General features: G+C 64.4%; 60 protein-coding genes, 1 tRNA gene and 1 pseudogene. 55 read left to right on the forward strand and 7 right to left on the reverse strand.

Annotated features, from left to right (window positions below; translation table 11 throughout):
• The 7 genes from A9310_RS25965 to A9310_RS16665 form a co-directional block, all read left to right on the forward strand.
• A partial coding sequence (locus tag A9310_RS25965) for a hypothetical protein (protein ID WP_175401158.1) occupies positions 1 to 356 on the forward strand: 356 nt, incomplete at its 5' end.
• A gap of 336 nt (positions 357 to 692) precedes the next feature.
• On the forward strand, positions 693 to 1,442 hold the full coding sequence (locus tag A9310_RS26620) for an NUMOD4 motif-containing HNH endonuclease (protein ID WP_083207418.1): 750 nt from the start codon (positions 693 to 695) through the stop codon (positions 1,440 to 1,442).
• Positions 1,382 to 2,713 (forward strand): DNA cytosine methyltransferase, encoded by a 1,332-nt coding sequence (locus tag A9310_RS26150; protein ID WP_083207419.1) that lies wholly within the window; start codon positions 1,382 to 1,384, stop codon positions 2,711 to 2,713. The genes A9310_RS26620 and A9310_RS26150 overlap by 61 nt, the downstream gene beginning before the upstream one ends.
• The gene (locus tag A9310_RS16650; RefSeq protein ID WP_065631585.1) at positions 2,710 to 2,907 is read left to right on the forward strand and encodes a hypothetical protein; all 198 of its coding nucleotides are present in this window, start codon (positions 2,710 to 2,712) and stop codon (positions 2,905 to 2,907) included. The genes A9310_RS26150 and A9310_RS16650 overlap by 4 nt, the downstream gene beginning before the upstream one ends.
• Positions 2,904 to 3,173 carry a hypothetical protein gene (locus tag A9310_RS16655; RefSeq protein WP_065631586.1) on the forward strand — a complete coding sequence of 90 codons (270 nt, stop codon included), beginning with the start codon at positions 2,904 to 2,906 and terminating at the stop codon, positions 3,171 to 3,173. Before A9310_RS16650 ends, A9310_RS16655 begins: the two co-directional genes overlap by 4 nt.
• Before the next feature lie 238 nt (positions 3,174 to 3,411).
• Positions 3,412 to 3,816 carry a hypothetical protein gene (locus tag A9310_RS16660; protein WP_065631587.1) on the forward strand — a complete coding sequence of 135 codons (405 nt, stop codon included), beginning with the start codon at positions 3,412 to 3,414 and terminating at the stop codon, positions 3,814 to 3,816.
• Complete coding sequence (locus A9310_RS16665; protein ID WP_065631588.1) at positions 3,816 to 4,646, forward strand: HNH endonuclease; 831 nt, start codon at positions 3,816 to 3,818, stop codon at positions 4,644 to 4,646. The genes A9310_RS16660 and A9310_RS16665 overlap by 1 nt, the downstream gene beginning before the upstream one ends.
• Positions 4,647 to 4,758: 112 nt before the next feature.
• Here the strand turns inward: A9310_RS16665 and A9310_RS16670 are convergent, their stop codons facing one another.
• Positions 4,759 to 4,941, reverse strand: coding sequence for a hypothetical protein (locus A9310_RS16670; protein WP_065631589.1), 183 nt, complete (start codon positions 4,939 to 4,941; stop codon positions 4,759 to 4,761).
• Positions 4,942 to 5,219: 278 nt separating this feature from the next.
• Here A9310_RS16670 and A9310_RS16675 point away from each other — a divergent pair, with 278 nt between their 5' ends.
• The 26 genes from A9310_RS16675 to A9310_RS25655 all read left to right on the forward strand — a co-directional run bounded on the left by A9310_RS16675 (position 5,220) and on the right by A9310_RS25655 (position 19,222).
• Positions 5,220 to 5,711: a RusA family crossover junction endodeoxyribonuclease gene (locus A9310_RS16675; protein ID WP_083207420.1), complete on the forward strand. Its 492-nt coding sequence runs from the start codon at positions 5,220 to 5,222 to the stop codon at positions 5,709 to 5,711.
• Positions 5,708 to 6,037: a hypothetical protein gene (locus tag A9310_RS16680; protein ID WP_065631591.1), complete on the forward strand. Its 330-nt coding sequence runs from the start codon at positions 5,708 to 5,710 to the stop codon at positions 6,035 to 6,037. Before A9310_RS16675 ends, A9310_RS16680 begins: the two co-directional genes overlap by 4 nt.
• A gap of 109 nt (positions 6,038 to 6,146) precedes the next feature.
• Complete coding sequence (locus tag A9310_RS16685) at positions 6,147 to 6,443, forward strand: hypothetical protein (protein WP_065631592.1); 297 nt, start codon at positions 6,147 to 6,149, stop codon at positions 6,441 to 6,443.
• Between the two features lie 199 nt (positions 6,444 to 6,642).
• A complete protein-coding gene (locus tag A9310_RS16690) occupies positions 6,643 to 6,912 on the forward strand; it encodes a hypothetical protein (RefSeq protein WP_065631593.1) in 270 nt (89 codons plus the stop codon).
• Complete coding sequence (locus A9310_RS16695) at positions 6,909 to 7,148, forward strand: hypothetical protein (protein ID WP_139104648.1); 240 nt, start codon at positions 6,909 to 6,911, stop codon at positions 7,146 to 7,148. The genes A9310_RS16690 and A9310_RS16695 overlap by 4 nt, the downstream gene beginning before the upstream one ends.
• Positions 7,145 to 7,936, forward strand: a complete 792-nt coding sequence (locus A9310_RS16700; protein WP_139104649.1) for a GIY-YIG nuclease family protein — start codon at positions 7,145 to 7,147, stop codon at positions 7,934 to 7,936. Before A9310_RS16695 ends, A9310_RS16700 begins: the two co-directional genes overlap by 4 nt.
• Positions 7,933 to 8,763 carry a hypothetical protein gene (locus A9310_RS16705; protein ID WP_065631596.1) on the forward strand — a complete coding sequence of 277 codons (831 nt, stop codon included), beginning with the start codon at positions 7,933 to 7,935 and terminating at the stop codon, positions 8,761 to 8,763. Before A9310_RS16700 ends, A9310_RS16705 begins: the two co-directional genes overlap by 4 nt.
• Before the next feature lie 265 nt (positions 8,764 to 9,028).
• Positions 9,029 to 9,229: a hypothetical protein gene (locus A9310_RS16710; RefSeq protein ID WP_065631597.1), complete on the forward strand. Its 201-nt coding sequence runs from the start codon at positions 9,029 to 9,031 to the stop codon at positions 9,227 to 9,229.
• Positions 9,216 to 9,347 carry a hypothetical protein gene (locus A9310_RS26500; RefSeq protein WP_302621825.1) on the forward strand — a complete coding sequence of 44 codons (132 nt, stop codon included), beginning with the start codon at positions 9,216 to 9,218 and terminating at the stop codon, positions 9,345 to 9,347. Before A9310_RS16710 ends, A9310_RS26500 begins: the two co-directional genes overlap by 14 nt.
• Positions 9,340 to 9,549: a hypothetical protein gene (locus A9310_RS16715; RefSeq protein WP_065631598.1), complete on the forward strand. Its 210-nt coding sequence runs from the start codon at positions 9,340 to 9,342 to the stop codon at positions 9,547 to 9,549. The genes A9310_RS26500 and A9310_RS16715 overlap by 8 nt, the downstream gene beginning before the upstream one ends.
• On the forward strand, positions 9,546 to 9,917 hold the full coding sequence (locus A9310_RS26625; RefSeq protein ID WP_083207421.1) for an HNH endonuclease: 372 nt from the start codon (positions 9,546 to 9,548) through the stop codon (positions 9,915 to 9,917). The genes A9310_RS16715 and A9310_RS26625 overlap by 4 nt, the downstream gene beginning before the upstream one ends.
• A 127-nt stretch (positions 9,918 to 10,044) precedes the next feature.
• Complete coding sequence (locus A9310_RS16720) at positions 10,045 to 10,401, forward strand: hypothetical protein (protein WP_254661280.1); 357 nt, start codon at positions 10,045 to 10,047, stop codon at positions 10,399 to 10,401.
• A 29-nt stretch (positions 10,402 to 10,430) separates the two neighbouring features.
• Positions 10,431 to 12,071 (forward strand): hypothetical protein, encoded by a 1,641-nt coding sequence (locus tag A9310_RS16725; protein ID WP_254661281.1) that lies wholly within the window; start codon positions 10,431 to 10,433, stop codon positions 12,069 to 12,071.
• The gene (locus A9310_RS16730) at positions 12,068 to 13,513 is read left to right on the forward strand and encodes a phage portal protein (RefSeq protein WP_065631601.1); all 1,446 of its coding nucleotides are present in this window, start codon (positions 12,068 to 12,070) and stop codon (positions 13,511 to 13,513) included. The genes A9310_RS16725 and A9310_RS16730 overlap by 4 nt, the downstream gene beginning before the upstream one ends.
• Positions 13,497 to 14,153, forward strand: coding sequence for a hypothetical protein (locus A9310_RS16735; RefSeq protein WP_065631602.1), 657 nt, complete (start codon positions 13,497 to 13,499; stop codon positions 14,151 to 14,153). Before A9310_RS16730 ends, A9310_RS16735 begins: the two co-directional genes overlap by 17 nt.
• Entirely contained in the window at positions 14,132 to 14,719 is a 588-nt protein-coding gene (locus A9310_RS16740; RefSeq protein ID WP_139104650.1) for a hypothetical protein, read from the forward strand. Before A9310_RS16735 ends, A9310_RS16740 begins: the two co-directional genes overlap by 22 nt.
• A gap of 45 nt (positions 14,720 to 14,764) precedes the next feature.
• Positions 14,765 to 15,139: a potassium transporter gene (locus A9310_RS16745; protein WP_065631604.1), complete on the forward strand. Its 375-nt coding sequence runs from the start codon at positions 14,765 to 14,767 to the stop codon at positions 15,137 to 15,139.
• A gap of 2 nt (positions 15,140 to 15,141) precedes the next feature.
• Entirely contained in the window at positions 15,142 to 16,176 is a 1,035-nt protein-coding gene (locus A9310_RS16750) for a major capsid protein (RefSeq protein WP_065631605.1), read from the forward strand.
• A 13-nt stretch (positions 16,177 to 16,189) separates the two neighbouring features.
• On the forward strand, positions 16,190 to 16,351 hold the full coding sequence (locus A9310_RS25975; RefSeq protein ID WP_175401159.1) for a hypothetical protein: 162 nt from the start codon (positions 16,190 to 16,192) through the stop codon (positions 16,349 to 16,351).
• Positions 16,329 to 16,712 (forward strand): hypothetical protein, encoded by a 384-nt coding sequence (locus A9310_RS16755; RefSeq protein WP_065631634.1) that lies wholly within the window; start codon positions 16,329 to 16,331, stop codon positions 16,710 to 16,712. The genes A9310_RS25975 and A9310_RS16755 overlap by 23 nt, the downstream gene beginning before the upstream one ends.
• Positions 16,709 to 17,050: a hypothetical protein gene (locus A9310_RS16760; protein ID WP_065631606.1), complete on the forward strand. Its 342-nt coding sequence runs from the start codon at positions 16,709 to 16,711 to the stop codon at positions 17,048 to 17,050. The genes A9310_RS16755 and A9310_RS16760 overlap by 4 nt, the downstream gene beginning before the upstream one ends.
• On the forward strand, positions 17,047 to 17,271 hold the full coding sequence (locus tag A9310_RS16765; RefSeq protein ID WP_065631607.1) for a hypothetical protein: 225 nt from the start codon (positions 17,047 to 17,049) through the stop codon (positions 17,269 to 17,271). Before A9310_RS16760 ends, A9310_RS16765 begins: the two co-directional genes overlap by 4 nt.
• The gene (locus tag A9310_RS16770; protein ID WP_139104651.1) at positions 17,264 to 17,656 is read left to right on the forward strand and encodes a hypothetical protein; all 393 of its coding nucleotides are present in this window, start codon (positions 17,264 to 17,266) and stop codon (positions 17,654 to 17,656) included. Before A9310_RS16765 ends, A9310_RS16770 begins: the two co-directional genes overlap by 8 nt.
• Positions 17,657 to 17,720: 64 nt before the next feature.
• Positions 17,721 to 18,293 (forward strand): hypothetical protein, encoded by a 573-nt coding sequence (locus tag A9310_RS16775; RefSeq protein ID WP_065631609.1) that lies wholly within the window; start codon positions 17,721 to 17,723, stop codon positions 18,291 to 18,293.
• 246 nt (positions 18,294 to 18,539) lie between these two features.
• The gene (locus A9310_RS16780) at positions 18,540 to 18,821 is read left to right on the forward strand and encodes a hypothetical protein (protein WP_065631610.1); all 282 of its coding nucleotides are present in this window, start codon (positions 18,540 to 18,542) and stop codon (positions 18,819 to 18,821) included.
• Positions 18,776 to 19,222: a DUF5361 domain-containing protein gene (locus tag A9310_RS25655; RefSeq protein ID WP_139104652.1), complete on the forward strand. Its 447-nt coding sequence runs from the start codon at positions 18,776 to 18,778 to the stop codon at positions 19,220 to 19,222. The genes A9310_RS16780 and A9310_RS25655 overlap by 46 nt, the downstream gene beginning before the upstream one ends.
• A 3-nt stretch (positions 19,223 to 19,225) precedes the next feature.
• On the opposite strand, the gene A9310_RS16785 is transcribed toward A9310_RS25655, so the two are convergent.
• The gene (locus A9310_RS16785; protein ID WP_139104653.1) at positions 19,226 to 20,059 is read right to left on the reverse strand and encodes a hypothetical protein; all 834 of its coding nucleotides are present in this window, start codon (positions 20,057 to 20,059) and stop codon (positions 19,226 to 19,228) included.
• Between the two features lie 68 nt (positions 20,060 to 20,127).
• On the opposite strand from A9310_RS16785, the gene A9310_RS16790 reads away from it, so the two are divergent.
• Positions 20,128 to 24,942, forward strand: coding sequence for a tape measure protein (locus tag A9310_RS16790; protein ID WP_254661283.1), 4,815 nt, complete (start codon positions 20,128 to 20,130; stop codon positions 24,940 to 24,942).
• Entirely contained in the window at positions 24,939 to 25,865 is a 927-nt protein-coding gene (locus tag A9310_RS16795) for a hypothetical protein (RefSeq protein WP_065631613.1), read from the forward strand. Before A9310_RS16790 ends, A9310_RS16795 begins: the two co-directional genes overlap by 4 nt.
• 134 nt (positions 25,866 to 25,999) lie before the next feature.
• On the opposite strand, the gene A9310_RS25980 is transcribed toward A9310_RS16795, so the two are convergent.
• A complete protein-coding gene (locus tag A9310_RS25980; protein ID WP_175401160.1) occupies positions 26,000 to 26,173 on the reverse strand; it encodes a hypothetical protein in 174 nt (57 codons plus the stop codon).
• On the opposite strand from A9310_RS25980, the gene A9310_RS16800 reads away from it, so the two are divergent.
• The 14 genes from A9310_RS16800 (at position 26,165) to A9310_RS16855 (ending at position 34,853) form a co-directional block, all read left to right on the forward strand.
• Complete coding sequence (locus tag A9310_RS16800) at positions 26,165 to 27,559, forward strand: hypothetical protein (protein WP_139104654.1); 1,395 nt, start codon at positions 26,165 to 26,167, stop codon at positions 27,557 to 27,559. The two genes, A9310_RS25980 and A9310_RS16800, sit on opposite strands and share 9 nt — an antisense overlap.
• Before the next feature lie 8 nt (positions 27,560 to 27,567).
• Positions 27,568 to 28,050, forward strand: a complete 483-nt coding sequence (locus A9310_RS16805; RefSeq protein ID WP_065631615.1) for a DUF2744 domain-containing protein — start codon at positions 27,568 to 27,570, stop codon at positions 28,048 to 28,050.
• 65 nt (positions 28,051 to 28,115) lie between these two features.
• The gene (locus A9310_RS25985) at positions 28,116 to 29,393 is read left to right on the forward strand and encodes an N-acetylmuramoyl-L-alanine amidase (RefSeq protein ID WP_254661282.1); all 1,278 of its coding nucleotides are present in this window, start codon (positions 28,116 to 28,118) and stop codon (positions 29,391 to 29,393) included.
• Between the two features lie 3 nt (positions 29,394 to 29,396).
• Positions 29,397 to 29,801 (forward strand): hypothetical protein, encoded by a 405-nt coding sequence (locus tag A9310_RS16815; RefSeq protein WP_065631617.1) that lies wholly within the window; start codon positions 29,397 to 29,399, stop codon positions 29,799 to 29,801.
• A complete protein-coding gene (locus tag A9310_RS16820; protein ID WP_065631618.1) occupies positions 29,801 to 30,100 on the forward strand; it encodes a hypothetical protein in 300 nt (99 codons plus the stop codon). Before A9310_RS16815 ends, A9310_RS16820 begins: the two co-directional genes overlap by 1 nt.
• Positions 30,100 to 30,294, forward strand: coding sequence for a hypothetical protein (locus tag A9310_RS16825; protein WP_065631619.1), 195 nt, complete (start codon positions 30,100 to 30,102; stop codon positions 30,292 to 30,294). The genes A9310_RS16820 and A9310_RS16825 overlap by 1 nt, the downstream gene beginning before the upstream one ends.
• A complete protein-coding gene (locus A9310_RS16830) occupies positions 30,294 to 30,662 on the forward strand; it encodes a hypothetical protein (RefSeq protein ID WP_065631620.1) in 369 nt (122 codons plus the stop codon). Before A9310_RS16825 ends, A9310_RS16830 begins: the two co-directional genes overlap by 1 nt.
• Positions 30,659 to 31,282 (forward strand): hypothetical protein, encoded by a 624-nt coding sequence (locus A9310_RS16835; protein ID WP_139104655.1) that lies wholly within the window; start codon positions 30,659 to 30,661, stop codon positions 31,280 to 31,282. The genes A9310_RS16830 and A9310_RS16835 overlap by 4 nt, the downstream gene beginning before the upstream one ends.
• Positions 31,279 to 32,310 (forward strand): hypothetical protein, encoded by a 1,032-nt coding sequence (locus tag A9310_RS25990; protein WP_175401161.1) that lies wholly within the window; start codon positions 31,279 to 31,281, stop codon positions 32,308 to 32,310. The genes A9310_RS16835 and A9310_RS25990 overlap by 4 nt, the downstream gene beginning before the upstream one ends.
• A gap of 5 nt (positions 32,311 to 32,315) precedes the next feature.
• Positions 32,316 to 32,690: a hypothetical protein gene (locus A9310_RS16840; RefSeq protein WP_139104656.1), complete on the forward strand. Its 375-nt coding sequence runs from the start codon at positions 32,316 to 32,318 to the stop codon at positions 32,688 to 32,690.
• Entirely contained in the window at positions 32,687 to 33,049 is a 363-nt protein-coding gene (locus A9310_RS16845) for a hypothetical protein (protein ID WP_139104657.1), read from the forward strand. The genes A9310_RS16840 and A9310_RS16845 overlap by 4 nt, the downstream gene beginning before the upstream one ends.
• Complete coding sequence (locus A9310_RS26505) at positions 33,042 to 33,173, forward strand: hypothetical protein (protein ID WP_302621826.1); 132 nt, start codon at positions 33,042 to 33,044, stop codon at positions 33,171 to 33,173. Before A9310_RS16845 ends, A9310_RS26505 begins: the two co-directional genes overlap by 8 nt.
• 1 nt (position 33,174) lies before the next feature.
• Entirely contained in the window at positions 33,175 to 33,522 is a 348-nt protein-coding gene (locus tag A9310_RS16850; protein WP_065631624.1) for a hypothetical protein, read from the forward strand.
• Entirely contained in the window at positions 33,522 to 34,853 is a 1,332-nt protein-coding gene (locus A9310_RS16855; RefSeq protein WP_139104658.1) for a hypothetical protein, read from the forward strand. Before A9310_RS16850 ends, A9310_RS16855 begins: the two co-directional genes overlap by 1 nt.
• 3 nt (positions 34,854 to 34,856) lie before the next feature.
• On the opposite strand, the gene A9310_RS16860 is transcribed toward A9310_RS16855, so the two are convergent.
• The 3 genes from A9310_RS16860 to A9310_RS16875 all read right to left on the reverse strand — a co-directional run bounded on the left by A9310_RS16860 (position 34,857) and on the right by A9310_RS16875 (position 37,973).
• Positions 34,857 to 35,084, reverse strand: a complete 228-nt coding sequence (locus tag A9310_RS16860) for a hypothetical protein (protein ID WP_065631626.1) — start codon at positions 35,082 to 35,084, stop codon at positions 34,857 to 34,859.
• Between the two features lie 685 nt (positions 35,085 to 35,769).
• Positions 35,770 to 37,365, reverse strand: a complete 1,596-nt coding sequence (locus A9310_RS16870) for a TROVE domain-containing protein (RefSeq protein ID WP_065631628.1) — start codon at positions 37,363 to 37,365, stop codon at positions 35,770 to 35,772.
• Positions 37,366 to 37,899: 534 nt separating this feature from the next.
• A tRNA-Gly gene (locus A9310_RS16875) sits at positions 37,900 to 37,973 on the reverse strand.
• 255 nt (positions 37,974 to 38,228) lie between these two features.
• Here A9310_RS16875 and A9310_RS16880 point away from each other — a divergent pair.
• From A9310_RS16880 to A9310_RS16895, 4 genes are all read left to right on the forward strand, one after another.
• Complete coding sequence (locus A9310_RS16880) at positions 38,229 to 39,722, forward strand: HNH endonuclease signature motif containing protein (protein WP_065631635.1); 1,494 nt, start codon at positions 38,229 to 38,231, stop codon at positions 39,720 to 39,722.
• Between the two features lie 21 nt (positions 39,723 to 39,743).
• Positions 39,744 to 40,316 (forward strand): dCTP deaminase, encoded by a 573-nt coding sequence (dcd, locus tag A9310_RS16885; protein WP_065631629.1) that lies wholly within the window; start codon positions 39,744 to 39,746, stop codon positions 40,314 to 40,316.
• A 131-nt stretch (positions 40,317 to 40,447) separates the two neighbouring features.
• A complete protein-coding gene (locus A9310_RS16890; RefSeq protein WP_065631630.1) occupies positions 40,448 to 41,884 on the forward strand; it encodes a UDP-glucose/GDP-mannose dehydrogenase family protein in 1,437 nt (478 codons plus the stop codon).
• A gap of 95 nt (positions 41,885 to 41,979) precedes the next feature.
• Positions 41,980 to 43,518: a hypothetical protein gene (locus A9310_RS16895; protein WP_065631631.1), complete on the forward strand. Its 1,539-nt coding sequence runs from the start codon at positions 41,980 to 41,982 to the stop codon at positions 43,516 to 43,518.
• Between the two features lie 34 nt (positions 43,519 to 43,552).
• Here the strand turns inward: A9310_RS16895 and A9310_RS16900 are convergent, their stop codons facing one another.
• Entirely contained in the window at positions 43,553 to 44,143 is a 591-nt protein-coding gene (locus A9310_RS16900; protein WP_065631632.1) for a TetR/AcrR family transcriptional regulator, read from the reverse strand.
• 115 nt (positions 44,144 to 44,258) lie between these two features.
• On the opposite strand from A9310_RS16900, the gene A9310_RS16905 reads away from it, so the two are divergent.
• Both A9310_RS16905 and A9310_RS16910 read left to right on the forward strand, forming a co-directional pair.
• Positions 44,259 to 45,830 carry a DHA2 family efflux MFS transporter permease subunit gene (locus tag A9310_RS16905; protein WP_065631633.1) on the forward strand — a complete coding sequence of 524 codons (1,572 nt, stop codon included), beginning with the start codon at positions 44,259 to 44,261 and terminating at the stop codon, positions 45,828 to 45,830.
• A 158-nt stretch (positions 45,831 to 45,988) separates the two neighbouring features.
• Positions 45,989 to 46,195, forward strand: a pseudogene (locus A9310_RS16910) (IS5/IS1182 family transposase); the annotation flags it as partial.

Below are 46,195 nucleotides of genomic sequence, written 5' to 3' on the forward strand. Positions count from 1 at the left end.
TCGGTGGCGATCCCGTCGTGTACGAGTACGACACCGAGGTCCTGGAGGTCCACCATAACGGCGAGTGTGGATGCCGGTCGGCCTGCGAGTTGGAGGTCACGATCCCGTCTGCTGACGCCGAGTTCATCGCTGCATCCCCGACTCTCGTGGCAGGACTCCTCGACGAACTCGATTGCCTGGAAACCGACCTGGAGGCGGCGGCATATCGGCATGTACAGCTACAGGCGCGGATCGGCAAACGCGACCGCACCCTCGCCCGCATCCAGGCTGTCGCCGCCGACGTCGACCAGGACGGCGGCTACAGCGGACCCACACTCGCCCGCCACATCCTCAACATCATCGGCGGTGAAGCATGAGCCGCCCGAAGCACAAACCCATGACCGTGCACCAAGCCGCGAACGACCGATGCCACTCGGATGGGCATCAACTCGGCGAAGGCGTCTATCAGTTCGATAGCGACGGATTCACCTTCGGCACGGTGTGTTTGTGCGCCCCAAGTCGTCAGGTGTGCGAGACATGCGCCCAGACGTGGCCGTGTGACGAGCACGTAATCGCCGGTGGTGTGTCGTGATTGCCGCCGCCACCCTCTGCACCCTCCTCGCACTCGCCGGCATCTGCGTCTGGCGATGGCAGGCCCACATGAACGCCCGCGAATGTGAGCACAACGCCCACACGGGAAGGGGGTACCCGTCATGACCGAAGAGTGGAGAGACATCCCCGGATACGAAGGCAGATACCAGGCTTCAACATTCGGCCGCGTTCGATCACTCGACCGCACCATCACAACCAAGCATGGCGTCACCAAGGCGCATCGAGGCCAGATGCTCAATCCCACACCGGATGTGAACCGCGGTTACCTCGTCGTCAACATGCGGAACAATGCCGGCAAACTGCGACAACGGAAGGTGCATCAACTCATCCTGGAGACCTTCGTCGGCCCATGCCCACCGAACTGCGAGGTGCTTCACGGTCCGGGTGGATGCCAGGACAACCGGCTCGAAAACCTTCGCTGGGGCACTAGGGCTGAGAATGTCAATGACATCATGGAAGCTGGCTTGCACCAGATGGCTTCGCGGACCCATTGTGTTAATGGGCACAAGCTTCCCCCGTATACCCGCGGGAAGCGTCGCTGCCGCCCGTGTGACCGCGACTCCTACAAACGAGTGTGGCAGCGCAAACACGGCCCATGCCCCCGATGTGGAAACCCTGCTCAGCCAAGGCAGCGCGGCTACTGCGGGGCCACGTGCCGCTTCTTGAGCCGCGTGACCTTGGAGGGTGCCTGCCTGGTGTGGTCAGGTCCAGACCCATCCTTCACCGCGGGCAACGTCCACCACCGACCGAGGCAGTACCTCGCTGAGGTGATCGGCGGATATCCACCTCCATGTGGTGCGTGGCGTTGCATCTCACACAACGCTGTCACCGGGCGGGGGAGGCAGGCATGAGACTCCGCACCGGCTCACTCTTCAGCGGCTACGGCGGACTCGATCTCGCCGTCAACGCTTTCTACGGCTCCGAAACCGCCTGGCACGTCGAGTACGAGGCTGCACCATCGAAGATCCTCGCCCACCACTGGCCCGACATCCCCAACCACGGCGACGTCACCCAGATCGACTGGGCGGCCGTTGAACCCGTCGACATCCTCACGGGCGGCTTCCCCTGCCAGGACGTCAGCGCCGCCGGCCGTAGAGCGGGACTGATGAAAGGCACGCGCACCGGTCTGTTCCACAACACCATCGAAGCCATCGACGCCCTACGTCCCAGCCGAGTCGTCCTCGAAAACGTCGCCGGCTTGCTGTCCGCTGACGGAGAACCGTGGCCCGACGAGCTCGTCGAACTCAACAGCGAGCTCCAGTATCTCAATCAGACGATCGGATTGATCGACAACCACGGCCACGCCTGGGGAAAGAAGTACGACGACCATGAACGAAATAGCCTGGTACGACAACGCAAGCGGGCACTGGATCGATTCAACACAACCCGACGCCGATCTGTTCAGCGAGCAATCGGCACCGTTGTTGGAGAACTGGCCGCGATCGGGTATGACGCGCAGTGGACGACTCTTTCAGCCTCCGATGTCGGAGCCTGCCATCGACGTGAGCGCGTGTTCATCCTCGCGACTCCTGCCGACCCCGACGGCGCAGGCAGCGAAACACGGCGCGGAGAGTCAAGACCGGGGGAGCCGCGACGACTCGAATTTGTGGACGGTAGCGACTCGTCTGCTGCCGACTCCGAGGGCGACGGACGGGATGGGTGGGCACCTGACGCGGTCGGGCAGCCGGTCGAACGAGCTGCTACTGCCGGGTGTGGCGAGGGCCGCGGCCGAGGGGAAGCTCTGACCTACCTGTCGACACCGCAGGCGCGCGACTACAAAGGCGTCCCGTCCGAAGGGTTTAACACCGCCAACTTATGCCGAGACGTCCGCGATTTGGGAATGCATTGGGGGCCATACGAGGCAGCTATCCGGCGCGCCGAAGCTGCGACCGGACGGCCCGCGCCCGCACCCACCGAACCCAACCGCAACGGGAAGCCCCGACTCAACGCTGAGTTCGCCAGCTGGATGATGATGCTGCCCGCCGGCTGGGTCACCAACCCCGCAATCGGCCTATCCCGCAACGACCAACTCAAAGCCATCGGCAACGGCGTCTGCCCACCGCAGGCGCATTGGGCGCTAACGATTCTCGACAACCTCAGCAGCGTGGGGGTGGTGAAGTGAGTGATGCCAGCTACATCACCCCGACAGAACACGGCTTCAAATGGGGTGCCGCAGAGGTCCGTCGAACCATGAGCATCGACGGACGCGTGGTCATCACCATCGCGACCACAGCAGGGAATGCGATTGACGTGTATGTGTCTGCCGAAGGTCGCTCGCTGAGAGTGTTCGACATGAATGGTCGCGAGTTTCAATGACTGACCTGATGCAGATCGTCGAGTTCGGCAACCAGACCGGCAACGACCCCATCCGCTGGGACGGCCACACCAGCCAATATCTCGTGCCCGCCACCAACCGGACACGCATCCTCGACCGCGAACACGCCAACGGCCACACACCCGGCGACGACGGATGGCTCACCTTCAGCCGCGACCTCGGAACCCTCTACGGCACCCACATCTGGCACTGGACCCGCATCCGCTGGGAGACGGTGCCGCACCTCGAAACACAGGAGTTGCCATGAGCGAGGAGACATGGGTGTGCGACACCTGCCAACACCAGATCCCGAAGACGTCGGTGTTCGGGTTCGTGGGATGGATGTCCGACATTGCCCGGCATGTGCGGGAGTGTGCGAATCCCGTTGCGGCACAAACAGAAAACAGCAGCACAGAGGGTAGAATGAGGACGACCCCGACGGGTGCTGACACACCCGGTCGGGGCCTAACCACCACCCCAACTGAGTACACAGAAGGGAGGGGCTGATGACTGATTCTAGCCCCCACAACCAAGACGAGACATGGCAGCCGATCGGCACTGTCGAAATCCTCGTAGACCGCGTGTACCCGATCGACCCCAACGCGCGAGAAGCAGACCGGACGACCGTCTGGGTACCAGCCGGCGCATACCCCGTCCTGAGGAAAGCCGACGCCATCCGATGGATGATGACCGGCCGCCTCAACGAACGGCTCTCGAAGCTCGGAGACGGACTGTTCGCGATCCACGACGCCGACGTGCCGACTGGACCAGAGGTGCGATTCTCCTCGCCCACGTACGGCGTGGAGGCGTTCCGAGAGTTCCTGTCTGATCCTCTAAGCCGCCCTGGTGATAGCCAGCGCCTGCGGTTCAGTGTCGACCTGCCCGCTGATGAGGCGGAGGTACAGCAGTAGTGGCCGTCAGCAAGCGAGTCCGGTACGAGGTGTTCCGCCGCGACAACAACCGTTGCCGCTACTGCGGAGCCACCGCACCCGACACCCCCATGACCATCGACCACGTCATCCCCGTCGCACTGGGAGGCTCCGACGACCCGTCAAACCTGGTGACCGCCTGCCGCGACTGCAACGCCGGCAAGACATCATCCAGCCCCGACGCGCCGCTGGTTGCCGATGTCGCCGCCGACGCAATCCGATGGGGCAAGGCCATGCAGCAAGCCGCGGCCGAGTTCGCACGAGACCGCGATGCCCGGATGCTCGACCGCGATGAGTTCCAGGGCAAGTGGGAGACGTGGCGCTACAAGTCCAGTGGCAAGTACCGCACCTACCCGCTGCCTGGTGGATGGGGTGAGAGCATCGACCAATTCCTCGCCGCAGGTCTCACGATGGCAGACCTGCACGACCTGGTCGACGTCGCGATGGGCGCGAACAGCATCGATCCCTGGAAGTACTTCTGTGGGTGCTGCTGGCGCCGCGTCGGCAAGTTGCAGGAACGGGCCTCAGAACTCGTAGCAGAGGAACACGCAGAACCGGAACCCGCTTTCAGTCAGGTCATCTCAAACCTGTGGACCCCGGAGATGATCAGCCAACTGTGGATCACCGCTACCGAACGACTAGCCCGAGCGCGAGGAGGTTCGGTCGACGACACCATCGCCGCCGACTCCTCATGCATCCACGACAGTGAGATGCTGTGCGCCGACCTTGTCTGCCAGGTGGCCGATGCGGCACGCATGATCGGGCAGGCCGAACAGATAGAGATCGCGCTGGGGGTGAACCGTGCCCCGTAAACGCATGCTCTACCCCGGATTCTTCGGCTCGGACCAGATGGCCCAACTATCCCTCGCCGCGGCATACACATACGAGGGGATCTGGTGCTTCGCGGACGACCGGGGACGCAAGCTATTCAACGCCGCCGAGGTGTGGGCCGAGGTGTGGTTGAAGCGCGCCGCAGATGTACAGCCCGGCGACGTTGACCAGTACCTGCACGAGCTGATCCGGGGCGGCCAGCTGTGCCGCTACCGGGTCGGTGGCGGGGATTTCATGCACGTCGTCGCCTGGGACGAACACCAGAAGATCAGTCACCCCACCGCGTCGAAACTGCCGCCGTGCCCCGACCATCAGCCGGCCGAGTGGTCAGTGTGGTGGAAGGACGATGACACAGCCACGGATCGATGGAGACGGGCTGAAAAGGAGTCGAGAGCAGGGGAAACAGATTCCGGATCGGCTCCGGAGAATTTCGCGAGAGATTCCGGAATGACTCCGCCCCAGTGTAGTTCAGTTCAGAGCAGTTCAGTTCAAGCGAGCGGCGGGGGGAAAGTCCGGAAATTCGAGAGACCTTCACAGAAGAGGGCAGGCGGGCAATGACCACCATCTGGATTCCAGGCATCCCAGCACCGCAGGGATCGAAACGTCATGTGGGTCGCGGCATCCTGATTGAGTCCTCGAAAAGGGTGGGGCCGTGGCGGGCTGTCGTGGCCATCACCGTTGGGGAGCAAACCACGACTGTCCTGGATGGGCCTGTGCGTATCGAGCTGCAGTTCGTGATGCCACGACCCAAGGCCACGCCGAAACGATCCACCCCACCGGCTGTGAAGAAACCGGACCTGGACAAGCTGACCCGCGCTGTCCTCGACGCGATCACAGGGGTGAGTTTCCGCGACGACTCACAGGTGGTGGATTTGGTGGCGTCGAAGAGGATCGCTGAACTCGGTGAGCCGCCTGGCCTGTCGCTGACGGTGGAGGGCGCGTTCTGTCATTGCGGTGGTCGTGTCGAGATCGCCGGCATGTGCAGCCCGTGCAAGTACTCCGCCCACGACACCTGCCCCTGCTCCCACATCCAGGAGACACCATGACCACCTACGAACCGATGACGGTGACCCGAGTCCACACCGAGCGCGGCAGCCACATCGAACCACCCCTCGACCCAGAGTGGTCGCAACTCGACAAGCTGCGATGGCAGGCGGGGGTTGTCATCGCTGATGCTGGTGTGCCGCTACGGATCAGCCTGGATGACGACACTCGACTGTCGCGGAACGGTGTGGATGTCCCAGGCATCTACGGGCTGAAGATTGGGAGCTGGCATTCAGCGCGTGGCTTCCACGACATGTGGGACTACCTCAACGGTGTGAGTGCTGGCGCTGTTGAGGCACTGACCATCGCCTGCGTCAGGGGGCAGTAATGACGATCCCACTGGAACTGACTCTCACCCCACCCACCTTCTGCTGGGCCTGTAACCGCTGTCGACCCATCGATCTGTCCGGGTGTGGACCCCAATGCGAGGAGGACCAGTGACCGGACTCGACCTAGACGCCATCGCCAACCGCTGGAGCACGCACGGCGGTATGGGCAACCCTCGTAGCGCCGACGATTACACGGACGCAGGGTGCCGCATCTACGCCGAGCACGGGTTCCGTGACGTTCTCACTCTGGTGGCTCGTGTGCGGGAACTCGAAGACGCGATAGCGCGAGTCAAGGATGAGTGCCACAAGACCGGCGAGTACAACGCTCACGCAAAACACCTGAACATCCGAAGCGCCCGACTGCTCGCGGTTGAGGTACTACACATCCTCGGCGGTGGCTCGTGACGAACTCGAACATTGCTACCGCCACCGGATACCACCACCACAACGAGGCCCGCATGGCCAGACTGCGGGGCACCAACCATGCTGGCGTCCTCTCCTGGCCGTGCGCATCCTGCCTGCAACCCATGGACGTTGGGTACGAACGGCTCATCCACCCCACGTTTCGACCCCTGTGCTTCTACTGCAGTTCCAAGGAGACCCCATGAGCGAAGACACCATCCGCAGCATCGAGGACGCCATCCGCGCCCACATCGCCGACATCGACGGCCTAGAACCCGTAGTCGGCGACTGGTTCCTCGCCTACGCCTACATGAGCCACGACCCCGACGCGGACGACGGAATATCCCACCACTCCGGCTACACAGCACCAGACTCCACCCCACACGGAACCCTCGGCATCGGACGGCTCGGACTACGCATCCTGGAACGAGACCTCATCGACGGCGCTGACGACGAAGGTGAATGGCCGTGACCCGCATTGTGAACCGGGTACCCACACTCCGGAAACCATCCCGACTCCACCACGACATCCGAGCGTGCGGCGGACTCAGGGGCTTCCTCTCCGCGATGGTGCAGAAGTACGGCACGCTCACCCCCGCCGTCCTCGAGTACGGGTACGGCGACCGCGAACAGTGGCACATCCCCGACAACCCATTCGACGCCACATCCTGGCTCACATCCATCCACGGCCAGGAGGCCCAGCAGTGACCGACCCACTAGCCCGAACCTGTGAAGCCTGCGGGAAACGGTTCCAAGTCAGGTTCCCCGGCGTCAAAGGCCAGTACTGCAACACAAACTGCTCTAGGGATGCGCGGCGCGCCCGAATGCACAAGTACCGCCAACGAAACGGCGACATCAACCTCTCCGAAGAATGCGAAATCGCAGCACTGCACGAGGAGGTGCCCGCAAGAGCCATCGCGCTAGGTCTCGCCATCGAGCTTGAGCGACGAGGCCTCGGACACCTGAACGAACACGAAGTGGTCCGGATCATCATGGAAAGCCTCGACGAGGGCGGGTACATCGTCGTCCGCCGGCAACCACCCGAGGTCCCGCCAGACTCACGCCAACAACCTCTCCCCAGCCGCGGACCCAACAGCATCCCCGAGCTTGAGAAACGGTTCAAACAGTACGACGAGGTGGAGGCCGCTGTAGAAGCGCGCGGCGACAAACCCGGATGGGTGTACTACCTGCAAGTCGGCGACAAGGTGAAGATCGGATTCTCCGAGAACCCTGAACGGCGACTCAAGTCATACCCGCCTGAGTCGAGTCTGCTAGCCATCCACCCTGGCACACGAGCAGACGAACGGGCCGTACATGCGACGTTCAAACCCTTCCTGACTGCAGGGCGTGAATGGTTCACCCCCAGTAAGACACTCGACGCCCACATCAAAGCGGTGAACGCCGAACATGGCCCACCACCCGAAAGGTGGAAGCCGCACTACCGCAAGACCGGAAACCGAGTGAACCGCCGAGGACGAACAGGAATCAAGGTATGAACGACGCACTCCACATCGCCCGCGACGGTGACCTACCCACCGCCCGCAAACACCTAGCTGACGCCATCCACACACTCGCCGGCAGAACCAGAACCAATATCGAACGCGACCCCAACCCCGAACTCCTCGCCGAAATCGAAGACCGCTACGAACAAGACCGCGCCCGCATCAACGACCGCCACGACCTCGCGATCGAACGTGCTGACAGAGCTGGTGCATCTGGAGTCGCAACTCGTTCCATCAACCTCGAACGCGAACAACAACTCGGCAATCTGCAACGCCGCCACGAAGAACGTCTCGTCGCCCTCACCGCCCAGGTCGACTGGAACGACTCACTCTACGAACAACTCGCAGCCATGATCGCCGGAGCCCAAGGCACCCAGCTAGGCGGCACTGCACGATCTATGCCGCCCCTCTGGGTTGACGCCGCTGACCTCATCACCACCATCGACCGCGACATCGCCAGCCTCGAACCTGAACCCGGCACCACCATCGAACGTCTACATCGGATCGCCGACCGCGGCTGGCGACCTCAGGACGTCGACCACATCGACGAGCTCACCGCTCAGATCACCCGATGGGCACAGTCCATCCAAGACCTGCTCGACCCACCCAAACGCAAAGCGCTCCCAAATCCGTGCCCGCATTGCAACACCGCCATCGTGTACCGCAAAGACTCGGCCGGGGAAGTGGTGCGGCAACCCGCCCTGCAGATCGGCGCCCACGGCTGTGAATGCCAGAACTGCCACACCAACTGGGGACCCGACTACTTCAGGCACCTTGCCGCCGTCCTCGGCTACCCGCTACCCGAAGGTGTACTGGAGTGACACGCCGGTCAATAAGCATGTGACCCGCGAGGCCGCAACAGCTGGTATTGTCGGCCTCACGGGTGACGTGTCTCCGAAACCCGAATCATCCCCGCCGTCCACATCATGTGCACTGGCGGGGTTTTTCGTACCCCACACTTCCCGCTACCGGGATGGTGCGGAGCGTGACCGCGCCGGCTCACAACGCCAGTGACACTCAAGCCGGAACCAACACGCATCTACCCTATTGGTCTGTCGGGGGCCAACCTCGGATCGAGGAACAGTCATGGCTGTATTGGAGATCGTCGCCACCCGGGTGATCATGTGTGTTGTCATTCCCGCCGCCTGGTGGCAGACCCGCCAGATGCGGAAAGCCAACGCCCTCAACGCCGCCATCACAGCCCGCCACGAATGCAGGTGCGGCATCTGCTCCGTCATGGACACCCTGTCCGCGCCCCTACCACGAGGCAGCCATGACCACCACTGAACCCCTGATCGTGTGGCAGTGCACCCACTGTGATCTCGTCCGCAACAAGCCCTGCGCCCGTGTCTGCCGGTTGGACACCGACCACCCCGACACCCCGTGCTGGACCCACGATGAGTGACCCCGTCCCCGTCGAACCCTGCGCGGTGTGGCGGCTCTTGACCAACGGCTGGACCTACGACCAAATCACCAAGCTCCTCCACATCACCGGGGCCGCAGTGATGAAAGCCGAACAGCTGCAGAACCTCGCGTTGCGAGACGTCGACCCCAAGTTGATCGCAGACCCCATGATCCGCCTCAAGCCACCCCAAGCCGACCGATGAGCAACTGGAACACCAACGGCCGCAACTACCACGGCTTCCCAACCACGGTCCGCCGGCAAGCCAAGACCGACCTACCACCCTGGTGCAACAAGTGCGGCGCCGACGATGTGCCACTCCAACTCGACCACATCATCAACGCAGCCTCAGGCGGCCCACACACCATCGACAACGCCCAATGGCTCTGCCACCCATGCCACGACCAGAAGACCCGGCACGAACAGGCACAGGGCCGAACACGGCACGCCCAGCAAGCACGCCACCCGAATCAACCCCACCCCGGACTACTCCCACCCTCGAACACCCATTCGAGCGCGAACCTACCCCCAGGGGGTACACCCCCACCCCACCCCCCTGACCGGCGGCGTTAGGCATTGGCGCTCAGGCTGCGTACGGGTCTGGCACTTCGGAAGGAGGCCCGAAATGGCCGGTCGTGGACCTGCACCGAAGGACCCTTCGAAGCGTGCTCGACGGAACGGTGATCCTATCGCTCTTCGTGTGATTGAGGCGAAGCCGGAGACTCAGCCGGGGTTGCCGGAGTTGATGCCAAGTGGTGAACCGTGGCCTGTCCGCACTCATGAGTGGTGGCAGATGTGGGCTGACTCCCCGTTGGCTGAGGACTTCACCGCGAATGACTGGTCGGAGCTGCTGGATGCGGCCGTGCTGCACGGCGAGTACTGGTCGGGCAATGTGAAGGTTGCTCCGGAGTTGCGGTTGCGAGTGTCGAAGTTTGGTGCGACGCCGGAAGATCGGGCTCGGCTGCGTATCCAGTTTGCTCAGGCTGATGAGGCTGACGAGAAGCGACGTAAGCCTGTGTCGTCGGCTCGGGATCGTCGCGGACCTTTGACTGGCTGATGCCGTGGAAGCCTTCGGTACCTGGTGAGGTGCCGACCCTCGGCTATGAGGTTCTGGATTGGATTTCGGACATGCTCGCTGCGCCTGACCGCGCCGAGTATGAACCCTTCGTCCCGTACCGGGAGCAAGAGGACTTCATTCTTCGCTGGTATCAGCTCGACCCGGATACCGGCCGGCGGAAGTTCAATCGCGGCGTCCTTGGACGGCCACGTGGGTGGGGTAAATCGCCATTACTCGCGGCACTCGCTTGTGTGGAAGCCCTGGGTCCGGTGGTGTTTGACGGGTGGAATGCTGACGGTCAGCCGGTGGGGAAGCCGTGGTCTGAGGTTCGCACTCCGGTTGTGCAGTTGGCGGCGGTGTCGGAAGACCAGGTGCGCAACACTTGGGCTCCGGTCCTCGAGATGCTGCGTGCTGAGGCTCCGATCCATGACGAGGTTCCCGATCTTGAGGTGATGGATACGTTCATCAACCTTCCGAACCGGGGTCGGATGTCGGCGATTACGTCGTCTGCCCGGACTGTGAAGGGTGCGCGTGCCGTGTTCGCTGTTCTGGATCAGTCGGAGGAGTGGGTGCCGTCTAACGGTGGCGTGAAGTTGGCGAACACTATGCGCGCCAATGCCGCCAAGGTTGGTGGTACGACGCTCGAGTCTCCGAATGCTTTCATTCCGGGTGAGAAGAGTGTGGCTGAGCAGTCGGCTGCGTACTGGGCTTCGATCCGTGAGGGCCGCGCTAAGGATGACGGTCTGCTGTACGACCATCGCGAGGCGCCGGCCGATACGGATATGTCGGACCGCGAGTCTCTGATCGCAGGTTTGCGTGTTGCTTATGGCGATTCGTCCAAGCATGAGGGTGGGTGTGTCATTCACTCGCCTCCGTGCCGTCCGGGGCACGTGGACCTGGAGCGGTTGGTGGCGACCATCTGGGACCCTGCACAGGATGTGCAGCAGTCCCGGTCGGACTTTCTGAACCAGATCACGCATGCGTCGGATTCGTGGATTTCGCAGCCTGATTGGGCGGCGCGTATGGATCTGGATGCGGTGATCTCAGATGAGGACACTGTGGTACTTGGGTTCGACGGTTCGCGTGGTCGAGTCAAGGGCAAGGCTGACGCTACGGCGTTGATCGGCTGTCGGGTCTCTGATGGTTTGTTGTTCGAGATTCGGGTGTGGGAGCAACCTGACGGTCCGGCTGGCCAGAATTGGACGCCGAATCCGCTCGAGGTTGACCAGGCGGTTCGTGCGGCGTTTGAGCGTTGGAGTGTGGTTGGTTTCTACGCTGACCCGTCGGGCTGGACTGAGCACATCGCTAGGTGGGAAGCGAAGTTCGGCAAGAAGCTGCGGGTGAAGGCGACTCAGGGTGAGCCGATCTCGGTGTGGCCCCGCGGGAAGACGTCGAACGTCGGTCTCGCGGTGGAGGCATTCCGTCAAGCGGTCGTGAATGGTGAAGCGAAACATGATGGCGGCTCTGCTCTGACGCGGCACGTACTGAACGCACGCCGCCGGGCGACACGTACTGGCTACCTGATCTTCAAGGCGTATCCGGATAGCCCCGACAAGATCGACGCTGCGTATGCGGCGGTGATGGCGTGGAAGGCCCGCTTGGATGCGGTGGCTTTGGGCTTGAACGACAAGAAACGGCAACGGACGGTTCGGAAGGCGGTGATTGGGTGACGAGTCCTGCGATTGTTCCAGCTGTTGCGTTGCCGACTCTGCGCCTGTCGAAGTCTGAGCAGGAGTCTGCCGCGGCACTGCGTCGCCGGCTGCAGCTCGTGATGATGCCGAACAAGGCTAAGTCGGACCTGTATGAGGCGAAACGAACGGCTGAAGACCTCGGTATCTCTGCACCTGCCGGCCTGCCTGAGCTCGTCAACGCCGTGATGGGTTGGCCGGGAAGTGTTGTTGACGTCCTCGAAGAACGACTCGAGAACCGGGGCTGGTCTGGTGCTGATGGGTTAGGTCTCGATGTCGTGTACCGCGACAACCACATTGGTGTTGAGTCCGGCCGCGGCCATCTGGATGCGCTGATCTATGGGTGTGGATTTATCACGGTAGGTCGTGGAGACACGACAGTCGGCGAGCCGGAAGTGCTCGTGTCGGTTGAGTCCACGGAGTCATGCACACTCGAGTGGGACTTCCGGTTGCGTCGGGCAAAGTCCGCGCTCTCGCAGACAAGAGACGAACACGGGCTGGTCCTCCTCGAGACCCTGTACCTGCCCGATGAAACGATCACCTTTGAGCGGGTCCGTGGCGAGCTCGTTGTAGTTAATCGAGACCCGCATAGGTTGGGGCGGGTGCCGGTTGCGCGGATGCTGAACCGTGAACGTGCCTCAGATGTTAACGGGCGCTCAGAGATCACCCGGGCCGTCATCTACTACACCGACGCCGCGGTGCGCACCCTGCTGGGGATGGAGATCAACCGCGAGTTCTACACCTCCCCGAAGTGGACAGCACTGAACGCCGACCCGGAGGTGTTTGGGATGTCGTCCGACAAGTCGACTGAGGACAATCGGAGGGCCGGCTGGACGGCCACACAGGGACGTCTGAACGTGGTGCCCCCACAGGTCGACGAAGATGGCAACGCGGTGGAGGTGAAACTCCACGAGTTTCGTCCGGCCCCGCCGACTCCGTACATCGAGCAGATCAAGGCGTACTCGCAACTGTTGGCGGCCGAGTCGGGTATTCCCGCCCCGTATCTGGGGTTTGTGACGGACAACCCGTCCTCGGCGGATTCGATTCGCCAGCAGGAGTACCGGCTGGTCAAGCGCGCCGAGCGTCGGCAGACATCTTTCGGGATGGCGTGGCTTGAGGTTGCCTACCTGTCGCTGCTGATGCGGGACGGCGCGGTCGATGCTGAGACTTTCCGGCAGGTTGATGTTTCGTGGCGTGACGCCGCGACGCCGACTCGGGCTGCTGCTGCGGATGAGGCGGCGAAGCTTATCGCTTCGGGTGTGCTGCCGCCCGATTCGTCGGTCACGTATGACCGCATCGGTTTGTCGACACAAGAGCAGCAGCGACTCGAGCAAGACCGCCGCCGCGCCAACGGCGGAACGCTACTTAACCGGATTCGTCAGGCCGCGAACCAAACCCAGATGACTGATGACAACACCAACTGAGCTGCGCAGCTTCCTGATTCAGCTGAGTGATAACGCGACTCGTGATCTCGCGTCGCTGTGGTCCCAGCTGGATCAGGCAACAGTCCGAGAGGGTTTGCGGGATGTGATCCCGGCGCTCGTTGGTGACTACGCTGACGCCTCGGCAACCTTGTCGGCCGAGTGGTACGACGAGTATCGGGCCGATCGTGGAGCGCCAGGCGTGTACGGTGCAGACCTCGCGGTTCCAGACCTCGGAGTTGAAGCCCTCACCGGGTGGGGCGCTGGCCTGGCACTAAATAACTGGGACTCCGCGCTCGCGCAGATTACAGGCGGGCTGATCGCCCGTGTGATGAACGCGAGCCGATCGACGATCACGACGAACACATTCAACGACCCCATGTCGATGGGGTGGATGCGGGTCGGAATACCTGAGTGTGGCTGGTGCGCCATGCTCATCTCCCGCGGAAGCGTGTATCGGTCACAGGGGACCGCTGACTTCGCCGCACATGACAGCTGCAAGTGCGGTGCCGCGCCTGCCTGGGCGCCAGGAGATGTTGTGGCCGTTCGGAATGAGTTCGTTCCCACGGCACGTCGCCGTTCCGAAGAGACGACGCAGGCGGATCAGAACCGTGCGAAAGCGTGGATCGCCGCGAACCTCTAGACCACCCCAAATCCGCAAGGGAGCGGGGGCTGATTCACTCGATTGGAGTGGAAAACATGACCGATCCGGTCAACAACCCTGCCGATCCGGCAGGTGGCAAGAATGAACCGATCCGCCTACCCGACGATCACCCCCTGGTCACCGCTTTCGCGGCGCAGAAGGACCGAAACTCGGGACTGCAGGCCCAGATCGATTCACTGACTGCTGAACTCGACAAGGCGAAAACCCCGGCCAACCCCGACGAGCCTGAGTGGAAGCAGAAGTTCGAAGACCTGGAAACGCAGCTCACCGCTGAACGCGAAGCACGTGAGAAGGCCGAGAAGGCAGCGGCCGACAGCGCCCGGGTGCAACAGGGAATCGACGAAGGCCTACCCAAGGCCGCCGCCGAACTCCTCATCGGTCTTCCTGACGACAAGGTCGCCGCCAAGATCGAGGAACTCAAACCGCTGTTCGCGCCCAGTGGTCCACGTCCGAATCCGCAGCAGGGCAACCCCTCCAAGGGCCGCGGCGGAACTCTCTCGGCAGGTCGCGAGCGGTACGCCCAAACCCACGCTCAACCCAAGTAACCCCGCAGGCACCGCCTGCACAACCACTCTGAAGGGAGTGACACCATGACCCAGCTCGCCCCGCGCACTGAGTCCTACGGTGCAGGCGATCAGTCCTGGCTGGCTTCGCGCCACGGCACCGATGTGGCCAAGTCGGCCACCCTCGACCCGTCCGCCTGGACGTCGAAGACCAGCGATGGTCGCATCAAGTCGGGCGAACCGTTCGCGGTCGTGTCGAACTTGGCTGTGCCCTACAACTCGGCCGGATCGGGCGGCACCAACGTGCTCGCCGGGTTCGTGTTCACCGACCAGGCGGTTCGGTCCGGCGGCGGAAACGTCACGTTCCCCGCCATCTGGACCGGCCGTGTCTACCGTTCCAAGCTGCCGTCCACGGTCCCGGCCGACGCTGAGACCACCGGCCTGTTCGTTCTGGAGGCCTGATCATGGCAACTCTCTACACCGAGACCATCACCCCTCAGGAACTGACTGGGTTCGCCCGCGCAGCCCAGGAGGACGTCGAAGCGTCGCAGGGCACCCTCGCCCGCTGGCTCCCCAACACCGCAGTGAACGATGTTGTCGTCCGCACCGTGGTCGGCAAGAGCGGTCAGGGGTCGCTGGCCCAGTACCGCAGCTTCGACGCGGAAACCCCGATCGGGGCTGGCGGTACCGCGGAGCGGAAGATCTTCGAGCTCCTGCCGCTCGGTCTCAAGGAGCGGATCGGCGAGTACGACCAGATCCGCGCCCGCGGCGGTGATGGTGCGGCGATGGCGCTCGGCGGCATCGAGGCGGCCACGGTCCGCACTGTCCGCGCTATCTCGGATCGCCTCGAGGTAGCCCGTGGTCAGGCCCTCGAGACCGCAGCGCTGAGCATCAGCGAGAACGGCCTCGTTCAGACGCCCAGCTTCGGCCGGCCCGGCGGCAACACCGTCACCGCCGCAGTCCTGTGGGATGCTAGCTCCGGCACCAAGATCCTCGAGGATCTCCTTGCCTGGGTGGTCGCCTACGAGGACGCCAACGACGGGGTCTCGCCCGGTGCGCTGGTGCTGTCGCGGAAGATCCTGAACGTGATGCTGCGTGACGCCGGCATCCGCGCGCTCGTCGCCACCGCGGCCGGCACCCCGCAGATCGTGTCCGTGGACGTGCTGAACTCGGCACTCTCGGCTCACGGCCTGCCGCCGATCTTCGTCTACGACCGCAAGGTCAAGGGCACCCGTGTCACCTCGGACAAGAAGGTGTTCCTGCTCCCTGACGCTGTCGATCCCAACTCCGGGTCGAACATCCTGGGCGCCACCTTCTACGGCCCCACCCTCGAGGCCGGGGAGCCGGAGTACGGCATCGGCGCCAGCGAGCAACCCGGCATCGTCGTCGGGGCGTACAAGACCAAGGACCCGATCGGTCTGTGGGTGCACTCGAACGCGATCGCGCTGCCGGTTCTCGTCAACCCGGTCGCGTCCATGGTCGCGACCGTCCTGTCCTGAGAGGAGGTACGTCATGGCGAAGATTCGTGATGACCTCGAAGGCGTCGTGTACGTCAGTGGCCAGGTGCTGAAGGCCGGCGACACCATCCCCGACGGGGTGGAAGTCGGTGACCACCTCGTCGCGCCAGTGAATAAGGGTGGGCGGCCTCGCCGTGCTTCTGGCGACGGAGACTGACGTCTCGGCCCGTCTCGGGCGGCCCCTCGACGATGCCGAAGCGCCGGCAGTCGAGGGGCTGCTCGAGGAAGCCTCCATCCTGGTGTCCGAGTACTGCCACCGTGACTTCGACGCCGTCCCGGATGCGGTGCGGGTGGTGACCTCTCGGGTTGTCGCCCGCGCGCTCGTGGCACGACCCCAAGTGGGCGGTGTCGACACCTCGGGTATGAGCCAGGTCGCTTTGGCCGCAACCGGTTACCAGTTCTCTGGCACGTACAACCCTGACTCGTCGTCGGGCGGTGTGTGGCTGTCCAAGGCCGATCGCCGGAACTTGGCCCGCTACCGATTGGGTGGCGGGGTGTTCTCGGTAGGCACCGCATGACATTCCCAGCCCTGTTCGACGTCGGTTACAAACCGTTCGTTGAAGGTGCGGAAGACGCCCACGGAAATCCTGCCGAGGAGTGGGGGCCGGTCGAGTCACGGAAGGTGATCGGTTGGGGTGCTCCCCAAAGCTCCGAACCGAAACTCGCCGGCCACGACCGAGACGTCGTGGACATCGAGTTGGCGGTCCCCGCTGACTGGAAGTCCACACCGCGCGACCGAATCATCCTTCCCGAACTCGGGGAGATGGAACAGGTCGGGATCACCGAAACCAACTCAGGGAACCCGTTCCGCTGGATACCAGGTCACATCGTCAACCTGAGGCAGGTGAACGGGTGAAGATCAAGTACAACCGCAAGTTCTTCACCGACACCCTGAAGGACACCGGCACGGTGAAGTCGGAAACCAACCGCGTGAAGAACCGTGCCGGAGAGGGTTACGAGTCCGAGTTGTCCGTAGGACGTACTCGAGCCCGCGGCCGGGTGTGGCCCAACACGCACGAGGCGCGGGAGGACAACGCTCGGCAGAACACTCTTGTGCGGGCGCTGACCAATGGTTGAGCTCGTCGTCTTCCCTGATGTGGAAGCGGCCATTGTCGCCTACCTCAAACCGAAGCTGGCGGGGGTGAAGGTCTCCACGACGGTGCCGAATCCACGTGTGCCGAAGATGGTTCGGGTTCAGGCTGCCGGCGGATCTGGCCGTGGACTGACGGTGTCGAAGCGGGTGCTGATCGTGCAGTGCTGGGATACCAAGTCCCCGGACGCAGCGAGCCTGTGTGAGCGGGTCGCGGCGATCGTGTACGCCGCCCAGCACGACCCGGGGGTTCCCGAGATCCGGGGCGTCACGTCGATCGGTGAACCAGCATCGTTCCCCGATCCCGACACATCGCTTCCGCGATACCAGTTCTCGGCATCCCTGGATGTGCGCGGACACATAACCGAATAACAACTGAACAGCACATTCTCTCCTTTCTCAGGCCGGGTCCACATCTGCCTGAAAGGGGCACCCCATGGCTTCCACAGCCGCCAACGTGTTCGCTGCGACACCCAACGTGACCGGCGCGGTGCGTAACGCCCCGCTCGGCACCACACCCCCGACCAACGCCACCACCGCGCTGCCGGCCGGCTGGATCGACCTCGGCTACATCGGCGAGGACGGCGTCACCGAAACCCTCACCCGCGACACCGAGAAGAAGAAGGCGTGGGGCGGCGCCACCGTCAAGGTGCTGCAGACCGACTTCGCGAACACCTTCCAGTTCGCGTTCATGGAGTCGATCAACGCCGACGTCCTCAAGCGCGTGTTCGGTGCCTCGAACGTCACTGACGATGGTGACGGCAACATCACGGTCGCCAAGAACAAGATTCAGCTGCCGCACGAGTCGTGGGCGATCGACTCCAAGGACGGCGCGAACCTGCTCCGCACCTACATCCCGGATGGTCAGATCACCGAGATCGACGACATCACCCGCGTGCACACCGACACGATCATGTACACGGTGACGATCGAGGGCTTCGAGGATGAGGACGGGAACACGTCGTACGACTTCATCTACAACGACGCTCTGGCGGATGTGACTCCGTGATGCAGACGGTTGCGCAGCGGAAGCGCGAGTTGGCGGAGGCGGCTGAGGCTGAGCGTGTTGCTCACGCGAAGGCTGAGACGGTCCGCCAGGCGCGGAGCGTGCCCAAGGGCGACGCCGACGTGCAGGCCCCTACGGCCGAATGAAGACCCGCCGGTGAGGTTCACCGTTGGACCCGGCCTGCCTCACCGGCGGGCTTCGTAAGGCCGGGACAACACCACACCCTGAATTGAAAGGCTGGGTCCACCAATGGCACTGGAGAAGTTCCACTACCTCCCCGAGGGCGCCCCGAAGTCGAAGGAGATTGTTCTCCCGCGGTTCGGTCAGATCCAGGGCGGCATCTTCCGCAAACTCCGGAAGGCCGACGAGCTTGAGCAGTTCTACGGCCTGCTCGAGATCCTGGTCGAAAAGAAGATGGCGACCGAGAAGACCCTCGACCTCATCGACGACCTGAACCTCGCTGAGCAAATGGACATGATGAAGGAGTGGCAGAAGGACTCCGACATGTCCGGCGGCGCCCCGGAATCCTAGGGCTTCTCGATTACTGCGACGAACATCGAGAAGCCATATCGGCAGACCTGATCCGGCTAGGGTTACGGTTCCGCAATGTCGGCACACCAGATTTCGAGTGGTGTGATCTGCGGGCCATCATCCTCACGCTTGCTAAGGATCGTTCTTCGGCCCTGTTCCGGGAGCTGTACCCGGACTATGTGGAGTGGGACTTGGGTGCGCACCTCGCAGCCGACGCTGTTGATCTGCTCCACCTGTTGGTGTGGTTCAAGACGAAAGACGGCTCGAAAGGGCGTAATCGCCCGAAGCCTTACCCGCGTCCTGGGGTTGAGGATGTGGATTCGTCGAAGAAGGTTCGCAAGGGCGATGTCATCACTCTCGATGCGGCGCGCGATCTCTTCGCGCTCCCGGCGGTGAATTGACCGCTATCCGCCTTCGCCCATCAAGCATTCCGGCGTCTCGCAGTCATCGCCGATCGGCGCGTCTGTGTCGATTAGCCCGTCGCCGTTCTTATCCCAGCCCGGCGGGATGTTCCCGCTGCCAGCGTCGGGTGCGTTTGTTTCGGGTTCTGGCTGAGGTTCTGGAGCTGGGGCGGGCTCGGTGGTGGTTGCGGCGGGCTGTTCGGTCGCGGCTGGCGTCTGGGGCGCCAGCTTTTGCCGCCAGTCCGCCGGCAGCTTCCACTCGACGCGCTGGTCGACACCTGCGGTGTCCAGGTGGTAGCCGATTGCGGTTGTCATCACTGGCACCGACAGGGTCGGCGATCCGTCCTTGCTTGAGTTCGGCGGTACGTCGATGAACTCCACCGACCCTTCACACGCGAATGCTGTATCTGAGGCTTCCTCGACCTCACGATTCTGGGCCACCTTGTTGGCGTCGTTGACGTAGTAGAAGTCGCTCGGCCACAACCACTGCTCTGTCTCGACGTCTCCTGTCTGAATGGTGGCGACGAACTTGGTGTGCGCCACCTCAGGGTGCTGACCGGTGCAGCCGGTGTTGTCCAGGCGGGTGCCGGTGATCGACAAGACGGTGGCGCCATCACCGCTGGTGATGGTCACCGGTTCGCCCAGCTGTACTTCGATTGCGCCGCGGCTGTTCGTTTCTGCAGCTGGCGGGGGCGCGGAGGACGAGCTGGCGGATGCGGTGTCGCCGGTGTCGCTTGAGCACGAACTCAGAATGCACGCCGTTGCCGCGCACACCGCAGCGATCGCGAGACGTCGATTCATCACAGGATTCATCTTTCTTCCGGGAATGCGCAGCATATCCGGTTTTCTGACCGAAAGGGGCTTATCTCTTGGCTACTGAGGTAGGCGTCGGTTATGTGACGATCATGCCCTCCATGCGGGGGTTCCGCCGGCAGGTGGATCGTGAGCTTTCTGGTGTTGAGGGATCTGCGCAGCAGACAGGGCAGCGGTCCGGCCGGTCCATGTCGGCGGCGTGGGCGAAAGCCTTCAAGGTTGGTGGGGTGGCCGCTGCTGGCGGGGTCGCCACATTGATGGGTACCGCACTCGCCAAGGGATTCACGCGGCTCGACGCTATCGATCAAGCCCAAGCGAAACTTCGTGGCCTAGGCCATGATGCGCAGGCCGTGGCGACGATCATGGATTCGGCGAACAAGGCCGTGAAGGGCACCGCCTACGGCCTCGGTGATGCGGCGACGATCGCAGCATCCGCGGTCGCGGCAGGTATCAAACCCGGACAGCAGCTCACCAAGTATCTGACGATGACCGCCGACGCGGCAGCTATCGCCGGTTCCGATCTCGCCGATATGGGTTCAATCCTCAACCAGGTCGCCACCGGTGGTACCGCGATGACCGACGACCTCAACCAGTTCGCTGACCGCGGCATCCCCATCTTCCAATGGCTAGGCAAGGAGATGGGTGTCGCTGCCGGCGAAGTGAAATCGCTGGCCTCCGAAGGCAAGGTGTCGTCGGAGATCCTCTTCGGCGCCATCCAGAAGAACATTGGTGGTGCCGCCCAGGAAACCGGCAAGACGTTCCGCGGTTCGGTGGACAACATGATGGCGGCGATGGGCAGGTTCGGGGCGAAACTGCTCGAGCCGGTGTTCTCCCGCGCGCCGGCCGTTTTTGGGTTCCTCACCACTGGCATCGATTCGGTCACCAAAAAAGTGGGGCCGTTCGTATCGGGCATCGGTTCCCAACTCGGAAACCTGTTCAAGGGCATAGATCTGTCCGGTCTCAAGGATGCGTTCGCGAACGCGTTCTCGGGGTTTGACCTCGGCAGCTTCAAGTCGACGTTCTCCGGATTATTTGATTCGCTGGGCAACCTTCGTGAGCAGTTGGGGCAGTTCACCCAACAGACTGCGCCGGCCGTTGTTGGTGCCATGCAGACCATTGCACCGATTGTCGGTGGGGTGGCACGGACGGTGGGGACTGTCCTCGCGGGGGCTTTCCGCACGCTCGTGGGGGTCATTAGTACTGCTGTCAACGTCGTTGCCGGGGCGGTGCGGGTGTTCAACGAACACCGTGGGGTGATCCTTACTGTTGGTGGTGCGATCGCCGCGGTTTTCCTGCCGGCACTCATTACCGCGGGTATCACGATGGCCGCGAACGCCGCGACGATGGCGATCATGGGCGCTGGGATGGTGGCGTACAGCGTGGCCATGCGAGTCGTCGCGGTAGCTACACGTGCGTGGGCTGCAGTCCAGTGGGTGTTGAATGCGGCTCTGTCAGCGAACCCGATTGGGATCGTAATCGCAGCGATCGCCGCGTTTGTCGCTGGAGTCGTCCTCGCTTACAACAAGTCGGAAACCTTCCGGTCGATTGTGACTGGGGCCTGGAATGGCATCAAGGCCGCGGTGGGCGCGGTGTGGTCGTGGCTGTCGACCACTGTGTGGCCCGGGATGCAGGCCGCGTTCCGAGTCATCGGACAGGTCGCAATGTGGCTGTGGCGCAGCGTCATCCTGCCAGCCTGGAACGGCATCAAGATCGCGATTGGCGTGGCCTGGACGATAATTAAGGGCTACTTCACTGCCTACATATCAGTGGTGAAGTTCCTCGGCGGCGTGGTGATGTGGTTGTGGAACACGGTCATCGTTCCCGCCTTCAACGGGATCAAAGCGGCGATCGGGTTCGCCTGGCAGCTGATCCAGCCCATCTTCCAAGCCTTTATGTCCGTCCTGCGGGTCGTCGGCACAGTCGCGACCTGGCTGTGGAAGAGCGTCATCGTCCCGGTGTTCAACGGGATCAAGGCCGCCTCCCAGTTCATGTGGACGGGCGTCTCCGTCGTCTTCGGCTGGTTCAAGGCTGGATTCAGCATCCTCGCCGGACATCTGCGTGCGGTGGTCGACAACGTCATCACCCCGGTGTGGAATGCGGTGAAGGCCGGCGCCAGTTTCCTGTGGTCCGGTGTGAAGACCATCTTCGACTGGATCAAGGGTGGCTGGGACCTCATGGCCTCCGCGATCCGCACCGTCTGGGAGAACGTCATCCGCCCGGCGTTCGACGCAGTAAAGTCCGCAGTCGGCAAGGTCGGCGACATGTTCTCCGCGGTCGCGGAGGGCATCCGCAACACCTGGGACAAGATCAAGGGCTACGCTGCCGCACCGATCCGGTTCGTGGTGAACACAGTGTGGAACAACGGCCTACGGTCGGTATGGGAGAAGATCGCCGGATTCCTACCGATCCCCAAGGCGCCGGCGCCGACCCCGGTCGCGTTCGCAGAGGGCGGCCCGGTTCCGATGGGCAAGGGCGCCAAGCGCGGCAAGGACTCCGTCAACGCTCTGCTGATGCCCGACGAGCACGTGTGGGATGTCGCCGACGTGAAGCGTGCCGGCGGCCACGGCGCCATGTACCGGATGCGCCAGATGGTCGAAGGTGGCCGTCCGTTCACCTGGACGCCGGGTGGCGTCGCGAAAGCATCCGAAGGTGGCCCGCTTCCGCGGTTCGAGAAGGGCGGCGCTGTTGAAGCCGGCATGCGTCTCGCACCACTCGGTGGTGAGGGTGGACTCAAGCCCATCGCTGTGCTGATGCGTCGCATCATCTTCCGCCTGTGGAAGCAGATCAAGGATATTGGCGGCTATCGGCAGGACGCCTACCCGGAACATCCGTCGGGGCGTGCCCTCGACGTCATGGTTCCCGATTTGAAGACGGGCGACGAGGTCAACGCATGGACCCACGCCAACGCCAAGAAGTTCCCTATCGAGCACACCATCTGGAAGCAGCGGTGGCGCCCACAAGGGAACATCAACGGCACCCCGATGGAAGACCGCGGCAGCCCTACCCAGAACCACATGGACCACGTCCATTCCTGGTACAAGGAGCAGGCCGTCAACCCGGATGTGGTTCCGGAGGGCCTGGTCGGGTTCGACGGGATGACCCCGGAGGATAAGCGGTCCTGGCTGCATCAGAAGGTCAAAGAGATCATCGACTCGATGGCCGGCGGAATCCGCAAGGTCATCTCGGGCACCTTCGACGGCAAGGCTGAGGGCATCTTCGGCATTCCGAAAGCGTTTATGGACAAGACGTTCGGATCGATGCTGAACAAGGCTGTCGAGGTCGTCCGGACCTTGAAGGACGTCGGTAAGTGGTACGACCTGGGGAAGAAGTCGGTCAAGAACGTCATCAAGTCGGTGCCGATCGTCGGCGGTTTGTTCCGCGACCAGGGCGGGTTCCTTCCTACAGGGAAGAGCGTTGTCACGAACGAGACCGGCAAGCCTGAGGCGGTTTTGAACTGGCAGCAGCTCGAACTGATCAAGGCCATCATGGACAAGTTCAAGGTCGATCGGGCCACAGCGCTCCGGAAGGCCGGCATTGACGGTCAGACCGGAAAGCAGGTCCGGGAGCCAGACTCGGATGCGGCCGCAGTGATCAACGAACTGAAGCAGGACCGGAAGCAGAACGGCGAAAATGACTCCCTGAAGGCTAAGCAAGATTACGAGCAGGCGAAACTCGAACGCAAGCAGGAGTACGACAAAGCGGTAGCGAGGCTCCGCGAGGAGTACCAAGCGAAGCGCATCAGCAAAGCTGAGTACGAGCAGCGAAAGGCGGAGCTGAAGAGGGCTCGCGAGCAGACGGAGCTGCAGAAGAAGCAGGACTACGAGCAGCAGAAGCTCCAGACGAAGCAGCAGCGCGACGGGCAGAATGCCGACTCTGCCGGGTTCGCCGAGTCTTCCTCGCAGGAGCCACAGCTGGCGCCCGAGGAGGAGTACCGCAAGGGGCTGGCGGACAGCATTTCGGAGAACTTCGGGAACGCTGCAAAGTCTGCGGTAGAAGGACAGATTCAGGACGCGTTGGGCGTCTTTTCCCTCCCGGATTCGCCGCCCTTGTTGGCCGCCTACAACCAGTTCGTTGAGGACAAAAAGTCCTACGACGAGATGCGGAAGAAGCAGGAATCTTTCGACCGCGGGGAAGCTGGTACCGGTTCGGGAGTCGGCGGGACGGGAGGTGACTATTCGTCGCTCGACCCGAGTGGGCAACTCCAGTATGACGAGGAGCAGTCCAAGGTTCAGGACGTCGCCGAGGGTCCAGGCGGGATGCCGAACATCCAGTACAACCCGGGTGGTGGTGCTGAACAGTGGCGTCCGCTGGCGCAATGGGCGATCGACTACGTCAACCAGTCGATGAAGGGACCTGCTCAGCTGCAGGCGATGGTGGAGCAGATCGGTGACGAGTCGGGCGGTAACCCGAAGGCGCAGAACAACTACGACATCAACGCCCAGAACGGTGTGCCGTCGGGTGGTCTGTTGCAGGTCATCGAACCCACCTTCCAAGCGCACCGCGACAAGAGCCTCCCGAATGACAAGTTCCATCCGGGCGCCAATCTTGTGGCGGCACTGCGGTACTACGTGCCGAAGTACGGCAAGGACCTCACCGCACGGTGGGGTAGCGGTAAGGGCGGATACAAGAAGGGCGGCTACACCGGCAACCTCGGCGTAAATCAGGTGGCTGGGTTCGTCCACGGCCGAGAGTTTGTGATGCCTGAGGGGCCGACGAGCCGCAACTATGCGTTGCTGTCTGCGATGCATCAGGGTGCCGACTTCACTCCCGTCAGCTCGGTTGGTGGCGGGGCGGACAACTCCACCCACTTCCACAACCCGGTGTTCCGAGATGAGCGCGAGTTCTACGAGCGTCAGTCCCGGATGCAGCGGGCCCGTCAGCGAGCTATGAGTGGGGGCCGTGGATGACGTTGCGGATTGACCTGATCGGCACATCAGGGATGCGGTGGCCCGTCCACTACGAGGGCAAGTACTCGGGTGTCACGTTGAGTGAGGGCGGCGTCGTAGGGTTGCTCGATTCGCCGGTGGAAACTCAATGGGTTGAGGACACCGAGATGGGCGTCGTGTACGGCGGCATCCGGTACCTGCCGCGGGACATGACTCTCGGCTTCTACCTCGACGACGCCGCCGGCGGGGACTCCGAGATCGGCCGGCTCGAGTCCGACTTCCGCATGGACTTCACCGCGCAACCGGACGAGTGGGACGCCGACTTCCAGCACACCCAGGTGGCGGTGGAGTCGGAGATGTCGGGGGAACGTCGCCTGACGATGCAGATGCGGGAAGCGCCGGAACTCAAGACCGAACGTGACCCGTACACGCAGCAGTTCTACGACATCACCTACGAGATGCGGGCGCCGATGCCGTTGTGGGATTCCGGCACCCACGTGGAGCCTTTCGAGCGGTCGACCACCTCGGGGTCGGGGACGATCCTGGTGTGGAATCCGACTGATGTGCCGATGCGGCATACGTGGGTGTTGACGCGGGCGAAGTGGACTCTTCCTGATCCGTCGTGGCGGGGGAAGAAGGGTTCACGTGCGCCGGCAGGCCCGTATGCGTCGCGCACCCTGCCTCTGCCGGTCATCACGTCGAGCGATCAGGGTGTTCGGATCACGCGTGAACGCCGCAAGCTGGTGGCGATGACATTCACCGGCTCCAACTTCCAGGGCCGGATGGGGGGCAAGTTTCTGATGCACGACATCCCGCCGTACACGCCACCGACGTTGCTGCCGATCTCCTACACCGATGCCCCTGCTGGGGGAGCTCGGGCGGAGTTGCACCAGCCGCGGTTGTGGACCCGTCCTGTAGGCCTCGAGTTCCCAGGGCTGTCATGACCGCACCAGTGCTGACCGGCAGCCTCCAAGAACAGTGCGACGCCATTCTGGCCGCGACCGTTGCCGAGGAACGCCGGCTGGAGCGGATGCAACGCACCCCGCCCGGGGTGTTCATCTTCGACGGACACCAACGCCTACAGCACCTCCTCCTCGAGGTGGTCGAGCTGCACGTCGAGGACCCGGAGAACGACACCGGACCGATCGAGTTGGCGATCCCGTTTGAGCATCCGGTAGCGCAGTGGATGAACGACGACATCGGCCGAATCCAGCGCGGTGAGGGCGAGTTCTTCCACATCGATGTGGAGCACAACGGCATTCGCGTCACTGGCCGGTATGACGCGAAGTCGGTGAAGAAGGACGGCAAGGGGCAGCGGATGCTGCACGTCACGTTCCTCACCGACTACGAGAACCTGAAGTGGATCGACGTCTGGTCGAACCCGTTCCTGCCGGCGATCTTCCAGTTCCCACGCATCTTCCTTCTGGCAGGCCCGGCGATCTGGACATTGAAGACAGCTTTGCTGCTGCAGCTCTGGCGTATCAACTCGAGCATCTGGCAGATTCCCGACGACCCGATGAACCCGTCGACCTGGCTGGACGGGTTGGACATGTCGAACTGGGACATCGTCATCAAACCGACCAGCTTCCTGCAGGACATGGCGGCGGGCACGACGTGGTGCCTGTTCATGTCGCGGTGGGGGAAGTGGCATGACCGGGCCGAGATGATCCTGAAGGACGCCGAACTGTCGGTGGTGACCCGCCGGTACAGGAAGGGCGATCCGGAGCCGTGGCCCGGAGCCTTCGTGACCGGCATCAAAGATGGTGCGCTGGTGGTGGACATCGTCGACAAGTCCGGGCACATGGAGGGCGCCGCTAATGGTGGCACCGTGTTCGACGGGTTCACCCGCACCATCCGTGAGCTCGTCGGTGACTTCATCGAGGATGCCGAGACAGAGCTGGTGGGGGAGCCTTCGTGGCCGTCCAAGTTCTACGAGGACATGTTCGGCACGCCGAAGGGTTTCCCGTTCGTCCACTTTCCGGCCGACTCCGGGGTGGAAACAGAGTTCACCACAACACCTTCCAAGGGTGTCATCCTGAACGCTGGTGGCCAGTCGGCCCCCGGCGTGAACGAGCTCATCTCCGCTGGCATTCAGACGGTCGGCGATCTGGTGACGTCGAACCTGAACATCGGCGGCTACGGGATCGGCGCCCAGGGCGGCGCGATCGACGCGGTGCTCAAGCCGTTCTACACGGACACGGTGTTGGCGTGGATTTCAGTGAAGCTGCCGCACCGGATAGCCCAGTCGGGGTCGTCGCACTACAAGGAGTATCACCTCGATTTGCCGGGAAAGGCGTACACGTTGTCGTCGGTGATGGCGATGCGCGCCGGGATTGTGGCGACTCGGCGCACGAAGAACGCGACGGTGAAGGTGTCGTCGCTGACCCCGTATGTGGTGGGGTGGCCGGGCTCTGGGCATCTGTACAAGGGTGACCGCGCGAGTTTCGAGGTGGCTGGTGATACGCGCCGCGAGATCCATGTGGAGCGGGTGAAGGTCGCGAAGCTGGACTGGTCTTTCGATCACTTCGCGCAGTGGGAGTTGGAGTTCGGGCCTCGTGAGGATGAGGACCCGATGGCCCGTCTGATGCGCGAGATCCAAGGCTTGGCCACTGCCGCATCCGAACTCGGACTGTTCTAGGAGATGAAGTGACGTTCAAGCAGTGGGCTGAGATGTCCGATGAGGAACGCGAAGCGGAGGCCCAGGCCGTCTCAGCGCTGTTCATCGGTCTCCCGGGCGTGGTGGGGGCACCCCTGATTCTGGGGCCGGAGTACTGGCTGGATGTGGCGCGTCACCTCGTCGAGGGTGGTGTGCGGTTGGTGGCGGACTCGATCAAGCACTACGAACCCGGCGAGAGTCTGGATGCGCAGAAGGCGGCCGGCAAGTGGGTCTACGACTCTCATGAGCCTGACGAGACGTATGAGCAGCGGATCGCCCGTCTCGCCGACGAGGAACATCAGGCGTACATGGCGAAGCTCGAGGAGCTCAAAGCCCGGCAGGACGATAAACAGGACCGCGTGGCGCAGGCTGAGGCCGTGGCGTTCACGGCGGAAGTAAAGCTGCGCACGGACGCGGGGACGCTGGCGGGTTCTCCGCATGCTGACGTCGACCTCAAAGACATCCGCACCTAGTTCCTATCAAGTCTTTCGACCCTGCACCCGTCGGGTGTGGGGATTTCACCATGCCAGGAGGTTTCATGGCGCAGCGTTTCCGGCCGCTTCCGTCGGGCACGAAGGTTACCTCGCCGTACGGGCCGCGGGGCGGCGGGTTTCACGGCGGCACCGACTACGGCAAGGACGGCGGATCGGCGGGGCTGTCGGTGTACGCCTGCCAGGCTGGCACCGTCATTCATGCCGGCGCCGCATCGGGGTATGGCGGTCCTGATCCGGCTGGCTGGCTGGTCATCGACTCCGACGATGCCGAAGGTTCGGGGTGCGCGGAGTACGGCCACATCATCCGCGAAGTCGCGCTCGGCGCGAAGGTCCGTGCGGGGCAGCGCATCGGCCGCATCAATCCTGACAGTCGCACGAACGGCGGCGTTGCCCCGCACCTGCATCTGACGGTGTGGCAACGCGCGTACGGCGGGGTGCGTGTCAACCCGGAGGAGTGGCTTCGCGGCTGCCCTCACCCCAACACGGTGCCCGCGCCGGCACCCGCACCAGTTTCGGGAGGAACCGTGAACGTCCCCAACCCCGTCACCCGACAGCAGATCTCACCGAACCGGCATTCCGGTGGCCGTGACGTCGACTGGATCGTGATCCACACCCAGGAGGGTGCCGGGACTGCGCGGTCGATCACCGACTACCTGTGCCGCCCGGCCGCTCAGGTGTCGTACAACGCGGTGTGCGATGACCGGGAGACGGTCCTCGTTGTGCCGTGGGATCAGAACCCGTGGTCGGCGATGAACGCCAACACACGCGGCGACCACATCCTCATGGCCGGTTCGTTCGCGTCGTGGTCGCGGGACAAGTGGCTGTCGCCGGATGCGCGGGACGGCAAGAACGAAGACCTGCAGCTCACCCGCACGGCTGCGTTGGTGGCGTGGCGGTGCGCAGTGCGTGACATCCCGATCCGCTACGTCGGTGGTCGTGGGATGCCGAAGACGCCTGGCGTTTGTGGGCATGTCGACTTCGGGCAGTGGGGCGGTGGACATACCGATCCGGGTCCGAACTTCCCGTGGGGCGAGCTGATCTCGCGGGCCATCTCGATCTACAACGGAGGAAAGGACTGGCTCGCTATGGCAACCATGGCTGAAGTCGAGGCTCTGATCTACAAGTGCCTCAAGGTGTACGTCGGCCCGATCGGGTCGGACGTGAAGGACATTCGTCAGCAACTCACTGGTGGGCGTGACGCTGGCCAGTACGGCGGGTTTGAGCAGGGCGGCAACCGCACCCTCTACGACCTGACTGCAGCTGTCGCCGCGGAGACCGGTGTTGCCGGCACACGGGACACCCTCGAATCGAAGGAGAAGTGACCAATGTCCGCATCCATCACCACACCCCGCCTTGTGTTCGGGCGTGAGCCTGCCGCGTGGACGGCCCTCATCTCGGCGGTCCTGGTGTTGCTCACCACGTTCGGGTTTAACATCTCCACTGATGTGCAGGGCGTCATCATGGCCGCGGTCAACGCGGTGCTTGGTCTGATCGTGGTCATCACGGTGCGGGAGAGTGTGTATCCGGCGTTGGTCGCGGTCGTGCAGACGGCGCTGCCGCTGGTGGTGGCATTCGGCCTGCACCTGTCGGAGCAGCAGCAGGGCGCCATCCTCGCGGTCTCCACGATCACCCTCGGGTTCGTGTTCACCCGGCCGCAGGTCACACCCAAGGCGTCGACAGGCCTCGAGCTTCCCGCTGACGGGGTCGAGCGCGAAGTCAACCTCGGCTGATGGCCGTGATCTCGAGCGCCAGCGCTTGGATGAACCCCGCCGCGCTGAGCGACATCGGCGTGGTGGGGGTCGTCGTCGGCATGGCGCTCGTGCTCGGCATCGCGTTCGCCCGCGGCTGGATCGTCTGGGGGTCGGAGATATCGATCTACAAGACCGCGGCCAAACGTGACGCCGAGACCATCGCCAAACTGCTCGACACGAACGCGACGCAGGCGCAGACGATCGCCGAGTGGAATGTCGCCGGCCAGCTCATCGCGAGTCAGTCGAAAGCGTTGCGGGACAGTCTGGAGTCCAACTGATGTGGGGGCGCAAGTGCAAGGGGGCGAGCGCGCGGGAGATCGACGCGCGCTCGAAGCGTAACGCGCAATCGGCCGAAGAAGCCCGGTCCGAGAACGCGCGGCTCGCCGAACAGGCGCGGCCGATACAGCGGGAGCTTCGTGACCAGTTGGAGCGAAACCACTGGGCCGAGCTGATCTTCGGAAGGCTGAACTAGTGGAGCTGATCGCCGACTGGGCACTCGTGGTGCTCGCCGTGCTGACCACCGTCTACACCATCTGCTACACCGTGTGGCAGCCGTGGTGGAAGGAGCGGGTGTCGCTCATCTACCTCGGCAAGTCAACCCTGACATCGCTGGTGCTGCTACAGATTTCAGCGTCGGTGTGGGCGGGCACCGACTATCCGGGGCGGGCGTACATCCGAAGCGTCCTGTACACGGGCGGCGCGCTGATGATGTTCGCGCTCCTGGTGATGCTGCTCGTGTTGCAGTACCGGACGCGTCAGGATCGGCGGTCGCGCGGTGATTTCCGCCGTCCGTGGCAGGTGTGGCGCGACGAGATCCGGGCATGGTGGGTGAACCGATGAAGGTGATCAAACTTCGCGGCGCTGGTGAAGCGTTGGGCGGCCGGAACATGCTGTCCGCCATCCCAGGTGAGGATCTGCCGTACCAAGCCGAGATTCGTCCGATCGGGTTGGGCACGTATGCGGAGTCGGTTGCTGATGCTCGCCGCCGGCTGCGTGAGGTTGACGCGGAGGGCGAAGACTACGTGCTCACCGCATACAGCCTTGGTGCCGCTGCGGCAGGGGACTTCGTGCAGTACGACCGGCCCCGCCATTGCAAGGGTGTCGTGCTGTTGTCTGATCCGAAGCGTCACGCGAATCAGGTGTCGCACAAGGGCGTGGCCGCGGGGCGCTGGGGAATCGCCGGTCAACGGTTCATCGACCGGGTGCCGTGCTACTCGTACACGATCCCGGATGATCCGATCTCGGCGTTGCCGGGGGATAACGGGATGCGTCAGATCGCGCAGCAGGTGACGGGGTTGATGCAGCCCCTACCAGCTCGGTGGTGGGATGCGGGATTCACGCTGCACTGGCTGCTCAAGTACACGACTCACGGTCGGCACACCGCTTACCCGACCGAAAGGATCAATGGGGTTTCGTACCTCCAGTCGGTGAAGGCGATGGTTGAGGGGCTGACGCGATGACCACGCCGAATCAGCCGGGTGAAGGAGTCAACAACAACTACTTTCTGCCGGCGAACCGCCCGAACGCTGCGACGAGTGGGCTGTCGCAGTTCGCATCTGCGGACCAGGAATTTTGGGACGACTACGCCTACAACCAGTGGAACCCGAAGTTTCAGGGGATGGGTGAGCCGGTTGATGTGATCCGGTTGCTGGCTCATGCTGCGACTGCGAACATTTCTTCGATCATCAACGGCATTTTTAATGGCTGGTTTGGTGGTGGTGGTGTTGGTGATCCGCAGCAGGTGCAGTACACGATTGAGCAGATCAAGGACGCCGTACTCAACGGATACAACGTCACCACATTCGTAGAAAACGGCGTGTGGACGAAGCCCTCAGCGTTGAACGAGTTGGTTGTTATCGGTATCGGTGGCGGTCGAACCGGTCAGGACGGCGTCAACGCGCAGGGCGGGGCGGCCGGCGGCGTTGGTGGTGATGGTGGCGGCTACGTAGCACAGTCCATTCCCGTTGACATGGTGCCGGCGACGGTGCCAATCACGATCGGTAACGCTAACCAGTCCACCAAGTTTGGCGATCTGCTCACGGTGAATGGTGGCGCGGGCGGTATCGCTTCAGATTTCGGGTTCACCCCCACGAATTCAACCCCAGGCGCAGGCGGAGACGGTGGCAGGGGGGCTGGATCAGGTACGGCCGCGACTCCGGGAGCTTCCGGTGGGGGTTCTGCGCTTGGGACGGGTGGAACAGCTGGCGCGAGTGGCGGCACCCTCGGCAACGGCACCAACGGTGGCGCGGGTGGGAATGTGAGCGCCGCAACCCAAACCAAATGTGGTGGCGGTGGTGGCGGTGGTGGTGGTGGCGGCGGAATGGCTGAACTGAATACCCGCAGCGCGGGCGCGGGCGGACCGGGCGGCTACCCCGGTGGTGGTGGTGGTGGCGGCGGCGGCCGCGGTCACGCCAGCGTCGGCGGCAACTCGATTGCAGGCGCAGGTGGTATCGGCGCTACCGGCGTCCTATGGATCTACTGGAGGTAGCGGACGTGAAGACTGCGCAACTCGTGATGGAAGCGGTACCCCACAAGCCACCGATTACCAATCTGTACCGCACAGATGACGGGCACCTGCTGGTGATGGTGTTGAGTCCGCCAAACATGGCGGCAGTCATGACCCGCATCGGTCTATTCCCAGTTACGGCATCCCACATTCCCAAGACGGTTTCCGTGTTCCTCGCCGACGAGCGGGGGGAAGCCGTCGACTACGACGGAGACCCCGCAAACGGTATGACTCCGATCCTGTCAACCGATTCGCGGTCGTTCGCTATGACGATCGTTCCCGAACTGGTCGACTCCGAAAGCCCTTACGTCGATGCGCTCGCCGCGCTCGGCTACACCCTCACAGAAACGGAGACCTCATGACTGTGACGCTTGGCTGGGAGGGGACGCGTGCTGAGCTGCCCCTGTATCGGCAGTCGGATTTGGTGTTTTCGCTTGATCCGGTTGATGCGACGTCGGGGAATATCACGTCGTGGCCTGATGGTGCGGCCTCGACCCTCTACTTCTACAAGGGTGATCCGGTGAAAACTTCCACGTCTACGGCGCCGGTGTTGACGGTGCCGGGTGTGGTGGATGCCCCGTCGATCGACTATGTGGTGCAACAGGAAACACTCGCCCCGGCGTTGGGTCAGGCCACCCACTTTCTGGTGACAGTGTCAATGCCGGAAACCCCCACCCAGGAGTACCCCCTGTATTTCGGGAAGGTGGTGCGTCGTGTCTGAGTGGTTGGACGACAACGGCACCCGGCACTGGATCGACGACGAGGGTCGTGAACACGTCGAACTGATCGCCACACAAACATTCAAGTTCCCAACCGTCCAGTTCGACTTCAACACAGGAGAATGACATGGCACTCGCTACCGACTCGATGAAAGCCGTGATGCTCAACGCCTACAAGAACGAGGCGTCGTGGATCTCGCTGCACACCGCCGATCCCGGATCGACCGGCGCATCGGAGGTGACCGGCGGCACCCCGACCTACGCGCGTCAGCAAACGACCTGGGGCACGCCAGCATCGGGTGTGATGACAGGATCGAAGGTGTCGATCAATGTGCCTGCGACGACTGTGGTTGCGGCTGGTGTGCATACCGCGTCGTCGGGTGCGGGCACCTACCGTGACAAGTTGGCGATTCCGTCGACTACGGTGTCGGCGAACGCGACGATCGATGTGACGCCGACGATCACCATCACGTAGTGATTGTTTTGGCGGGGCGGGTGACGACGCCGGTCCCGAATCGCCCGTACATTTTCACGGGGGTGCCGGTGTCGCGGGTGGCGACGGTGTTGCCTGCGCGGCCGCATGTGAAAGCGCGCCTGCCTGGGGCGCCTCGGTTTGGGTCAAAGCTCCCTGTTGCGCCGCACTATCGGACGCGTCGCCCGCCGACGAAGAACCGTCTGGTCGCGGGCAACACCACGACTGTCACTGGTTCTGCGGTGGTGCATGCCCGGCTGGGTGTGGAGTTCGCCGAGCAGTCGGTGCAGGTCGATCAGGCCGGGAAGATCGCTGTTGGTCTCGGGGCTGTGTCTGCGGTGGGGGTGTCGGGTAGCGCCCTGGTGCGCGCCCTCTACCGGGTGGATGCATCGAATGCTGCCGGGGTTGCGGGTTCGGGTGTTGCCCGGGCACGCCACACCCTCGCTGCATCACAAGCCATCGCCACCGCAACCGATGGTGGGGATGCGCGCGCCCTCTACAGTCTGACCGCAACCCAGAACATCGTGGTGGATCAGCCGGTCGAGTCTCGCCCGTTCATCGATGTCGCCGCCTCCCAGGATGTGGGGGTGGTGTCGGCGGCGTCGTCAGTGCCCTCGGTGGGAACGGTGAATGCCGATGCCACCCAGGACATTGGGGTGGATTCTGCCGCGATCGTGCGGGTCCGCCACGCCGTTAACGCCACCCAGGAAATCGTGTCGGGGGAGTCCACCGTCCTCGACGGTTTGCGGGTCCCGCTCGCTGCGTCGCAGGGGGTGGCGGTGGTCGGGTCAGCGAATGCCCGCGCCCTCTACACTCTGACCGCCACAGGCACCGCCACAGCGACCGGAACCGCCGCGGGAAACCCGGCACTCGCCGCCGTCAACACCACATCGGCATCCGCTACCGCTACAGCCCGCCCCGTCCACACCATCGCAGCGACCAGTTCAACAACGACAGATGGTTCGGCGACGACCACGATCGTCACGTACACCCGGCAGCGGATGAACAAGAGTGGCGCGTTCACCGTCCTCACGTCGGGCGCAGGGGCCGTAACTGGTTGGGCGTCTGACGCGACAGCACCCGCAACAGTTTCGAGTAACCGCTATCTGGTGGTCAGTACAACTGGGGTCGCCACAGTCACCCTCAACCTCGGCGACTACACCGGTGCCGCGCAACTCGGCATCTACCAGGATGGGGTTCTCATCGGCCAAGGCAATGTCACATTCTCTGTCACTGGTGTGTCTGTGGCGGCTGGACAGCGGTTCGATGTGCGGCGGATTACAGGGTCTGCAACTGGTGGCACGTACTCGACCGGCCATCTCGAACTGTCGTAGTCACTAGGGTTCCCAGTCGTCGCCGAGCACCTGGGCGAGCCGCTCGGTAAGGTCCCGCTCCTCGGGCCGGCGGCTGTAGATGACGGCCTCGCACTCGACGGCCAGCTCGAGGAGGTCGGGGTCCGGCTCAACCCACCCGCCATCCGTGCGCACCTGATGCTCCGCCTGCCGACGCCGCATCACCGACGCCACGGCCTGGGCGGCGGCGCGCAGCGTCTCACGATCAGTCACCCGGCCATCATCGCAGGGAACCCTCTGGCCGTCGGCTGCGTCCAAGCTGCATGGTCCTCGACATCCTCCTGGCGGTCATCACCTGCGTCACTGCCGGATGCCTGCTGGTGCTCACATCGCCCGAATCATGAGAAGTGTTGCGCGACAACAGAATTAGATGCTACAGTGATCTCACAAGTTCAGAGCGGGTGAGAGTCAGGAACATCACCAGATCGCCGACGCACAGCGACCCGGCCACTGCGGAAACAATGAGACGCCACCCCCGGAGGCCCATGACGGGGCACCCGCTCTGAACCTGGACAACCAGAAGCGCCCCACCTTCGCGATGAAGGTGGGGCGCTGTGGTCGTCTCTGGGGGAACTACTCGGTGGGGGTTTCCTCGGACGGCGCACTGCCGCCCATCGAACTGACGTAATGATCATGATCGTCAACATGATCATCTCGGCCCGTCCTCATTGCGAGGGCGGGCCGCTTTGTCGTCTACGGGACGCGTCCCTTAACGATCGCTGCGACCAACTCCGGCGAACACCCCACCGCGGCCGCCAACGACTTGTACGTCCACTGCTGCGGATCATCCTCACGTAACAGCCGAACGAGGCGGTTGCGGATCTGCCTGTGCTGTTCCGCAACCGCCTCGGACTCAAGACTCTTCAAATGGTGTTCCCGCGCCTGCTGAGCGCGAGCGTCAGATGTCACCGCGCGCAAACCCGGACAGCAACTGCGGGGTGGCCGAGTCGAACCCCACGACATCCAGCATCCCCGCATCCGAGGGATCAGCGATCGAGAAACCTGTCGAAGTCATGCCCACGACCACCATCTTGGCGGCAGGGTTGACCTCACGGCGGTACTGGGCCAGCGCCTGGTGCGGGTGGATGCGGCCGGCCCACGTCTCGTTGTCGGTGTAGATGGAGAACACGTCGACCTCAGTCTTGGTTTGCAGCGCCCACAGGATCGGGAGGGCGCAGTCGGTTCCCCCGAACGGCAGGCCCGAGATGGTCCGCAGTACGTCGTCCATGCGTTGACGCGGACTGATGGGCAGCTCCACAAGCGCGGGACTCCGGTTCCACGCGCCTCCATCCGACGTGAACCCAACGGTCATGTGCTGCGGCTCGGTCGCGGCGGTCACCAACGCGAGCGCCGCTGACGCCTCACGGCACGAGATCGGCATCCCAGCGATCGGCGCAGTCATCGAGCCCGACACATCAAGCCCGAGCAGGTGCCGCTTCCCGGACGGCTCGACCGCCCCGAACGCGGCGTAGAACGCGGCGTCGAGGGCATCCACGATCGGGCGTGACGGCGTCCAGGTGCTGTCGCCTCGCGCGGCGTGCCCGGACGCGTAGGTGCGCTGCGCCACCAGAACGTTGAGCGGGTGGACCCGACCCTTCTTCAATCGCTCGGGGTCGGACAGCAGCGCCGCAACCTCCGCGGTACGGCCACCCACCTGGGGGAGCAGGCCCAGCCTGGTCAGCCGTGGAAGCTGACGCATCAACGCTGTCGCCGGGATACCTCGATCGAGTAGTGCCTCCCACACCGCCGGGTCGTTCAACGACTCGTCGGCCAGCATCTCCCAGGACAGTCCGTACTTGGTGACGTACTTCGCCGCCTTGTGCGGCTTGGCCTGGGCCTTCTCAAACCCCGCCACAATGCGCGGGACGTTGTCCGTGCTCCCGTGGGTGATGTAGTCGAACAGCCCTGCACGGTCCGCGTCATCGGTGACCGGGTGGGCCAGCCGCAGGAGATCGCGGTGAGACCATCCTTCGCGCTGCCGGTACTTCACCGCCTGATAGGCGAGCGCGTCGACAGGCTTCCCGAGGTACCAGCCGCCGACAGCGCGACGCAAGCCGCGACCCCAGCCTCGGAACTGTTCGATGTAGGTGGCGAACTGGAACAGGTGCGTGCCGGTGCGGGCGACCTCGGGCAGGGCGTCGAGAGCGAACCGTCGACCAGCGTCGTCTCCCAGCGACGCGGCAGCAGCCAACGAGAACAACGCCTGGTTGTTCTTAGGTGCACGGCCGGCCTGCGAGATCGTCACGACTTCCCGAACCAGCGCCTCGGTGTCGTTGCGCGCGAAGTCGAGGACGACCGCAGCATTGTCCTTGGTGAGTGCGCGCGCTGACGTGTAGTAGGTGCCGCCGTCGGTGCCGAGGATGAGGAAGCGCCGCAGCCGCGCGAGGGGAGTCACCTCGAAGGTGAATCCGCCGGCATTGTTCCGGACCTGGCGCGGGTCGGCCCGCTCGTTCTGGTCGGTGCGTTTGGTGGAAACGGTGGTGAGGATGTCCATGTCGGCTCCCGTTGATGGCGGCGCAGAACGAGAGGGCTGCGGGCGTGTTAGCTCCAACCGGAGTGATCATCCCAATTGATAACCGACTGGAATCCGGCCCGCAGCCACATCTCAAGTTCTGCGAGGGCGGGCATGTTGTGCCGACCGGGGTTTAGCGCTCTAGGCCACTGAGCTACATCAGACTCGGTCTGATGCCGGGATTCGAACCCGGGTCTCTCTCTTAGCAGGAGATAACCGATCAACTCCGGCCCGCCCTCGTTATCGACTGTAACGCATTACACCAACAAACGCGCGGTCTATCCGCTCTGCGTGTCGAGCCGGGCTGTAACGAACCAACGCCCCGGATGTAGTCCGGGGCGTTGGCTGTATCTGTGGCTGTAACCACACTCTCGTGTGTGGTCTGACCTGGAGCGGGTGACGGGAATCGAACCCGCGTAGCTAGTTTGGAAGACTCGCGACGCCGAGCTGGATCTCACTTCGGTGCGATAGACGTAAGTCTAAACGTAAGCGACATCGTCTAAATGCCCTCTGACCTGGAGCCGATGACGGGAATCGAACCCGCGTATTCAGCTTGGGAAGCTGATGTTCTGCCATTGAACTACATCGGCGTGCGAGTGCCGGACTCGCGAACGACAGCCTAGCAAACCCGTGGCCGGGCCGGTCGCCGGCACGCGCAGATGTCGCAGAACGTGGCGTCAGGCGCAACGAACTGCGACATCTGGGCGAGGCCGGGTCTCGGCGGGCCGACGCGATTCGGTTGCGACGCAGAATAATTCGCCGGAAGGGGTTGCGCGGCGGGCGACCGCGCGGTAGCCTCGAACGTAGTTTCGAGTAAAGCCATGGTGATGACGGGGGATGAAATCATGGCTTCTACCGAGCCATCACCACCACTTCTTCTCGACCAGTACAAGCGCCTGCATGCACTTATGGACGAGATCGCCGAGACGCAGTCCACGGATTGCTCCGACACTGACCTCTTACAGGTCGCGATCGAGCACGAGCGTGCCGAACGACGGATGCTGTCGCTGTTCACCGATCACATCGTCGACATCGACGAGCGGTCGGCGTACCGGAAGATGGGGTGCCAGACCGTCTCCAACTTCCTCTGCCATGGTCTGAACCGGCGCGGCGAGGCGACCCGCCTGATGAACCGGGTCTGGGCCTTGGGCAGGTTTCCGGACATGCAGGGGGTGCCGCTCGAACCGCGCTTCCCCGAGACCGCCAAAGGTGTTGCCGACGGCGAGATCTCGGGACGCCACGTCGACGTCGTCATCGAGGTGATGCGCAAGATCCCCGCCGACGTGGACCCTGCCGACAGGGAAGCCGCCGAGGCAACGCTCGCGCACTACGCACGCGAGTACGACCCGTCGTCACTCCGTGATCTCGGCGCCCGCATCCTGGCCCACCTCGACCCCGACGGAACCATCACAGACGATCGCGACCGCGCCCGCAACCGCGGCCTCAAACTCGGGCCGCAAGACGCCCAACTGATGTCCCGGCTGACCGCAACGCTTGACCCCGTGACGCGCGCCATGTTCGACGTCGTCTTGTCGGTGTGGGCCGCTCCCGGGATGAACAATTCCGCCGATCCCGAGTCGCCCACCGGGAACCCCGCCGCCGCGGACCCCGACGCGCTGGCCGCCGCTGCCGGACGCGACGAGCGCACGACCGAGAAGCGGAACCACGACGCGTTGCGCGCCATGCTGCGCCACGTGCTCGACGCCGGCGCGCTCGGGGGTTCGCACCACGGGCTGCCGCCACACCTCGTCGTCTCCATCACCGAATCGGCGCTGCGCGACGCGGCCGGCGACCCGGCACGGACCGCGACGGGAACCCTCCTGCCCATCAAGGACGCCATCGATCTCGCCGCGGACGCGCAGCACCATCTCGCGGTGTTCCGGGACCACTCCAGTGAGGTGCTCTACCTCGGGCGGTCCAGGCGATTGGCCTCGCGCGCACAACGAATCGCCGCGGTCGCCCGCGACGGCGGCTGCACCTTCCCGGGATGCACGCGGCCGTCGTTCGACTGCGAGATCCACCACGTCGTCGAGTGGGACGCCCACCACGGATCCACCGACCTCGACACCCTCGCGACCGCCTGCCCACCACATAACCGAGTGGTCGGCACCGGGGTGGATCAGTGGGCCACCACCATCGCCACCGAAGGGGTCGACGCCGGCCGCGCCGTCTGGCACCCGCCCCGCGCGCACCCGTCGTCGACGCCGCGGATCAACCATGCCCATCGCACCGACGCGATCCTCGACCGAATGCGCGCTGATGTCCGGCGGCGGCGCAGAACAGCGGCACCGGAGAGCGGAGGGTCGGCGCCGACCGACACCGGCGCAGATCCTCCCTGACCATTCGATAACCTCGACACCGTGCTGCTCTCCGACCGCGACATCCGCGCCGAGATCGCTGACGGGCGCCTCGCCATCGATCCGTTCGATCCCGCCCTCGTCCAGCCCTCCAGCGTCGACGTCCGGCTCGACGGCCTGTTCCGGGTGTTCAACAACACCCGCTACACCCACATCGACCCCGCACAACGCCAAGACGAACTCACCTCGCTGGTCGAACCGGCCGACGGCGAGCCCTTTGTGCTGCACCCGGGTGAGTTCGTGCTGGGGTCCACCCTCGAGGTGTGCTCGCTGCCCGACGACCTCGCCGGCCGACTCGAGGGCAAGTCGTCACTCGGTCGGCTCGGCCTCCTCACGCATTCGACGGCGGGCTTCATCGACCCCGGTTTCTCCGGCCACATCACCCTCGAGTTGTCGAACGTCGCGAACCTTCCGATCACCCTCTGGCCCGGCATGAAGATCGGGCAGCTGTGCCTCATCCGCCTCAGCAGCCCGGCGGAGGAGCCGTACGGCAGCGCGTCGGTCGGATCGAAGTACCAGGGACAACGTGGCCCCACCCCGTCGAAGGCGTACCTGAACTTCCAGAAGCGCGACTGAGGGGTTCGACTCGGCTCAACCGGCGGGTGGACGGACCGGGTGGGCGCGGCTCCGGAAGTTCACCCAGCCGATGACAACTCGCCACGACGAGGATGGTTACCGGTGGTTCCGCCTGGGTAACCGTTGCCCTCATGAAGCTCACGGTGATCGGATGCGGCTACCTCGGTGCCACTCACGCGGCCTGCATGGCCGAACTCGGGCACGACGTCGTCGGCATCGACGTCGATCCGTACAAGATCGAACGCCTGCAGGCCGGCGAGGTCCCGTTCTTCGAGCCGGGGCTCGCCGACATCCTGCGCCGCAACATCGACGCCGGACGACTCCGCTTCACGACCGACCATCTCGCGGCCGCCGACCACGCCTCGGTGCACTTCCTCGGCGTCGGGACCCCGCAGGAACCCCGCGGGCACCGGGCCGACCTCTCGCACGTGTACTCGGCGATCGACGCGCTCGTGCCGACGCTGCGGGGCGCCCACCTCATCATCGGCAAGTCGACCGTACCGGTCGGCACCTGCGCCGAACTCGCACAACGGATCTCGGTACTGTCGCACGCCGGGGCGGATGTCGAACTGTCGTGGAGTCCGGAGTTCCTGCGCGAGGGATTCGCCGTCGAGGACACGCTCCGGCCGGATCGGCTCGTCCTCGGTACCGGTTCGCTCGACCCGAGCGGCCTCAACACGGCCGCCGACGACCCCGACGCCGGGTCGTCGGCCGGGGAGGTCACCCGCGAGATCTACCGCGAGATCCTCGAGACCGGCGTGCCGCTGATCGAGACCGACTGGGCCACCGCCGAACTCGTGAAGGTCTCGGCGAACGCCTTTCTGGCCACCAAGATCTCGTTCATCAACGCGATCAGCGAACTGTGCGAGATCGCCGGCGCCGACATCAACACCCTCGCCGACGCGATCGGGCACGACCCGCGGATCGGACGCCGATTCCTCAACGCCGGTCTCGGTTTCGGCGGCGGTTGCCTGCCCAAGGACATCCGCGCCCTGACCGCGCGCGCCGACGACATGGGCGCCCCGCGGGCCGTCGGCTTCCTGCGGGAGGTCGACGCCATCAACATGCGTCGCCGGGGTGCGGCGGTGGAACTGGTCTTCGAGGCCCTCGGCGGCGAGGTCCTCGGGCGCAACGTCGCCGTCCTGGGCGCCGCCTTCAAACCGGAGAGCGACGACGTCCGTGACTCACCCGCGCTGACGGTGGCCAGCAGGCTGGCGCTCGAAGGGGCGTCGGTGACCGTCTTCGACCCGAAGGCGATGGACAACTCACGACGCGTCCACCCGAGCCTCGGCTACGCCACCTCGGCGCGCGACGCGTGCGACCGGGCCGACGTCGTCGTCATCGCCACCGAGTGGGCCGAGTTCGTGCACATGGCGCCCGAAGAACTCGAGGGCGTCGTCCGCGCCAAGCGCATCGTCGACGGTCGGCGCTGCCTCGACCCGCAGATGTGGCGCGACGCGGGTTGGGACTACCGCGCCCTGGGCGGCCCCGCTCCCACCCGCCCGGCGCCGCGAAACCACCCGTCCGAGCAGGTGAACGGATATGCGCCGGGGGCCACCGTCCGCTGAGTCGTGCTAGGTTGAGCTCGCGACTGTCCAGGAGGCACCTTCTCGCCGGTGGGGGACATGAGGCGAGGTGCACGTGAGGTGCAGGAATCAACCAGATGACCGACACGGTGGCCGATCCGGCCGTGACACCGACGTCTGCGCAGGCAGAGGTCACGGTCAGTGCTGCCGTCGTCGACGCCGTGCGCGCCGAACTCGCTGAGCGGGGGATCGCGCAGAACGCCGAGGTCGTGCTGTTCGATCTCGATCCGCGGGCGGGCGTCTCGGTGGGACGCCTGGACCCGACTCGAGGGACCGTCGCGGACTCCTACTCCGATTCCGGTCTCACCCTCGCCGTCCTGGATGAGGTGATTGCCGACCATCTCGTTCGGGTCGGGCGGGTGGCGGCACCGACCTCGCGCGAATGGCACGAGGAGGTCCTCGACCTCGTCACCCGCGGCCGCGAGCGGCTCCGCGAGTCCGACGGCACCTTCCTGATGGGCCGCGACCACATCCGGCTGTTCCGCATGGCGCGCCGCGACGTCGCCGAAGCCGGAGCCCCGCTGACCGCACGCGCCGAAGACCTCGCTCGCGCGGCGGTGTCCGGAGCCTCCGCCCCCGCGGTCGTGGTCGCCGATCGCGTGAGCGCATGGCCCGGCCTCCGGGACGCGATTGCGCGAGCCGTACCCGTGCCGGTCGTCGACGTCGATCCGTCGGGAAGCATCACTCGGCCCCCGGCGCACGGCGGACACGCGGCGGAACCGGAGGTACCGCACGCGATCGCAGTGTCCGGCGATGTGATCGAACCAGACGTGGGGGTGGCGACCCCGCCCGCCGAACAGGATGCGGTCCCGACCCGGTCGGATGACGGTTTCTCGGCTCCCGCCGAGATGGCTCCGCGTGGCGACGACCATACGCACGACACGCACGACACCCCCATCTTCGAGTCCGTCACTCAGTCGCCACCGGTGGTGGCCACGGCGTTCGGGGCGCTCGCTCCGTATGTTGCTGCCCCGGATGTCCCTCGCGCGCAGCCGCTTCGGGACGACCAGCAGTTCGAGGAGCTCTCTCCAGCCGGTCACGATCTGCGCACGCCGACGAATCCGGTTGCCGAGCCGCCGCCGTCGGCCGAGTCTGCGCCACGGTGGACGTCGGCGCACACGCCCACGCCGCCCGTCCGGTCCGGCGATGGGGACGTGAACGTCGATCCGATGGCCGGGTATTCGGCGGACACAGGGTCGGCCATCGGGGCTCCACCGCACTCCGACGTGTCAGTAGCAGGGCCGCATTCGGCCGGCGCGAGCCGACGGCGGCGCGGAGGCAAGCGCGTTCTCGCCGCGGTGGCGCTGCTGTGCGCGGTGGCCGTCGTCGCGGTGGCCACGGCGTTGGCCGTCGGACACGATGAGGCGTCGCCGACCGTCGCCGCGCCGCTTCCCCAACGCACCACCGCCACTCCGGAACCCGAGTTCGCCGATCCCGCAATCTATGCCGAGGCCCGGCAACCGGCGCGCCGGTACACGACTCCTCCTCCGCCGGAGACGACGACGCCCTCCGCGGAGGAGCCTGCGCCCCGGCCTCGTCCCCGGTCGCGGACTCCGCGTCCGCCAGGCGGCGTGACGATCCCGCTTCCCGGTCTGCCGCCGATCGTCCTGCCCTGACGCACGAACCCGATGACCGTCCCCGAGCCGGGTCTCAGTCGTCGGGCCGGGGCGCCAGTGCGCGCGCCACGAAGTCGAGGACGTTCTCATAGTTCGCCGATGCATCGACGTCGGGGTGATAGGCATGGGCGAGTTCGAGACTCACGGCGCCGTGAACGGCGGACCAGGTCTGCATGGCTTGTTCGACGGGGTCGGCGGACAAGATGACCCCGGCCACCTGGCCGTACCGGATGGTGTCGACGAGGACCTCGAATGCGTTTGCGGCCACGTCGATCTCGGGCGTGCAATGCGCTGAGAACATCAGCCCGTAGAGCACCGGATTGGCGAGTGCGAACTTCCGGTACGCCACACCGGCGTTGCGCAGACGAGTCGCCGGATCGTCATCCCTCGTCGCAATCGCCCGTCCGAATTCGGCGTAACCGTCGGTGACCAGGGCGTCCAGCAGGCCGTCCCGGCCGTCGAAGTGGTTGTAGACGCCCATCGGGGCGACCTTCGCCTCACCGGCCACGGCCCGAACCGTCAGACCGGCCGTGCCATCGCGCTCGAGGATCGTGCGACCTGCCCGGAGCAGCGCGGATCGGACGTCGGCGCCTGCTGTACGCGTGCGCGGCTTCGCGGGAGACATGTTGACAACCTACTGGAACGGTGTTCTTCTTGAATAGAACACTGTTCTACAACTCTGGAACGTTGTTCTAATGGATCGCCGAAACCGCTTGCGCCACCCGACCAGGAGAAGATCGATGCCAACCGAACGCACGCATGCTCGCTGGTGGGCGCTGGGCGCCCTCAGCTTCGCCGAACTACTCGTGATGATCGACAACACGATCGTCAACGTGGCCCTCCCGACGCTCGCCCGCGACCTCGGCGCCGGGATCTCGGGCCTGCAATGGATCGTCGACGCCTACACGCTCGTCTTCGCCGGCCTGCTGTTGACCGGCGGCTACCTCGGTGACCGGTTCGGGCACCGTCGCGTGCTCCTCACCGGCATCGGAGGTTTCATGCTGGTGTCGGTGCTGGCGGCGTCATCCCAGAACCTCGGGCAGCTCGTCGCCGGCCGTGCGGGGCTCGGGGTCTTCGCGGCGCTGGTCTTCCCCGCCACGCTCGCGATCATCATGACCATCTTCGTCGATGCCCGGGAACGCGCGATGGCTGTCGGGATCTGGGCGGCGGTCTCCGGAGTGGCAGTGGCCATCGGACCGGTTCTCGGCGGCTGGCTTCTCGAACACTTCTCGTGGACATCGGTGTTCTGGGTCAACGTCCCGTTCGGTGTGGTGGCCCTCGCGATGATCCTGGCGGTCGTACCCGGCACGCGACCGGTGTCGGTGCCCCGGTTCGACGCGCTCGGGGTCGTGCTCTCGATCGCCGGCCTGGGCCTGCTGACCTTCACCCTGATCGAGGCGCCCCACGTCGGTTGGGCCACGGCGCGCACGGTAGTGGGTGTCGTTGTCGCAGTGACCATCCTGGCGGTGTTCGTGGCCACACAGCTGCGGATCGCGCACCCCATCCTCGACGTCCGGCTCTTCGCCAACCGGCGCTTCGCCACCGCCGCCGGGATGATCAGCGTGGCGTTCTTCGCGCTCTTCGGCTTCATCTTCCTGATCACGCAGTTCTTCCAGGCGGTGAAGGGATACGGTCCGCTGGCGGCCGGTGTCCGTACCCTCCCGTTCGCGATCGTGATGGCAGCGCTGTCGCCGGTTGCGATGGCACTGTCGCACCGTTTCGGGCCCCGGGTGGTCTCGGTGACCGGGGCCTTCCTGATGTCCGGCGGGTTCGCGCTCGTCGAGCTCTCCGCGCGGGACTCCGGGTACTGGGAACTCGTCATCTGGGCGATGTCGCTGATGGCGGCGGGTCTCGCCTTCATCTCCGGTCCGTGCACCCAGCTCATCATGGACGCGCTGCGTCCGGAACAGGCCGGTGCGGGCAGTGCGGTCAACGACACGACACGCGAGATCGGCGGGACGCTCGGTGTCGCGGTCCTCGGGTCGATCCTGACATCGGCGTATGTCGCCGGGGTCGGAGACCGGCTGTCGGGCAGCGGGTTGCCGGCCGAGGCGGTCGACGCGGCGAAGCAATCGGTGATGGCCGGGGTCGGGGTGGCCGACCAGGCGCCGGGCGCGATCGGTGATGCGGTCCGGATCGCGGTGCAGGACGCCTTCATGGTCGGATTGCACGACGCGGTCTGGGCCGCGGTCGCCGTCACGGCGGTCGCGGGCGTCGCGGCGGCATTCTTGTTGCGGGGGAGCGGAAGCGGTTCGCAGGCAGTGCCGCGGGCCGAGGCGGAGGAGTCGGCGCCCTTCGTGGCTCGTCGCTAACGCTCCTCGCACCTCAGGGAGCAGAAGGGGTTGTCGCCAGCGCTCCTCAGGGAGCAGGGGGCAGGTCGTTCTTTCGGACTAGGAGACTGCTGAAATAGTCGGCGTCGTTTCGGTGTGGGGTGAGCGGGTTTGCCTGGTGGGCTGGGATCCTGGTGGGTATGCAGGGTGAGCCGGATCGTCAGGGTGAGTTTCTGGATGTGAACTCGGTCGTCGGGCATTTGCTGGCCGAGGGCAGTGTGTTCGCGTTTTTGGCTGCTCATCGCGAGCAGTTGTTCCCTGCGGAGATGTTCGCGGACCTGTTTCCCAGCGGCCGGGGCCGTCCGTCGATCCCGCCGGCCACGATGGCGTCGGTGATCGTGCTGCAA

The sequence above is a fragment of the Gordonia sp. UCD-TK1 genome (assembly GCF_001691435.1).
Classification (GTDB): Bacteria; Actinomycetota; Actinomycetes; order Mycobacteriales; family Mycobacteriaceae; genus Gordonia; species Gordonia hongkongensis.

Excerpts from the sequence above, each read along its gene's own strand:
- A9310_RS16835 (WP_139104655.1), top strand. The coding sequence starts at position 30,659 with ATGAAGGTGATCAAACTTCGCGGCGCTGGTGAAGCGTTGGGCGGCCGG.
- A9310_RS16710 (WP_065631597.1), top strand. The coding sequence starts at position 9,029 with ATGGCTGTATTGGAGATCGTCGCCACCCGGGTGATCATGTGTGTTGTC.
- A9310_RS16715 (WP_065631598.1), top strand. The coding sequence starts at position 9,340 with ATGAGTGACCCCGTCCCCGTCGAACCCTGCGCGGTGTGGCGGCTCTTG.
- A9310_RS16850 (WP_065631624.1), top strand. The coding sequence starts at position 33,175 with ATGGCACTCGCTACCGACTCGATGAAAGCCGTGATGCTCAACGCCTAC.
- A9310_RS25975 (WP_175401159.1), top strand. The coding sequence starts at position 16,190 with ATGGCGAAGATTCGTGATGACCTCGAAGGCGTCGTGTACGTCAGTGGC.
- A9310_RS16895 (WP_065631631.1), top strand. The coding sequence starts at position 41,980 with ATGACCGACACGGTGGCCGATCCGGCCGTGACACCGACGTCTGCGCAG.
- A9310_RS16660 (WP_065631587.1), top strand. The coding sequence starts at position 3,412 with ATGACTGATTCTAGCCCCCACAACCAAGACGAGACATGGCAGCCGATC.
- A9310_RS16675 (WP_083207420.1), top strand. The coding sequence starts at position 5,220 with ATGACCACCATCTGGATTCCAGGCATCCCAGCACCGCAGGGATCGAAA.
- A9310_RS25990 (WP_175401161.1), top strand. The coding sequence starts at position 31,279 with ATGACCACGCCGAATCAGCCGGGTGAAGGAGTCAACAACAACTACTTT.
- A9310_RS16780 (WP_065631610.1), top strand. The coding sequence starts at position 18,540 with ATGGCACTGGAGAAGTTCCACTACCTCCCCGAGGGCGCCCCGAAGTCG.
- A9310_RS16745 (WP_065631604.1), top strand. The coding sequence starts at position 14,765 with ATGACCCAGCTCGCCCCGCGCACTGAGTCCTACGGTGCAGGCGATCAG.
- A9310_RS16900 (WP_065631632.1), bottom strand. The coding sequence starts at position 44,143 with ATGTCTCCCGCGAAGCCGCGCACGCGTACAGCAGGCGCCGACGTCCGA.
- A9310_RS16690 (WP_065631593.1), top strand. The coding sequence starts at position 6,643 with ATGAGCGAAGACACCATCCGCAGCATCGAGGACGCCATCCGCGCCCAC.
- A9310_RS26620 (WP_083207418.1), top strand. The coding sequence starts at position 693 with ATGACCGAAGAGTGGAGAGACATCCCCGGATACGAAGGCAGATACCAG.
- A9310_RS16815 (WP_065631617.1), top strand. The coding sequence starts at position 29,397 with ATGTCCGCATCCATCACCACACCCCGCCTTGTGTTCGGGCGTGAGCCT.
- A9310_RS16760 (WP_065631606.1), top strand. The coding sequence starts at position 16,709 with ATGACATTCCCAGCCCTGTTCGACGTCGGTTACAAACCGTTCGTTGAA.
- A9310_RS16655 (WP_065631586.1), top strand. The coding sequence starts at position 2,904 with ATGACTGACCTGATGCAGATCGTCGAGTTCGGCAACCAGACCGGCAAC.
- A9310_RS26150 (WP_083207419.1), top strand. The coding sequence starts at position 1,382 with ATGTGGTGCGTGGCGTTGCATCTCACACAACGCTGTCACCGGGCGGGG.
- A9310_RS16770 (WP_139104651.1), top strand. The coding sequence starts at position 17,264 with ATGGTTGAGCTCGTCGTCTTCCCTGATGTGGAAGCGGCCATTGTCGCC.
- A9310_RS16820 (WP_065631618.1), top strand. The coding sequence starts at position 29,801 with ATGGCCGTGATCTCGAGCGCCAGCGCTTGGATGAACCCCGCCGCGCTG.
- A9310_RS26625 (WP_083207421.1), top strand. The coding sequence starts at position 9,546 with ATGAGCAACTGGAACACCAACGGCCGCAACTACCACGGCTTCCCAACC.
- A9310_RS26500 (WP_302621825.1), top strand. The coding sequence starts at position 9,216 with ATGACCACCACTGAACCCCTGATCGTGTGGCAGTGCACCCACTGTGAT.
- A9310_RS16905 (WP_065631633.1), top strand. The coding sequence starts at position 44,259 with ATGCCAACCGAACGCACGCATGCTCGCTGGTGGGCGCTGGGCGCCCTC.
- A9310_RS16705 (WP_065631596.1), top strand. The coding sequence starts at position 7,933 with ATGAACGACGCACTCCACATCGCCCGCGACGGTGACCTACCCACCGCC.
- A9310_RS16870 (WP_065631628.1), bottom strand. The coding sequence starts at position 37,365 with ATGGACATCCTCACCACCGTTTCCACCAAACGCACCGACCAGAACGAG.
- A9310_RS16790 (WP_254661283.1), top strand. The coding sequence starts at position 20,128 with ATGCCCTCCATGCGGGGGTTCCGCCGGCAGGTGGATCGTGAGCTTTCT.
- A9310_RS16845 (WP_139104657.1), top strand. The coding sequence starts at position 32,687 with ATGACTGTGACGCTTGGCTGGGAGGGGACGCGTGCTGAGCTGCCCCTG.
- A9310_RS16680 (WP_065631591.1), top strand. The coding sequence starts at position 5,708 with ATGACCACCTACGAACCGATGACGGTGACCCGAGTCCACACCGAGCGC.
- A9310_RS16750 (WP_065631605.1), top strand. The coding sequence starts at position 15,142 with ATGGCAACTCTCTACACCGAGACCATCACCCCTCAGGAACTGACTGGG.
- A9310_RS16735 (WP_065631602.1), top strand. The coding sequence starts at position 13,497 with ATGACAACACCAACTGAGCTGCGCAGCTTCCTGATTCAGCTGAGTGAT.
- A9310_RS16825 (WP_065631619.1), top strand. The coding sequence starts at position 30,100 with ATGTGGGGGCGCAAGTGCAAGGGGGCGAGCGCGCGGGAGATCGACGCG.
- A9310_RS16890 (WP_065631630.1), top strand. The coding sequence starts at position 40,448 with ATGAAGCTCACGGTGATCGGATGCGGCTACCTCGGTGCCACTCACGCG.
- A9310_RS16775 (WP_065631609.1), top strand. The coding sequence starts at position 17,721 with ATGGCTTCCACAGCCGCCAACGTGTTCGCTGCGACACCCAACGTGACC.
- A9310_RS16880 (WP_065631635.1), top strand. The coding sequence starts at position 38,229 with ATGGCTTCTACCGAGCCATCACCACCACTTCTTCTCGACCAGTACAAG.
- A9310_RS25985 (WP_254661282.1), top strand. The coding sequence starts at position 28,116 with ATGGCGCAGCGTTTCCGGCCGCTTCCGTCGGGCACGAAGGTTACCTCG.
- A9310_RS16795 (WP_065631613.1), top strand. The coding sequence starts at position 24,939 with ATGACGTTGCGGATTGACCTGATCGGCACATCAGGGATGCGGTGGCCC.
- A9310_RS16785 (WP_139104653.1), bottom strand. The coding sequence starts at position 20,059 with ATGCTGCGCATTCCCGGAAGAAAGATGAATCCTGTGATGAATCGACGT.